Origin of the sequence: Acinetobacter sp. YH12132 (genome assembly GCF_013418645.1) — a bacterium.
GTDB classification, from domain to species: domain Bacteria; phylum Pseudomonadota; class Gammaproteobacteria; order Pseudomonadales; family Moraxellaceae; genus Acinetobacter; species Acinetobacter indicus.
The window spans coordinates 1-57,671 of record NZ_VPBR01000013.1; the positions used below are offsets into that span (position 1 = coordinate 1).

Genomic DNA, 57,671 nt, shown 5'->3' on the forward strand with positions numbered 1-57,671 from the left:
AATGGCGATTCAGCGTTTAATTGGTTTTGGGAAAAAAGAAGAGTTTAAGGAAATTTTGGCAATTTTAAGAAAGCAGAATCCTGATAGGATAAGGGTTCTGTGAAATTTGTCGTGTACAGAGAAAAATCTGTATTGTTCTTATCCTGGGAATAGAGTGAGGTTGGAACGGTTATTAAAATCTTTTAAACAAGGACAATTAGAAAAAAGCTATATAGAAAATAGTTTGAATAACTGTCAAAAATAGAAATAATCGCCTCTTAATTGGAGGCTTTTATTTATAAATGTTATTTACAGTTCTAAGAATACAACGTTTAATCACAACTAATATTATTTTACAGTAGCATAGATCAGTGCCCAAACAATCCCGATTCCTCTGTATTGGTGGTTTCCTTAATGGAACACAAGTCAAAGACCAAGGCGACAGCTTTGTCTGCGTCGAAAATGGTAAACAGGTGAATTACCATAAAAAGGAAATCTTCCATCAAGATGCTTGGGATCATGATTATTATGTTTGTGAAAGTACGACAGACCAGCAAGCACACAATTGGGTTTATGATATTCCATCGTATTAATTGAATCTATTTAGGACATAAATTAAACAATTACTAGAAACAATAACTTGCATAACATTTCTAAAATTGATTTTTCATACTGTTTTCCTAAAACTGTATGAAAATAAAGCTAATAGGGAATGTTATGAATTATGAAATCGATGCCTTTGGCACCTTGGTGATTGCAGTATTTTTTCTTTTTATTGGGCGGTATCTTGTTAGTAAAATTGGCTTCTTTAGAAACTATAACTTACCTGAACCTGTAATCGGCGGTCTAATCGCAGCGATTACAGCTTTTATTCTCTATAAATTTTTTAATATCAGTGCCACATTTGACTCAGAAATTCAAACCATTCTGATGCTGATGTTCTTTACCTCTGTTGGTTTAAGTGCAGACTTTACCAAGCTCAAAGAAGGTGGGAAATCACTGCTGATCTTTCTGGTCTGTGTCATTCTATTTGTAGTTGTACAAAATGCGGTTGGCATGAGTTTAGCCACAGCACTTGGGCTTGATCCATTGATTGGTCTGATTGTCGGTTCTGTTACCTTAACGGGTGGACATGGTACTGCCGGTGCTTGGGGTGAAGTGCTTGAAACTCAATATGGAATACAGGGGGCAATTGTCCTCGGAATGGCAAGTGCTACTTTTGGTTTGATTATTGGTGGGCTTGTGGGTGGTCCGGTTGCCAAATTCTTGATTAAACGAAATCAGTTGGCAGAGACAGTAGCGCAAGAGACCAATGAACAACAACTCGATACTAGCATCAACACCGCACCCTTCGAATATCCAAAGAAAACCCGGTTGATTACAGCCAGTAATGCAGTGTCGACTTTGGGGATGTTTGCGCTATGTATTTTTGTTGCGAATGAAATGACAGAGATTAGTCAGGGAAGATGGTTTGAACTGCCGACCTTTGTCTGGGCTTTAGGTACAGGAGTAATTGTACGTAACTTCCTGGAGCATGTGCTGAAAGTCGATATTTTTGATCGTGCTATTGATGTATTTGGCAACGCGTCATTGTCTCTGTATTTATCTATGGCATTACTGTCACTGCAACTCTGGATGCTGGCCGATTTGGCAGGCCCGCTCATTACCATTTTGTTTGCGCAGACAGCAGTACTGATTTTATTTACCGCAATTGTGACTTTTAGAATTATGGGAAAAAATTACGATGCAGCCGTATTGGTGGCAGGGCATTGTGGTTTTGGTATGGGAGCAACCCCGACTGCGATTGCCAATATTCAGGCGGTCACCAATAGCTATGGTCCATCACATAAAGCCTTTTTAATCGTACCGCTGTGTGGTGCATTTTTTATTGATATTGTGAATGCTGTGGTGATTCAGAGCATCATTGCATTTTTCGGTTAAATTTTAATACGACTTTAAAATCATATAGACATGAAAAAGCCCCATGGTTAGGGGCTAGTCGTATGCACATCTAGGGCACATACTGTAAGAGGCTCATCTCATACTCAGCGTATTAAAGCACACTCTTTCAATTCAACCTACGAAAGTTTTTTCTGATCTTCTGATCATAAGGAGAAGACCACAGTTAAAAGTGGGGGGGAGAAAGTTTTATTGCTCAAAAATAAGCATTTTTTATCTGGAACTTGGATGTTTTGAATTTCTCATTTCATCGTTAAATGGTTACAAAAGTTTTTCAATAAGACGGAAAATATTACACGGGAATAAAAGAATTTAATCATTTATAAAATTAATTAAAGTAAAAGTTATATAACTATTCATCTTTTAAGTCATGTAAAATAGCTTGAAATTAAATCAAATATTTAAACGTTTAATTGAGTTTTTATCCCTGATTTTGGTGATTTTTTTAGAACAGCCCATAAAACAATAAATAACAATAATGACAATGGTTGTTGTCAAATTATCTTTATGCTCATGAATGAAGTTATACAGATAAAAACTTCAGAAAAATAATAATTTATGGATGAGCGTATGAAAGAAAAACTGGTATTCAATAGCCTCAATATTGCGGTGTGTAGTGTCATATTGTATGGCTGTGGTGGCGGAGGTGGAGATTCTTCCGGTTCAGGAACATCGTCGAAAGTAGAGCGCGAAATGGTGGAAGTGCTGTCCACTCGACCAGATTTAATCACAGACTCGGATATATTGCTAAAACTGGATCTGCCCGATGATATTCAAACTACGGCATTGAAAGTGTCCCTGAATGGACAAAATATTAGTGATGCATTTGCCAATGAGCAGCGTCAAGCTTTGGTTGAGGGACTTAAACTGGGCGATAATCAACTCAAGGTTGAAGCAGGGCGTTATTATCAGCATTTAAGCCTGATCAACCATCCTTCGAGTGGACCATTGCTGTCTGGCCCGCAGTTAAAGCCCTGGACCTGTACCAATGCATCGACTGATCAGTTCTGTCAAAAGGCTGTGCAATACAACTATTACTATAAAGATCGTTTGGGATTCATTAAAAGTTATGACCCGGCACAACCGCCGGCCAGTCAGAATATTGCCACCACCACTACCGATGAAGGACTAACTGTGCCATTTATTGTGCGTGAGGAAGTGGGCTATCAGAACCGCGATGAATACCGTTTTGCGGTGTTGTATGATCCGAACCAGCCGTGGACGGCCTTAAAGCCACAAGCGCAATTTAACCATAAACTGGTGGTTACGCATGGACAAAGCTGTGAGAATGATTACCAGTCTGCCTCTGCGCCAACGGTCATTGCCACTTCAAGTTCCATTTTGCCGGATGTCACCATTTTGGCTTTAGGTCGCGGTTTTGGGGTGATGTCGACCGCACTGTCTCATAGTGGTCATAACTGTAATCTGGCAATTCAGGCCGAATCGCTGATTATGGCCAAAGAACGTTTTATTGAGCAGTATGGCACCTTGCGCTATACCATCGGGCAGGGCTGTTCAGGTGGTGCGCTGGCAGCACAATGGGTGGCCAATGCCTATCCGGGAATTTATCAGGGGATTTTACCCACTTGCTCATTCCCTGATGCCTGGAGTGCCGCTTCACAGTTCGCCGATTATCACCTGATGATTAATTATTTCCAGACTCCAGAAGGCCGTTTAAGCTTCTTGCCGCATCAGATTGCGCATGTTCAGGGACATATTTCTGAAATTAATGGTTATGTCAGTGAGCTGGCCCAGTTTGATGTGGCGCGGCCAAATACCATCTGCAAGGGAATTTCATCGGCACAGTTATATCATGCCACCAATAATCCTCAAGGCATTCGCTGTTCGATTCAGGATGCGGCAATTAATTTGCTAGCCCCACGCCCAACGGAGCTGTGGACCGAAACTGAAAAACGCATTGGTCGCGGTTTTGCTGGCCTGCCGATGGATAATGTCGGGGTACAATATGGGCTGGACAGCTTGATGAAAAACATCATTACCCCAGAACAGTTTGTACAGTTAAACGAAAAAATAGGTGGCGTGGATATTGATATTCAGGCGGTGCCTGAACGTCTAGAAGCCAATTATACGGCGCTGAATAATGCCTATCGCAGTGGCTTAATTAATGTCGGAAACAACCTGAATAAAGTGGCGATTATTGATTGCCGAGGTCCGGACCCGGCGCTATTCCATGATTCCTATCGTACCTTTGCTATTCGGGCGTGACTGGAAAAAGCGCATGGCAATTATAATAACCATGTGATTTATGGCGGTGATCTGGTCATGATTGCCGATGCCAAATGTCTGGAAATCAGCTTTAATGATATGGACCGCTGGTTAAGCAATGTCGAAAAAGACTTAAATGATTTGTCTATTGCTGCCAAACTGACCCAAAACAAACCGGCAGATGTAAAAGATGCCTGTATTACTGCCGGCATCATTAACCGCGAGAATCTGTGCAGTACGCTCAGATTACCGGTATATGGCACACCGCGTATGGTGGCCGGGGACAGCCTGACCACCTATGCCAACAAGTGTCAGCTGAAACCTTTAAATGTGTCGGATTATGGCAATACGGTCCGCTTTAGCAATGAACAGCTCCAGCGATTGCATCGGGTTTTCCCGCAAGGCGTGTGTGACTATAGCCAAGCCCCAGTTGGCTTTGCTGACACCATTGGCTGGATGAGTTATCAGGATCGGCAGGGCAGCGTAGTTTATGGAGGACAACCTTTGCCTGCGGTCAGTTCATCGGCTGCACGCGGCTGGGCATCTAAAGCATTCCAGCTATTTTAATTTTAATTGTTCACACATTTTTTGTTTCACAAAAACCAGTGGTTTTTCACTGGTTTTTTTATGATTCATTTTGATTTTTAGTTGAAAATTCATGTAATATGACGACGGTTATTTCGCCGTTGTGTAGATGGCAGGCAAATAGCCTTTGGTCGAATTAAAATGTTAACCAGATCTCATTAATTTGCTGAATTATCAGGTTTTTTAGCGAGAAAGCCCAGATAAGCGTTGTAAAATCATTAGATTAAATTTACTCACAATTATTTTGATTAATATGAATTATTTCATATAATTACAATGATTTATCACAAAATGGACAAATCCCGGAAAATAGTGATAGCTGATTCCGGGTTGTGACACTAAAATGGGTCTGAAAAATTAAAACAATCATAGGGTGAAGGATTATGGATATCACTGAGACGGTGTTTGACTTCAAAGCCTTATCCACACCACAACAAGATTATTTTTTTGAAAAAATTGCCGAGTTTGATCAGCAGGTGTTTACGTTAACCTGTGAAAAGGAGCTAAAGAAATATCTGTATGACCCGCAGGCAATTTCGGTCACCATTATTCAATATCATCATCGTGGCAAACTGGTCGGGCAGACCATTATTCCACTGTTGGCCTTAACCCTGTTGCATCAGCCAATTCTGGTGGTTAACTCACGCGCCAGTTTTTTAAAAAGCTATCGCCATCAATATAACCATAAAATCATCAACAGTGCGCTCAAAGCCATGCTGAACCAGCGCTTTAAATATCCTTTAACGCCCATGTGGTTTATTGCCACCATCAACCAGCCGAAGCTTTATGCACATTTTATATCACGTGTTCAGGGCTTTTATCCACGCAGTGATATCCGGATGCCGGAGGATTATTTAAGCGTGTTACAAGTGATGGCCAGCCGGCAACACGACATCCAGAAGCGTGATGAAGATATTTATGTCCACCAGACCTGTGTTCCGCTGCGTAGTGAAGAAGAACTGCAACAGTTAAGAGTGCATGCCAATCCGCATTGCGATTTTTTCCTGCAACATGCACCGGACTATTTTGATGGCATCGGCCTGATGTGTATTTGCCGTTTAGACAGTAAAACCCTGACCGAAACGGCACTCAACTTTGCTTTGGACCGGAAGGTGTCTTAAGGCGCCAGAAATTTTAAATCGGCATGTTCACGGATGGTGTCCGCATCCAGACTGAAAATTGCATCTATAAACGCCACATTAAAACTGCCAACCTGTGAACTTTGCGCGTGGGCCAGTTTTCCGGCAATGGCAAAATGGACATGCGCGGCAATGGTGGCAATGGTCACCGGACTGACCGCGGCATACGCTGCAATTAAAGCGCCTAGGGCACAGCCGGTTGCGGTGACTTTGGGCTGTAATTCCGAGCCACCATTCACCTGCACCACCTGTTCAAGCTGTCTGGACAGAATAAAATCGGATTCACCGGAAATGGCAATACATTCGGCATGCGCCAAGAGGCTTTTGGCCTGTGCATATACCGCGGTGCTGTCCAGGGTCGAATCAACACCTTTGGATTCTACCTGTGCGCCGGCCAAGCCGCCAATTTCCGACGCATTGCCGCGAATCACACTCGGTTGAAAGGCCAATAGCGCATCAACCATATCTGAGCGCCATTTTAAGATGGGTCCATAACCGACCGGGTCCAGCACCCAGGGTTTGGCAAGACGCTGGGCCGTTTCTGCCGAAATCTGCATGGCCTGCATCTGTTCGCTGGTCGGTGTGCCCAAATTAATACTTAAGGCGCTGCAAATACTGCTAAAGCTTTCTGCTTCAAAAGGATTATCAATCATGGCCGGTGATGCACCGGCAGCCAGCAGAATATTGGCGGTGTAATTGGTGGCGACACTGTTGGTGATACATTGCACCAGTGGTTGCCGGGTTTTAAGCAGGCTCCAGGCTTCAATAATTTTTTCAATCATTGCCGCGGTTTCATCGGGCAGGCTGCTGTCAAGAGTGGAAAGCTGTTCTGGATAATTCATCAGTTACCCCTTTATTGGGTAAAGTAGTGGTCTTGCTGTTTACAGCGACGGCAGAACAAGGACACATAATGCTGGGCATCATAATCGACATCCAGTTCATCCGAGCCGCAGTGCATACAGCGTTTTAAGGCATAAAATTTTAAGCGCGGTTCAATCTTTTCCCAGATTTTCCAGATGGGTTGTACAAAGATCATTTCATCATAATTGAGAAAACGGAAAAATAGAATTTCCACCATTTTGCTCATCGGTAGTTGTGGTGGATGTGGCAGCGTGGTGGTCATCCATTTTTCTTGCAGGCCACGTTCACGGTACTGTTCTACGGTTTTTTTCAGCAGATTGGTATTAATGAATTTTTCATTGCGCGGCTGTAATAATTTCTGGCCATGCAGATAATCCAGCGCGGTTTGTACCAGATAAAAAATCTGACCCGCTGCCAGGCTGTCCAGCAGGCGAAAACACAGGCTTTTAAAACTGTTATTGCCAGAAATTTGCACCTGCCAGATGCGGCAATAAAACTGCATGAACTGCACCACTTTTTCATACATCAGTTCATAGATGGCATCTTTGACTTCATCTGAACTGTGAAAGGGCACGCCCTGACTCAAATTCTGGTAAAACCATTGTCGAAGCTGATGGGTAATACTGAACAGGCTCGGCTCTGAATAACCATCCAGCCGCACATTCACATAATACTGGCCGGCTTCATCGGCGAATTCCTTGGCCACCAGAATGTGCTGGTCAAGCAGCTGTTTGATCAGCTGTTTCTGATATAAATAGTTGGGTGAAAAAAGCTGGAATTTAATCCGTTCCCAGTAAATATATTCATCATGCTGGGTGTTTTCATGCACCTGATCATCCAGCATCGACAATAAAAACAGTTTCTGGATAAAGCTTAACTGATTCAGCTTGTGCTCAATCATGTCTTTATCTTTGCCTTTATTTTTGAGCTTGCGGTTTTCCTGAACCAGCGCTTCTTTAATCAGCTGTTTGCGTTTTTTCTCACAGGCCGGGCAATGACAACTGTGTAAATTGCCCGGATACACTTTATGTTCGCAGTAACTGCACTCGTGATAGCTCAGCTCCTGATCATACTGTTCGGCTTCCACCCAATACATGGCGGCGCGGCACAGCGGACATGAGGTGCTTTCATCTAACTGTTTTTGCAGAATCTGGAGCATATTCAGGTGCAGTCATCATTTTAGAAATAGGATGTCTGGATTATACATGGCTGGGCCGCATTGGTTTGCTCAAAAAAACATAAAGCAGAAAACTTGGACGCTATGCTGAATTTAAACGCCCTGACTTGAACAGCTCTTTTTCATAAAAAATACGGCAGGACGCCGTATTTTAAGCCGTATTTTAAATGGAAGTTAAGGGGGAGAGATTATACCGGACACGGTAGCGAATCATCCTCCTCACCAAGTTGCTTGGCCTGAATCAGTGCCTGTACTTTTTTGCTTGGGATTTTCTTGCTGCCCAGGGCATCATAGGTATTCAAAATAGAGGTAACTTCATTGGTCTGCATGGGAATACCTTCACAGCTCATAAAGAGGGCAATTACTTTATGGTCGATGTTGGCCTGATCGAGGGTTTGCAGGGTTTTAATATTTTCTACACGGACGATATGCTCTTTTAAATACATCTCACACCTCTTCTCGTTTTTTCATCATTGTTATCATGCGCTCGGCGCTTTTAAATTCAAGCAAGAAGCGTGCACAAAATGTAGCCGATTTGAAAATAATGTAATGGCCCATGCTGAAATGGCGATCGGCCAACTGAAAGCGTCATTTAGCCAGTAACTGTTTGAGTCTAGACGTGAAATTGAAAAGCTAACTTTGAATAAATCTCCCTTCGCAAATGCTGGCGAATTGTCACCGGATTTATCTTGACGAAGTCTAAATAAGCCTCTGTTTAGACTTGGGAAATTATCCGGTTTTATCTCGCAGTATATTTTTAGCTGCACAGATCACAGGTCTTTGATTACAGAATGTAGTCAAGTGGCAGGTTTATGTAGGAACTTGTATCTCAATAGCGCAGAATTTCAGGTCAGATGGGCAGAACAGCACTAGCATGGCGCAACACCAGCGCGAGAAGATTTTAGCGGGCAGATTAAGCTGTTGGATTCGCTGCATAATTCAGCATCTCTGTATTTTTAAACAGATTTAGTTGAATGATGAATTGAAAAGTTGTGGCCGGATGCCCATATTAGAACAGAAGCGCATTCAGCAGACAGACTGAAAAAGTTGGCGTATGATCAAGACATCATCCGCATAATGCCCCGGCGTATAAACAATTAGGACATGATATGAATATCGCAGCAAATCCAGTGGTTGAAGCAGACCAAACTATTTATTTAAAAGATTATCAAAAACCTGCATTTCTGGTGGATTCAATTAATCTGGATATTCAGGTGTATGCAGACCACACCATCGTCAATGCTATTTTGGAGATGCAGCGCCAGACCGAAGGTGATCTGGTGCTGCTGGGCCGTGACCTTGAGCTGAAATCTATTCATCTGAACAGTCAGCAACTGACCGAAAATGACTATCAGCTTGATGCTGAACAGCTGGTAATTCAGAATGCGCCAGATCGTGCACGTATTGAAACCCAGGTGGTGATTCATCCGGAAAGCAACACCATGCTGGAAGGTCTGTATCAGGCTGGTGATCTGTTTGTGACCCAGAATGAGCCGGAAGGTTTCCGTAAAATTACCTTCTATCCGGACCGTCCGGATGTGCTGTCGGTATTTACTACCCGGGTGGAAGCCGATAAAAAATATCCGGTGCTGCTGGCCAATGGTAACCTGATTGAAAAAGGCGAGGTCGATGCCCAGCGTCATTATGCGATCTGGCAGGACCCGACCAAAAAGCCAAGTTATCTGTTTGCCTGTGTGGTCGGCGATTTAGCGGTGCTGAAAGACAGCTATGTGACTTCTGAAGGCCGTAATGTGGCACTGGAAATTTATGCGGTAGAAAAAGATATTCCTAAATGTCACATCGCCATGGAAGCGTTAAAACATTCCATGCGCTGGGATGAAGAACATTATGGTCTGCCGTATGACCTCGACAACTATATGATTGTGGCGGTTAGCCAGTTCAATATGGGCGCGATGGAAAACAAGGGCCTGAACATCTTTAACACCTCTTGCGTGCTGGCCGATGAAGAATACACCACCGATGCGGCAATTATGCGGGTTCAGTCGGTCATCGCACACGAATATTTCCATAACTGGACCGGTAACCGGATTACCTGTCGTGACTGGTTCCAGCTGTGTCTAAAAGAAGGCTTGACCGTTTTCCGTGACCAGTCGTTTTCAGAAGATTTACAATCGGCCGCAGTACAACGGATTGATGATGTCGCTGTATTAAAAGCGCATCAGTTCCCGGAAGATTCTGGCCCATTGTCGCATCCGCCACGTCCAGATCATTTTGTTGAAATTAATAACTTTTATACCGCCACGGTGTATGAAAAAGGGGCGGAAATTAACCGCATGATGTCGACCTTGCTCGGCAAGGAAAAATTCCGCGCGGGTACCGATGAGTATTTCCGCCGTCATGATGGTCAGGCGGTGACGGTCGAAGACTGGGTTGCGGCACTGACTGCAGGTTCAGGTGTTGATTTATCTGCGTTCCTAACCTGGTATAACCAGCCGGGTACCCCAAAATTGCAGGCACATGGCGAATATGATGCTTCGGCTCAAATCTATCGTTTAAGCTTTAAACAAAGCCTGAAAGCGCATCCGAAATATCCGGACCTGAAAGCGGTGCCAATTCCAGTGGCTTTGGCGCTGTTTAATGCCGAAACCGGCGAGCAGTATACGCTGCAATCTGAGGCCCTGTTTGAAAATGGCGTAAAAGATGGCGTGTATCTGTTTGATCAGGATGAGGCAACCATCGAATTTAGCGGCATTAATGCCAAACCGGTGGTGTCGCTGTTACGTAACTTCTCGGCGCCGGTAAATCTGGAATTTGATGCCAGTGATGCCGAGTTGGCCTTCCTGATGCAGTATGAAACCAACGGCTTTAACCAGTGGCAGGCGACGCAGACCTTGCTGGAGCGCATTTTGCTAAATGGTCATGCGGTAGAAAGTTATCTTCAGGCCATGAAAAACACGGTGCCGGCACTGGTCAATCAGGACCCGTTACTGGCCTCACGAATTTTTGATGTACCAAGCGAAGGCTATTTGGGTAGCCGGATTGATCAGCACTATAGTCCGGTGGATATTCAGGAAAAACGTGAAGCCTTGTTAAATACGCTGGCGCGTGAATTGGGTGCTTTCTGTAAGGAAACTTACTTAAGTCTGGACCCGGACCTGCAAAAAGAGTTTTCACAGGCCATGGGCGTACGTGCGCTGAAGAATATCATGCTCAGTCTGATGGCACGTCAGGGCGATACCGAAGCCTTTGATCTGGCACATCAGCAATACCAGAATACCGGCAATATGTCAGAACGTTTAGGCGCGCTACGTGTACTGGTCTGGAATGATGCACCACAAGCCGAAGCCTGCCTGCAGGACTTCTATGACCGCTTTAAAGATGAAGCGCTGTCTTTAGACCAGTGGTTTACTGTACAGGCCTCCCATCCAAATGCAACGGCTGAAACCATTCATGCCTTAACCCAGCATCCGGACTATGACCTGGGCACACCAAACCGCATTCGTTCGGTCAGTGGCGGTCTGAATATGAATCCGGTAAATACCTGGAGTTTTGGGGTGCAGCATTATATCCATTTGGCCAAATACCTCGATGAAAAGAACCCGATTTTAGGTTCACGTTTGCTGCAGGTGCTGTCACGCTGGTATACGCTGGATGAACCACAGCGCAGTCAGGTACAGGTGGCCCTGGAAACCTTGAAGCCCTTGGTGAAATCGAAAAACGTGGTTGAAACTTTAAACAGTATGCTGAATGTCTAAACGGTGCAGCTTTCGCCCGGAAAATAGGATAATGAAGATTTATTTTATTTTCTCGGCATTTAGCTGTAACTTTATGTGAACTTTCCCGCATATTCGCGGGGAGTATGCTAAATTAAAGCGGAAACGTGTTTAGATAATTTAAATAAAAAAGCTCATCATTGTGGTGGGCTTTTTTATTTTTAGCCTGGAAAGGTTCAGGTGAAAAAGCCGGGTTCTGGCGTGAACAAGAGGTTGAGTGATGCTGGTTAAAATTGAAGATGGTTTTTACTTGAATTCACGACATATTATTGCGTTAAGAGTGAACAGGATATTGAATGAAGAGCGCTTCATGGTGTCTATTGAATATACACCGCACTCGATGCAGGACAAGGGGCTGTATCAGCGCATCTTTCCGAATAAAATTGAAGCAGAACTGTTTTTACAGGCATTGCATCAGGAAATTTCCAAACCCTGACCGCTGTTCAGCAGATTTAAAAAAAACTCCTCACGTTGAGGAGTTTTTTTATGGCAGCTTTAGATTTACTTTAGACCTTCACAATCAGCACCGGAATAGGCGATTGGGTCAGCACGTTTTGCGCTACGCTGCCCAGCATCATTTTCTTGAAACCGGTCCGGCCATGTGAGCCCATAATAATCAGATCGGCACCGACTTCATCGGCAATCTGCATAATGCCATCTGAAGGTGAAACGCCGTGCGCCAGTTTCTGGTCGACCTGCACGCCTTCGCGCTGGAAAGAATCAAGAATTTCCTGCAAGCGCAGTTTGGCATTTTTTTCGGCCTGCATGAAATAGTCGGTAATGGCCGGAGCAACTTTATAAAAGTCGACGCCGACAAATGGGTCAACCGCAATCACGCTCATTACCGTGACCTGGCAGCCTAAATCTTTGGCCAGACTTAAAGCCTGTTCTACAGCAGCATAAGAAATCGGGGATTCATCCACTGGAACAAGAATATGTTTATAGCTGGTCATGACAGTTTTCCTTATTTTTACATATGAATATCGCGGGCTTTATTGAAACTGACAGTGAATGAAAGTACATCAAAAGCATTCAGGATTCTGGGCTGTAGTGGGGCAATTAGGCCTTAATGACCAGCACCGGCAATTCAGAACTGCGCAGTACATCCTGAGCAAAACTACCGAGCAGGAATTTCTGGAAGCCTTTACGACCGTGTGAACCCATCACAATCAGGTCAACGCCCATCTCTTGTGCGGCTTCAACCACATGCTTGGCCGATACTTCGCCTTCCACAATTTTAGTACTTACAGTAACGCCCGCAGCTTCGGCAATTTGCTGGCCTTCTTTCAGGGCTTTTTGTGCATTGCCGTGTGCCTGCACAAAATATTCTTTCATGATGGCAGAGGAATAATAGAAATCGGCATCAGTGAACGGGTCTTCCGCCACCAGACTCACCAGACTCAGCTGACTGTTAAAGGCACGGGCAATTTCAGCTGCATGTTGCACCGCAGAATAGGAAATTTGAGAACCATCGACCGGAACGAGAATATGCTGATACGCCATGGAGAAACTCCTTATTGATATAATGAACTTAATGTTTAGCTATACTCTATAGATAGCACATCACCGGGGGGCATTCAATTTATTCCGGTGTTCTGCCTGCAAAAAAGATACAGATTTTTAATCACAATACCACTTAAGTAGGTCTTTGATTTAACAAATAATTCTGACTGGAATACTCTACATTGTCAGATCGCATTGTCGTGCAAAACCGGGTTCCATCTGCGCGGCGGCTGCTTTATAGTGAAGAAAAATAAAACAGCTGTATAAACAGGAAGATGGGTGAAATGAAGTATCTGATGTTAAGTCTGTGCATGAGCTTGCTGCTGGTGCTGAGTGGCTGCCAAAGCACAGCCGGTAATAGCCGTATTATTGCTGGCGCATTTAATCTGACCACCCAATTGCAACAGAAACTGATGGATCGGGATGCACCGCAGCAGGTGCGGGTGCTGGAAAATATCCAGTATCAGCAAGATCCGGATTTAAGCCTGGATGTCTATTTGCCAGCACAGACACCTGATGATACCGGATTACGCCCGGCCGTGGTCTGGATTCATGGCGGTGGCTGGATTTCCGGTTCCAAAGCCCATGCGCGCGGTTATTTTAAACGGCTGGCAGATGCCGGTTATCCGGTGTTTTCACTGCAATATCAACTGGCGCCAGCGGCGACTTATCCCACCCAGTTACACCAGATTAATCAGGCACTGGCCTATATTCAGGAACATGGCGCGCTGTTTGGTGTTGATGCCGAGCAACTATTTCTGGCTGGAGATTCTGCCGGTGCCAATCTGGCCAGCCATTATGCAGCCTTGTTGAGTAATCCGGAATTTGCCGCGCATTCGGAATTTGTGCCGGTTCTGGCCTTAACACAGCTGAAAGGGGTGATTTTGCACTGCGGGATTTATGATTTACCGTATTTTATTAAAACCGCGCCGGATGAAATCAAAATTGTCGAGTGGGGCATTTATAACATGGTGCAGGCCTATACCGGCGACCGCAAACAGGATGCGGAATTTCTGCAGCAGATTTCACCGATTCAGCATATTACTCCCGCGTTTCCACCGGTATTTTTAAGTGGCGGCAATAAGGATTTTCTGACTGATACTCAATCTTTACCGCTGTTAGAAGTGTTAAAGCAGCAGCAGGTGCCAGTAAAAGCAGTATTTTATCCCGACTCTAAACGCTGGCTGATTCATGAATATCAGTTCTTAATGCATCTGCCCGAAAGCCAGCAGACTTTTGAGCAGACCCTGTCATTTCTGGCCGATTATAGTAAAGCGGATCAGACAGATAGATCCGCGCCCTAAAATCTGCTGGTCATCATGTTAGTCTTTAGGATTTGGCTTTCCAGGGAAATTTCATCACCAGTAACACCACCACACCGCAAACCAGTCCCCAGAAGGCCGAGCCAATGCCCCAGAACTGGATGCCTGAAGCGCTTAGTAAAAAGGTCATTAATGCGGCTTCCCGGTCATCGACCTCTTTAAAGGCAATAAAGACGTTATGGCCGATGGTGCCAAACAGGGCGATACCGGCCAATGCAGTAATCAGCACTGCCGGAAAAGACATCAGCAGACTGGTTAAGGTGGCGGCAAACAAGCCCATCAGGATATAAAACAGGCCACAGCTCATGCCGGCAATATAGCGTTTTGATGGGTCCGGATGCACCTGATGATCCAGACTGACGGCGGCACTAATCGCTGCAATATTCACGCTATAACAGCCAAAAGGCGATAACACGGCCTGCGCGGTACCGGTCCAGCCGAGCAACTGATTAACATGCGGCTGATAGCCATAGCTTTTAATAATGGCGATGCCGGGTAAATATTGCGAGGCCAGATTAATCACCAGCAAAGGTAAAGCCAGACCTAAAATAGCGGGCAGGCTAAATTCCGGACTGATCCACACCGGTTGCGCCAATGACCAGCTCACCACAGGAAAATGGAAATCCAGTACCAGCGGGCACAGCAGCATCGCGGCAATTACGGTCAGCACAATGCTATAGCGTGGCCAGAAGCGTTTTGACAGTACATAGGCTGCTAGTAAAGACAGGATAAATGCCCATTCATGCTGAATGCTGGCGAACAAGGCAATGCCGAATTTTAGCAGTACGCCGGCCAGCATGGCGCTGGTCAGGCTTTGTGGAATATAGCGAAACAGACGTTCAAAAATCCCGAAAAAACCCAACAGTGCGGTCAGCACGCCGCACACCAGAAAAGCCCCAATGGCCTGATTCAGGCTATAACCACTGCCCGTGGCAATAATCAGGGCCAGCCCGGCGGTTGACCAGGACGTCGACACCGGATATTTGTATTTCCACGAGAGCAGCAAGCCAGACAGGCCAATGCCCAGACCCAAAGCCCAGAACCAGGAGGTAATCTGTTCGGCTGTGGCCCCTAAAGTTTGCGCCGCCTGAATCACCAGTACGGCAGAAACACTAATACCAATTAAAAAAGTGATAAATCCAGCAAAAACAGCCGGAATAGAAAAATCATGTATAAGCTTTTGCATAATCCGTTGCACAATAAAAATGGGAGAGAAAGCCGATAAATCATACGCCTTTCAATGGCCATCTAAAAGTTCAAATCTTTATCAGAAGTTAAAAATTTTGCTTGATTTTTATAGGGTCGAGCTGGCCAGTTTTAAGCCAAAACCACAAAACAGCAGGCCAACTGCGGCCACACCGCTCGCGGTAAGGCGGTAATTCCGGTTGAAATAGGTTGCCAGTTTCATTCCGGAAAAAATCAGAATTGACAGATAACTCATGCTGATGATTTGCAGAATAATGGCCAGCAGGGTAAAGGTCAGCGCCGGATAAGGATAGGCCGGATCAACAAATTGCACAAAAAAAGACAGATAAAACAGAATCGCTTTCGGATTTAAAATACTAATGGTTAATGCGGTGCGAAAAGGATGAACCTGTTCTGGCGTACTGCTGCTATTCTTGGTTTGAGTCGAGCGGCTTTTCTCGGGCTGCCAGGTGCGATAGGCGGCAATCATCAGACGTATGCCCAAATAACTTAAATACAGCGCGCCAATCATTTTCAGCGCTATAAACAGCCATGGAAAACTGTGTAGCACGGAGGCTGCGCCAAAGGCGGTACACAGGATTAAAATCAGGTCACCGGTATAAACGCCTAAAGCGCCCAGATAGCCGGCTTTAATGCCAAAGCGTGAGGCAATTGACATCACATATAAAGAGTTGGGGCCGGGCAGGATCACAATTAAAATGGTTCCAATAATGAACGTCATTACGTCAGTGATACCAAACACAGGAAATCCAGAGAACTAAAAAGGCCGATGCAGCATTATATAGCAACATCGGCCTGGAATACGCGCACAGCGGCGCGGCTAAACAGAAAAATTAAGCTTTAATTTCGGCATCAATACCAAAGCCTTGGCGCAATAACTGGCTTAACTGTTCACGCGCTTTAATAAAGCCATCAATACCGCTTTGCAGTAACTGGAAGGCCATTAAGTCATGTTCCAGCTGCTGTTTAAATTTCTCTTTTGTGATCGGCTCCAGCTCGCCTTGAGCTTCAATCGTGTCACTTGAGAGTTGTGCTGTGACTTCACGCTCATCCTGTTCCAGTTCGGCCAGCAGGTTGGGTGATACGGTTAACAGGTCACAACCGGCCAGCGCCAAGACCTGATCAATACTGCGGAAGCTGGCACCCATGATTTCAGTCTTCACCGCATGCTGTTTGTAGAACTGGTAAATCTTTTTCACGGACAGCACACCCGGATCTTTTTCAATTGGGTAGTACATGACATTTTCGGCTTTTTTGTACCAGTCCAGAATACGCCCGACAAAAGGGGAAATCAGGGTCACGTTGGCATCAGCGCAGGCATGTGCCTGATGCAGACCGAATAGCAAGGTTAAATTGGTATGAATGCCTTCTGCTTCCAGCTGTTTTGCAGCCTGAATGCCTTCCCAGGTCGAAGCAATTTTAATCAGGATGCGTTTCTGATCAATGCCATATTCTTTATACAGCACCAGCAGTTCTTTGGCTTTGGCAATAGTGGCATCTGTATCATAAGACAGCGAGGCATCTACCTCAGTCGAGACACGGCCATCAATCAGTTTAAGAATTTCTACCCCGAACTTGACGGTTAAAATATCAATGGTGCGTTCAATCAGCTCGTCTTGCTGATAACCTTCCGCTTTGGCCTGATCAAAGGCTTCGGTTAAAAGCGGTTTGCTGTCGGCCTGTTCAGCCGCCGCGGTAATTAAAGACGGGTTGGTTGTTGCATCTAAAGGACGAAACTTTTCAATGGCAGTTAAGTCACTGCTGTCGGCCACAATAGTTGTTAAGCGTTTTAATTGGTTTAAGGCGTTCTGTGTCATTGAATCCGCTTCTCTAGTTGTTCGGTTATTGCTTATGCAATTATTTATAACACAAACTGGATTTAACCCAAGTGAAAAGCGTTACAGATCAGTGTCTAATTTGTGCTTTTTCGTTGATTGCGCAAGTGATTAATCAAAAAACGAGCAGCCAGCCCCAGTTTGCTTTCACGGCTCCAGACCAGATCGACAAAATATTCAAACTTGGGCGAGAAATCCAGAAAGTCCAAAACCTGTAGTTGCTGCTTTAAGTTCGGGTTTTCATTCAGCATTTGCAGCGGCAACACACCCCAGCCCAGACCCTGTAAAATTAACGAGCAGGCAGTATGATGATTATCAGTGCGCCAGTACTGTTTGGAAAATAACAGTTCCGGCTGAATACGACGGTCACGGCTGGCCACCACAATTTGCCGGCTGTGCAAAATAGCTTCAAAGCTGACCGGTGCCTGTTGAGCCAAGGCAAAATCTCGGGCCGCCACCGGCACCAAGGCTTCGCGTTTCAGTTCTACAAACTGCTCGCCACTGTCGAGCTGTTCATGTTCAAACATTACTGCCAGTTGCGCCGACTGTTCGACCAGCATGTGCATGGCATCTTCCTGTGGCGCTGAAAATATATTGATCTGTAGCGTTGGAAATTCCAGCTGCAGCAGGGCAATGTATTGGGTCCAGTCGCTATGAATCAGCTCGGACACCACCACAATATTCAGTTCCGATTCCAACCCTTCACTTAACGCTGCGGCATGCTGTTTCCACTGGTTCATTTCAACCAGCAGTTGTTCGGTCTTTTCATACAGCGTCAGCGCCTGTGCGGTGGGCACCGGTTCACGCCCGATGCGTTGAAACAGATTCAGGTTCAGGTCAATTTCCAGATTGGCAATTGACATACTTACTGCAGATGACACTTTTCCCAGTTGTCGCGCCGCTGCGGAAAAAGAACCGCATTCAATCACGGTTTTAAAAATGATCAGCTGTTCCTGATTCACATTCATGGGCAGTAACCAGTCAATAATATTGAAAGATTCTAACTCGATTTGTCGATAATTTAAAAATAAGATGGCAGCAATTGATGAAATGGATAAGGTTTAACATGCTGCTGTCGAAAAGAAGATTAATTCATGCCTTGAGTTATGAACTGATTTTACTGGTGATTATTGCCCTGGCTTTAAGCCTGATTTTCAAGATGCCGCTGGAAGTGACCGGTAGCCTGGGTGTGGCCATGGCAGTAACCTCGGTCTTGTGGAATATGCTGTTTAATCATTTTTTTGAAAAATTTGAAGCACGCAGACAGATCCAGCGTACGGTGAAAGTACGGATTTTACATGCCATTGGTTTTGAGGGTGGCTTAATGTTAGCCACCATTCCAATGGTGGCCTATGCCATGCAGATGAGTCTGCCCGAGGCCTTTTTGCTGGATTTAAGCCTGACCTTATGTATTTTGGTCTATACCTTTATCTTCCAGTGGGGTTATGACGCGATTGAGGTACGTTTGGGCTATGCACCGGCCTATCGTGAGTCTGTTTAAAATACGTCTGATGAATTTAAGAGCAGACAATAAAAAGGTAATAAAACGTCCATAAAAAAAGCCACTGCACCAGGCAGTGGCTTTTTCAGTGAAGGCAGGGGAAATTACTTCTCGACAATCGCTGTTACACCTTGACCGCCTGCAGCACAGATTGAAATCAGCACACGACCTGAACCTTTTTCATTCAGCAGTTTGGCAGCAGTCGCCAGAATACGTCCGCCGGTTGCAGCAAATGGGTGACCAGCAGCCAGAGAAGAACCTTTTACGTTCAGCTTGTTACGATCAATTGAACCCAATGGTGCTTCTAGACCTAAGCGATCTTTACAGAATTTTGGATCTTCCCAGGCTTTTAAGGTCGACAGCACTTGTGAAGCAAAAGCTTCGTGAATTTCATAGTAGTCAAAGTCTTGTAGAGTCAGACCGGCACGTTCCAGCATCCGTGGTACGGCATAGGCTGGCGCCATAAGCAGGCCTTCTTTCTTCTCGACAAAATCAACTGCAGCCGTTTCCTGGAAGGTTAAGTAAGCCAGTACGTCATGACCATTGGCTTTGGCCCATTCTTCAGAAGCAAGTAGAACACAAGATGCACCATCGGTCAGTGGGGTTGAGTTGCCTGCGGTCATGGTACGCGCATCACCTTTACCAAAGGCTGGTTTCAGTTTAGCCAGTTTCTCTACTGAAGAATCCGGGCGCAAGTTGTTGTCACGCTCTAAACCTAAGAATGGTGTGATCAGGTCATCAAAGAAACCTGCTTCATAGGCGGCTGCCATTTTCTGGTGTGAAGATGCAGCAAGTTCATCCTGCGCTTCACGCGAGATGCCCCATTCCAGCGCAGTAATCGCCTGATGGTCACCCATTGACAGACCGGTACGTGGTTCACCATTTTTCGGTGCATCCATCAGGTCTTTGATATTGATTTTGGTCAGCGCTTTTAAGCGGTCTTTACCGGTTTTGGCAATATTCAGCTCCAGCAGGGCTTTACGTAAACCGTCACCAAAAGCAATCGGGGCATCGGAAGTGGTATCGACACCACCAGCAATACCGACTTCAATTTGGCCCAGAGCAATTTTATTGGCCACTAAAAAAGCTGCCTGCAAACCGGTTCCACACGCTTGCTGAATATCGTAAGCAGGTGTTTCAGGAGCCAATTCAGTGTTCAGTACACACTCACGAGTCATATTAAAATCACGGCTGTGTTTGAGTACGGCACCGGCAACGACTTCACCGAGGCGTTGGCCTTCTAAACGATAACGTTCTACCAGACCATTTAAAGCGGCGGTGAACATATCGATGTTTGAGGCAGTGAAGTAAGCGCCATTTGAACGTGCAAATGGAATGCGGTTACCACCGATAATCGCAACGCGACGGACAGTGTTTTGGCTCATGGTATTATCCTGTTGACCAGATGTTTCAGTTGTAGTTTCAGAAGGAGGAGGGGTTGTACTTTTTTTACGGGTAGATGCCGCACGGGTGCGTGCAGGTTTAGCCGCAGGGTTTGCTGACGAATTTGCCGTGCCAGAACTTTTGGTTGTACGCGTTGTACTTTTTGATGTATTTGACACAGTTTCTGTAGCAGAATTTTCGACCGCCGGATTTTCTTGAGTTGTTTTGCTCATAAGGCTTTTCCAAGCATGTTGATGATCTTCTTAGGGGTTACATTAGCATAATCTAGAATAGCCTGAATTGACTACAATGACATTGCAGAATGCTTTCAGGTCAAGTCATCTGTATATGATCTCAAGTATTATTCATAACAAACTGATCGATCTATTGAAATACAAAGTATCTGACATCATATTGAAGCTAAAGGATAACTTTAGATTAATCACAAATTCATTTTGTCTGAGAGATAATAATCATGACTGACCAATACCAAGCTTTTGCAAAATCTCCAATTGGTAAATTTGTCATTAAAAATTTAGGCCTGCCATCCCCAACTTTCCTTGAGCGTTTTGACAGCGCGACGCCTGTGGTCAAGGGTGCAGTTTTGTTGGGCGCAGCGCCGGAAAGCACATTATCAGGTGCAATTGCCCAGGTTCTGGCCAATATCCATGCCAACAGCTATGCCGGCAATAATGCAGAATTACAGCAGGCTGCTGCACAAGCCGGTTTAAACCTGTGTGCTTTTAACGCGGGCGATAAAGAATCTAAATTTAAAGCGGTGGTCTTTGATGCCTCAGGCATTCAGAACTCTGAACAGTTAAATGCGCTCTATAACTTCTTTAATCCGGTGGCGCGCCAGATTCAGGCCTCTGGCCGTGTAGTGGTGATCGGCACCACACCGGAAACCGCCAAAACGGTAAAACATGCAATTGCACAGCGTGCGCTGGAAGGCTTTGTTAAATCGGTCGGGAAGGAGTTTAAAAAAGGCATTGCCGCCAATCTGATTTATGTTGATGACGGCGCTGAAGCGAACCTGGAATCGAGCTTACGTTTTGCCTTGTCACCGCGTTCGGCTTATGTATCGGGTCAGGTGATTCGTGTTTCTAAAGCAGACACGGTCGATGTGGATTGGGCTAAACCACTGGCAGGTAAAACCGCGGTTGTGACTGGTGCCAGCCGTGGTATTGGTGAAGCGATTGCGCATGTATTGGCACGTGATGGCGCGCATGTGATTTGTCTGGACGTACCACAGCAACAAGCTGACTTGGACCGTGTTGCCTCTGAAATTGGGGGTTCAACCCTGGCAATTGATATTACCGCCGCTGATGCGGGCGAGCAGATTAAAGCGGCAGCCGCTGCACAGGGCGGTCTGGATATTATCGTGCACAATGCCGGTATTACCCGTGACAAGACACTGGCCAATATGAAGCCTGAACTGTGGGATCTGGTGATTAACATTAACTTGGCTGCTATTGAACGCGTGAACGACTATCTGCTGGAAAATGACGGTCTGAATGCCAATGGCCGTATCATCTGCGTATCCTCGATTTCAGGGATTGCCGGTAACCTGGGCCAAACCAACTATGCAGCATCAAAAGCAGGCGTGATTGGAGTGGTGAAATATACGGCACCGGTGCTGAAAAATGGTGTGACTATTAACGCTGTGGCTCCGGGCTTTATTGAAACCCAAATGACTGCGGCCATTCCGTTTGCCATTCGTGAAGCGGGCCGCCGTATGAACTCGATGAGTCAGGGCGGTTTACCGGTTGATGTCGCAGAAACCATTGCCTTCTTTGCCTCAACTGCATCTACAGGTTTAAATGGTAACGTGGTGCGTGTTTGTGGTCAGAGTCTGTTAGGGGCTTAATATATCCCTCACTCGGAATCCCCCCTAAAATCCCTCTTTAATAAAGGGGGACTTCTTCTCCCTTTTTGAAGGGAGGTCGGGAGGGATTTGAGGGAATTAAAATAGAAAACCCAATTCTTATTAAAGAAAGGGTGATTTAAAAGATAAATATTCCAAAGGTTCAGTATGAATACTCGCCATTTTAGTCAACTTCCCAAGCCGTATTTAGCCTATCCAAAAGTGATTCAGGGCTTAATTTTTAAAAAGCCGAAGGGTGAAAAAGTTCTGCCGCAAGTTGAATATGTGGTGGATTCATTCAAGGTCGACCAGAAGCATCTGAAAGCCTATAACGAAGTCTGTGGTTTTAAAAATAACGGCTATATTCCGGCCATTTATCTGGCGGTGTTATCGCAAAGCCTGCAAATGCACATGATGACTGCGGAAGCTTTCCCATTTCCGATTTTAGGTCTGGTGCATATCCGCAATCAGCTCAAGCAATACCGTAAAGTTGGCGTGAATGAGCAGCTGACTTTATCCTGCAAGTTTGGTGAATTGCAGCCACATGACAAAGGCGTACAGTTTGATTTTATCACCACTGCTAAAGTTGGCAATGAAGTGGTGATGGAAGGTTTAACCACCTATTTGTCGCGTCAGAAAAGCAGCAGCAAGCCTGCGGCTAAAGCAGCAGAAAGTGCCGTACCTAACTATGTACCGGTAGGACAGTGGGATGTGTCGGAAAATACTGGTCGTCGTTATGCGCTGACATCGGGAGATTTTAACCTGATCCATATTCATGCGTTAACCGCCAAAGCCTTTGGTTTTAAACAGGCCATTGCACACGGCATGTGGAGTAAAGCCAAAGCGCTGGCCAATATCCAGTTGCCAGATGCGTATGAAGCTGATGTCTGGTTTAAATTGCCAATGTATCTGCCATCTCAGGTGGAATTCTTGACGGCGCAGCAGGCGCAAAATACTGACTTCCTGATTCGTAGCAAGAAGAACCAAAAACCGCATGTCAGCGGTAGCATTCACGCGCTTTAAGTCATCGAGCCTAGGTCCAAACCGGATTTGGGCTTTTTAATTGTTCACCTTGTTGCTGGAAAGGATGCATGAACAGCATAAAAGATTATCTGCGTGCAGATATTCAGAATTATCGTGGTTCAGTGGAAGAACCGTTTAAAGATTTGGCCCATCTGTTTAGCCGTTTTCAGGATGCCCGCTCAACGCAAGGCGGCGCCGCGCTGGTAGTTTATTTTCAGGGACATAAAGTCGTTGATATTTATACCGGTCAAAAATCTGCCAATGAGGCCTGGCAGCCGGATAGTCTGTCGGTCTGTTATTCCACCGGAAAAGGCGTGCTGGCCACGCTGGCACATATTCTGGTGAGTCGGGGGCGGCTGGATTATGATGTGCCGGTGGCTGAATATTGGCCAGAATTTGCAGCGCAGGGCAAACAGCAGCTGACTTTAAGAGAGATGCTGTGCCATCGCAGTGGTTTATACGATATCCGTAATCTGATTGCCGATGCCTCGGAAATGGCCGACTGGTCGCATATGCTGGAGGTCATTGCTGCGGCCAAACCGCGTTTTCTGCCGAACAGTGATGCAGCCTATCAGCCCCTGACCTTTGGCTGGCAGGTCGGTGGTGTCTTGGAAAAAGCCTGTAATGAAAGCTTGGCTGTATTGATGCAGCGTCATTTAAGCGAGCCATTGGAATTAAACGGAGCTTATTTTGGCGTGCCGGTAGAGGAATTAGCGCGGGTGGCGCGACCGTTTGCCACATCTCAGCCCGCCCAATCTGCCCAGCCTCCCAAAAAACAGGCTGTTGCTAAACCTGCACGTACCGCATCGCCTTTAGAAAAGCTGATGGCCTTCAGTGGACAACATCCGCAAGATTTTCAGGATGCCATGATTCCCAAAGGCATGAAGAAATTTTCATTCTTTAGTGATGCCGGTTTACAGGCGATTGTGCCGGCAGCCTCCGGGGTATTTACCGCACAAAGTCTGGCCAAAATCTATGCCATGCTGGCGCAGGGTGGCCAATGGCAGGGGCAACGACTGATTTCACCACAGGTGTTTCAGGCCCTAAGTCAGGTGCAATATACCGCCCGTGACCGGGTGATGCCGCTGCCGATGCATTGGCGTTTGGGCTATCACCGCATTTTGAGCCTGGGCAAGTCGGCATCGTCGGGCTTTGGTCATATTGGTTTTAATGGCTCAGGTGCCTGGTGTGATCCAGAGCGGAATTTAAGTTTTGCTTATACCCATAATTTTCCGACCGGTTCCATCACCGGCGATTATCGCTTGTGGGGATTAACCCAGGAAACCTTACGCTGTGCCGATGGTGTGTTAAAAGGCCGAAAGGGCTGGTTTTAAACAGTTTGAGATGATTTTTAGCTGTAGCTTGTGCTATGTTCTGGCACTAGTCAATTTGATGTTGTGCAAAGATGAAAAAAGTCATTTTGATTCCGCTGGTCGCCAGTTCAGTTGTACTCGGATGTCAGGATCAAAACTCAACTCAATCCCAAACCGTGGTGGAATCTAAGACCGCAATTCCTGCGTGGGTTGGTGAGTTCAAAGGCACTACGCCTTGTATGGGCTGTTTATCGCGCTGTGATGATTGCCCGGGAATGGCGGTGTCTTTAGAACTTCATCAGGATGAAACCTATACCTTGGTGCGTGAAAGTATGAGCGGGCACAATGCGCCGGAAGTGATTCAAGGGCGGATTCGCTTCGCAGATGCATCGCGTCAGCAGCTTGAACTGCTGCAAGTCTACACCCGAAATTTGTTATATGTCGATCTTGAGAAACAATTGCTCGAGATTCGTGTAGATCAAACAGGCAAACGCTATCAAATGCAAAGTGATTTTATTCTGGCCAAGTCTGTTTAAATACTGGCTAATCATTTGCTAAATATACTGATTTTTAATCCCTTTTTTGCTGGCGCGAACAAGAGATTTTTCTTTGGATGCGCCCGTCATTTATTTCACTATTTACTAAAAAAACAGTATGCTTAGACCTGTAAAAAGGAGCATACATGTATCAGGTACTTGCGCGTAAATATCGTCCACGTAATTTTAATGAGCTGGTGGGGCAAAATCATGTTTCTCGTGCACTGACCAGTGCCTTAGAGCGTGGCCGTTTACACCATGCCTATCTGTTTACCGGGACTCGTGGGGTCGGGAAAACCACCATTGCGCGTATTTTGGCCAAATGCCTGAACTGTGAAACAGGGGTGACCTCCACACCGTGTGAAGTTTGTCCGACCTGTAAGGCGGTGAATGAAGGCCGTTTTATTGATTTAATCGAGATTGATGCGGCATCACGTACCAAAGTGGAAGATACCCGCGAACTGCTCGATAACGTACCGTATGCACCGACACAAGGCCGCTTTAAAGTCTACCTGATTGACGAAGTGCACATGCTCTCGACGCACTCTTTCAATGCTTTGCTAAAAACGCTGGAAGAACCGCCAGAGCATGTTAAATTCCTGTTTGCCACCACCGATCCGCAGAAGCTTCCGATTACGGTCATTTCACGCTGCCTGCAATTTACTTTGCGTCCTTTGGCAGTAGATGAAATTACCGAGCACCTATCTTCAATTCTCAGCAAAGAGCAGATTCAGGCCGAGCAGGATGCAATCTGGCAAATTGCTGAATCGGCACAAGGTTCATTACGGGATGCCTTGTCCTTAACCGATCAGGCCATTGCCTATGGTCAGGGTGAAATTCATCATCAGGATGTCAAAGACATGCTGGGGCTGATTGACCGCACCATTATTTATGACCTGATTCTGGCGATTCATCAGAACCAGACTGCGCGCGTGAGCGCACTGTTAATGCAGTTCCGTCAGCAGGCACTGGATGTATCACTGGTGCTGGATCAGCTGATTTCGACTTTGCATGAGCTGGCCTTATTGCAATATCTGCCGGATTTAAGCCTGAAATATAGCGCCGAAATTAACCAGAAAATTACCCAGCTGTCGCAGCGCATTTCGGCTCAGGATTTACAGCTGTATTACCAGATTGCCAGCAAAGGTCGCGCAGATTTACAGCTGGCAGTTACCCAGGAGCAGGGCTTTGAGATGTGCGTGCTGCGTCTGCTGGCTTTCCGTCCCTTACAGCCAAATGAAGTGCCCTTGACGCAGGTCAGCGCACAAAGCAACGCAGTTGCTGTAGCACCGGCCGCTGAGTCAGCTACCGCGCAGCCTGAACCGGTGCATCCCGTTGTTTCAGCTGAGGATGAATTAGAAGCTGAAACTGCTGCTATAAACCCACCCGTTGCTGAACCATCATCAGATGATTTTCTGCAGGATGAAGCGTTAGAGGTTGCTGAAGTTGCATCTCCATCCGAACCAGACCATCCGGTGACTAGACCGGCAGAAGCGGCATCTGCGCAGATGATTTTTGATCCGGCGGCAGATGAAGTGCTGTTTGATTTAGATGAAGATGATCGCGCTGATCAGCCGGAAACGCAGGATGAGGCCAGCAGTGATGATTTCCTGTTTGATGAAATTGCCCCTTTACCAGAAACCACTCCTGCGCAGCCGATTCAACAGCCTGCTGAACTTGCAGCACCGGTTTCGTCTGTCGCACAACAGCCTGAGCTGACACATCCACAGGATTCCAGCCCGCAAGACAGTTTATTTGCGCAGCCAGCACCGACGTCATCCGTCAACCAGCCTGTCGTTGCTGCTGTAGACAATACCGCTATTCCACGTGCTGATCAGCGCCTGATGCCGCAAGATATTCTGCAACTGCCGGTGCAGTCCTTAGAGGGCGAATGGAGTGTGGAAAAATGGGAATACTGGTTCCGTAATAGTGATTTATCACCGGCGGTTCAGGAACTGGCCCAACACGGCCTGATGACCGGCCAGATTGAAGCTGAGTCGGTTTTCCATATTCCGGAGCAGTATCAGCAATTGTTAAATTCGCAGTTACAGCATTTAGAAGCAGCGCTGAAACAGCAGTGGCCGAACAGCTTCCTGAAAGTGCAGTATGGACAGGTCACAGAGGTGACACCGTATAGCTTGCAGCAGGAACGTAAAGTACGTGCTTATCAACGCGCCAGTGAGCTGCTGCATCAGGAGCCGCAGGTTAAATCGCTGCTCGAAAGTTTTGATGGCGAATTGCAGAATATCCAGTTGAAATAACCACCGTCAGACCATTTCAACCGTTTATTCAGAACGTAGATAAGGCAACAGGGCATTCCGCATTTCGCTTGGAATCGGGGTGCTTTTACGTTGCTGCGCATCGACAAAAACATGCACCATATGTCCTTGAGCTGAAGCCTGCTGTTGATGCTGCTTGAAAATTGCCAGATCATATTTTAGTGAACTGTTGCCCAGCGCTGCAATCGCCACACCGACCTCAATCACTTCCGGATAACTCAGCTCGGCTAAAAAGCTGCAGCCAGAGTCTACCACCAGCCCCATAATCTCGGCCTGATGAATATTCAGTCCGGCTTTCTCAATCAGCAGCGCATTGGCAGCGGTATCGAAGTAGCTGTAATACATGACATTATTGACATGACCATACATGTCGTTGTCTGACCAGCGGGTTTGAATCGGTAAAAAGAAGGTATATTGATCGCGGGTTTTGGCTACCGGTTTCATAAAAAGACGTCATCCCTGAATAGATCGAAAATTTATATTTTTGATTTACCACAACTTTAAATAGCTTCAGCCTTATTGATAAATCGCCTGATAGATGGCCAGCGCATCCTGTTTTTCCATGTCGCGTGGATTATTTTGCAGCAGGCGGGTTTGTAACATGGCATCCTCGGCCAGCTGTTCCAGCATGTTTTCAGGTACATTCAGGGCATTCAGTTTTAAGGTCAGACCACTGCGGTCCAGATAGTTTTGCATGTGGTCAATAAACAGATCACACAAGCCATCTACACAGCCTTTGCTGGATGGGTCGAGCAAGGTCATCAATTCGGCATACTGCTGCTTGGCGGCTGGTGCATTAAATTTCAGCACTTCGGTTAAGACCAGCGCATTGCTGTGCCCATGCGACAAATGAAAATGTCCACCCAGCGGATAGGCCAGTGCATGGACTGCTGCCACCGGTGCATTGGCAAAGGCCTGTCCGGCCAGCATCGAGCCGACCAGCATATTCTGACGGGCTTCCATGTTGTTACCATCTTTTAGCACCAGATGCAGATTCTGGTTCAGCAGTTTAAGTGCCTGAATCGCCAGCATATCGGCATAAAAGTTCTTTTTGTGTTTGGAGGTATAGGCTTCAATGGCATGTACCATTGCATCAATACCGGTGGCGGCCGTAATGTGCGCCGGCAGGTTTTGGGTAAAGTTGGCATCTAAAATGGTGACATCGGCATATAGGGCAGCAGATACAATGCCGGTTTTGGTGGTTTCGCCGGTGGTGACAATGGAAATGGGCGTGACTTCCGAGCCGGTGCCGGCCGTGGTTGGAATCAGAATAAGAGGCAAACGCGGTTTTTGCGCCTGATTGACGCCATACATGTCATGCAGTTGCTGTTTTTGTTCAGGATGGGCCAGCAGGGCAATAATTTTGGCCACATCCAGCGAGCTGCCACCCCCAAAACCAATGACTGTATCTATCTGGTTTTGCCGGGCGAATTCGGCGGCTTCCAGCACAATATGTTCCGGTGGATCGGCCTGTACGCTGGCATAAATGCGGTAATCACATTCGGCAGCTTCGAGAGTTTCCAAAACAGGTGCATGCAATTGTAATTGCACCATTCCCGGATCGGTCACCAGCAGCACACGTTGATTGTTCTGTTCAGTCAGGAGGGCTTTGAGCTGTTGGATGCTGCCCAGTCCGGCAATAATGTTGGGCACAGTCTGGAATTGAAATGGGCTCATACGCTTTATCCTTAATTTTTATACTTAAATCAACATTTATCTATAGTGACAATATAGGATTCATCCTGCAAATAACTTAACATAAGACACTTTAAAAGAAAGCAGTTTTGAGGTTGTTATGTCATCCAGAACGCCATACAAGGTGTTATGTGTCTGTTTGGGCAATATCTGCCGTTCACCTACCGCGGAAGTGGTGTTCAGACATTATTGTGATGCACAGCAACTGAATATCTGGGTCGATTCTGCCGGCACCAGTAATTATCATCCGGGCAAAGCGCCCGATGCGCGCAGCCAGCAACATGCCTTGCAGCGTGGCTATGATTTATCTGCCTTGCGTGCCCGTCAGTTAACTACGCGCGATTTTCTGGATTTTGATCTGATTCTGGCGATGGATCAGGAAAACCTGCAAAATATTCAGCATCTAAAACGTCATGCAGCCGAAGAATATGGCGCAGAGTTGCTACGTGCCAAAGTGGCGCTAATGAGCGAACATGATCCACAATATCCACGTCATGAAGTGCCTGATCCTTATTATGGCGAAGCCGATGGCTTTGAACGCGTGCTGGATCAGTGTGAATCCAGTGCACAGGCCTGGATCAATATTTTAAAAACAGAATTGGCTTAAATCAGGTTTAAGAATATGAACATTCAACATCAGGTCCAGCTTAAGCCTTTTAATACCTTAAATCTGGCTGCAAATGCGTCTCATTATATTAAGGTGCATTCTACCGATGATTTAATCGCAGCCTTAAACTATGCCAAGTTACAGCAGCTGAATGTGCTGATTTTATCGGGCGGCAGTAATATGCTGCTGCCAGAGCAGATTCAGGCGCTGGTGTTACATATGGATATTCAGGGCATTGAATTCCTGAATGAAGATGACAATTTCAGCACCATTCGCGTCGGTGCGGGTCAGGTCTGGCATGATTTTGTGCTCTGGACCACCACGCAGCAGTTATTTGGCCTGCAAAATCTGGCCTTAATTCCCGGTCTGGTCGGTGCATCGCCGGTACAGAATATTGGTGCCTATGGGGTTGAGGTCGGTGAATTTATTGAATCGGTACAGGTTTATGACCGCTATAACGGTCAGTTTAATTCGATTCTGGCCAGTGACTGCCATTTTGCCTACCGTCACAGTATTTTCAAAGAAAATCCGAACCGCTATATCATCACCCATGTCACGTTCAAGCTGCGGAAACAGCCGGACTTGAAACTGAATTATGGCGATTTAAAAACCGCGGTGGGTGATGAGCAAACCGCGGAAAACCTGCAACGCCAGGTGATCCAGATCCGTCAAAGTAAACTGCCAGATCCGCAGCAATTTCCAAATGTTGGCAGTTTCTTTAAAAATCCGGTGGTGACTGCCGCGGTCTATGAACAGCTAGCGATTCAGTTCCCGAACATGCCGCATTATCCGCAACCCGAAGGCCAGGTCAAAATTGCAGCTGGCTGGCTTATTGATCAGGCTGGCTGGAAAGGGAAGCAGCTGGGCATGGTCGGTATGTTTCACAAGCAGGCACTGGTGCTTGTCAATTATGCCAATGCGACCCTGGCCGATGTTCAGGCAACATATCAGGCAGTACAGCAGGACGTGTACCAAAAATTTGGGATACACTTAGAACCAGAACCGGTGCTGTTTAATGACGCCGGGCTGATTATTCCCCACAATACCTTTTAATCAGGTTAGGCATTTATGAATAGAACTCACTGGATGGTGCGTATCGTACAAATGGCGGCTGTGCTATTTGTGCTGATGGGCTGTCTGGTGGTTTTTATCTATTCGCCGTTTTATTCCAAGTTTGTGATAAAAGTGCTGAATACCATTGTGCCGGTGGAGGTCAATGAAGTGGCTGCACAAAGCCAGCAGATGGGGGCACTGACCGATCAGGAAAATCTGGAACCTGGCTCGAATTTGTGGATTGCCCGGCAAGCTTATTTAAAAGTGATGGAAGAAGAGATTCAGGCCAAAAATTCACAGAATCTCACCATCATTCAGGCACGCTATAAAGCCTTGCAGACTTTAATTCAGGATGAGCAGCGCAGTCAGCAGGAACAAGAGCAGGACAGCACACCGCAAATTCCATTGCTGGCCGATGTTTCCGCATCTGAGGCGCAACTTGCACAGCCTTCACAGCAGTTACAGGATTTATTGGAGTTAGACAGCTCTGAAAATCAGGCCCTAATGGAACAGTATCTGAAATTTTTAAGAACCCATGAAGTGGCAGCGGTTGAAACCGTACCGGTTGATGAAGAAATTTTTCAGGATATCGCACTGATTCAACAACAAAATAGCCAGAAGCCGCAAATAACTTCCCAGCCGTATGCAATTGTGGTTCTGGGCGGCGGTCTGACCTTACATGAAAATCAAAAAGATATTATTGTGAATAACTACACACGACTACGTTTAGAAAAAACCTTAGAAATTGAAAAACAGTATAAATTACCCATTGTGCTGAGCGGTGTTGAAGCACCTTATATGCAGAAATGGCTGGCAGAACGCGGGGTTGAAGCCAACTTGCTGGAAGATCGCAGTATGAACACCTGTGAAAACTCGCGTTTTAGTTCCTTGCTGCTACAGAAAAAAGGCGGCGCACCAACGGTGATTTTAATCACCGATCAATATCACATGCCGCGCACACGCCGTTTGTTTGCCTTAAACGGCATTGAAACCGTGCCGGTGGTCGCGCCAATTCCAACCGAGTTGACCCAATGGCAGCCTAGTGAGCAGAACTATGATCATAGCCGCCGTGCCAATTATGAAATGCTGGCCACCATCCGCGATATGCTGTTTGGTTCGAGCGACTGCCGGGAGGTGCCATAATGCCGAATATCCCGTTTTTAAATCCGAGTGTGCTGAAACAGCTGGATTTACCGGTTCCTAGCCGCGATACCACGCCGCAGGTGCTGGAGCCTTTAAACCTGAACCGGCCTTATGCGCCCACGGTGGATATTCAGGCCTATCGCCAGCTTTACGGTTTTGACAGCTTAGAGTGCGAGCATTGGCAGGGTTATGTGCAAATGCCGCTGTTTAAACTGCATGTGCAGGTGTTTCAGCCTAAACTTGAAGCGGGCAAGCTGGAAAAAAGCAAAGGTACGGTGTTTTTACTGCATGGCTATCTGGAGCACAGCGGCATTTATCAGCCGATTGTCAAAGAAATTCTGGAGCAGGGCTTTAGTGTCTTGACTTATGATTTGCCCGGCCATGGTTTAAGTAATGGCTCGCCCGCCAGTATCCAGAATTTTGATCATTACCAGCAGGTGCTACACGCCATTTACCAATATGTGCGCAATGCCGATCAATTGCCTAAGCCTTGGCTAGGGGTAGGGCAAAGTACCGGTGGTGCGATCTGGATGCATCATTTACTGGAATTTGCCGAGCGCCGGGAGAATCCGTTTGTCGAGCGGGTGTTGTTATTATCACCTCTCATCCGTCCGGCCAAAAGTGCCTGGTGGCATAATTCGGTGGGCCTCGGAATTATCCGCCGGATTAAACGCGAAGTGCCGCGCCATTTTAGACGCAATAACCATAACCCGGAATTTTTGCGTTTTGTGCGCTTAAAAGATCCGTTACAACCACGCATGATGGGCATGGACTGGATTCTGGCCATGTCCAAATGGATGCTGGAAATGGAGCAGCGACCAGCGTGCCGGATTCCGGTGTGGCTGGCACAGGGCGCGCAAGATCAGACTGTGGACTGGCGTTATAACATCGAGTTTATCCGGCGTAAATTCCGCCTGCAAACCTTGCTGATGCTGGAAGAAGGGTCACATCAACTGATTAATGAGCGCCCGGATATTCGTGCGGCCTTAACCGGTTTGATTCCAGCCTTTTTGCATGCTTCGAATTCCAAGACTTATTATTAAGCTTTCCTCCATTTCATAAAAAAGAGGCCTGAGCCTCTTTTTTAAAATTCTTCCGCTTTGGCCAAATTCCACATACGGAAATAAAAGTTTTCTTCATCTTTATTTTCACAGCTCAGTAATTCGCCTTCTTTCAACCAGAAATGCAGCTGGGCATAGTTTTTAATTTCCCGGTCGTTAATCCGCTGCGCCAGATGATGGGCACGAATATCGGCCGGGTGTTTTAAACCGGCTGCCGCAATCATTTCCGACAGGGCATGCATGGTATTTTTATGGAAGTTATAGACCCGTTCTGCTTTGGATGGCACATGCAGCGCTTTTTGACGGTCTTTATCCTGGGTGGCGACACCGACCGGACATTGGTTGGTATGGCAGCTTTGTGCCTGAATACAGCCGACAGCAAACATAAAACCGCGAGCGGAATTGACCCAGTCTGCGCCTAAGGCAAAGGTACTGGCAATATCAAAGGCACTGATAATTTTACCACTGGCCCCGAGCTTGATTTTGCTGCGCAGGCCGGCACCGACCAGGGTGTTATGCACAAATAGTAAGCCTTCACGCAGCGGCGTACCAATATAGTCACTAAACTCAATCGGGGAGGCACCGGTACCGCCTTCTGAGCCATCCACCACAATAAAGTCAGGCACAATTTTGGTCACCAGCATGGCTTTGACGATACTCATAAATTGCCAGGGCTGGCCAATACACAGTTTAAAGCCCACCGGTTTACCACCGGATAAATCGCGTAGCTGCTGTAAAAACTGCAGCATTTCAATTGGGGTGCTAAAACTAGGATGGCGCGATGGCGATACACAATCACGGTCACGTGGCACACCACGAATCTGCGAGATTTCTTCTGAAATTTTATGTTTCGGCAAAATACCGCCATGGCCCGGCTTGGCACCTTGAGAGAGTTTGAGTTCAATCATCTTGATATTTGGATTACCGGCCTGACGGGCAAATTTTTCCGGATCAAATAAACCTTCTGCGGTGCGGCAACCAAAGTAGCCACTGGCAATTTGCCAGACAATATCGCCGCCATATTCCAGATGATACGGGCTAAGGCTGCCTTCACCGGTGTCATGATAAAAGCCACCGAGTTTGGCACCTTTATTTAAGGCACGGATGGCATTGGCACTCAGGCTGCCAAAACTCATGGCAGAAATATTTAAAATCGACGCGCTATAAGGCTGGCTGCATTGTTCATTGCCAATATGAATCCGGAAGGTTTTTGGATCAGCCGGTGGACAGGGGCGCAAGGAATGCACAATAAAACGGTAGTCGGCTTCGTACACATCCAAAATCGAGCCAAAGGGTTTATCGGCATTTTCATTTTTGGCACGTTGATAGACCAGACTGCGCTGCATGCGGGAAAAAGGCTGGGCATCCTGATCGGCCTCAATAAAATACTGGCGAATTTCGGGGCGGAAATCTTCAAAAATAAACCGGAAATGCCCCATAATCGGGTAGTTTTTCAGAATGGAATGCTTGGTCTGAATGACATCATACAGACCGACCAGACTCAGCAGCGTGGTGATTAGCCAGAGTGAATTAATTACACCATCGGACAGAAAATAATAAATATAATGTGGCTCATAAAATAGCCTAAGCCATGTAATCCCCAGTGCAATTAAAATACAGGCAAACCAGACCGAGTGACGGGAGAAGAACGTATTTAAAAGTTTATGGCGAATGGCTTGGGCTGGACTTGGCATTGTTATGATTTTTCCATTGCGAATTCAATCTTGTATTACTGTGCAGATTCTGAATAGGGCATACAAGTAATGATTTGTGAAATTTGGCAAGGGCTTTAGCACAGCTTAAAAATGAGCAATAAAATCTATAAAAATTAAAAAATAGCTGCTATGCTGAAATCATAAAAATAACAGTGCTAACACTCTGAAATTCCTTAATTCTAGGGATAGAGAACCGTTTAATAATATCGCTATATTGAAAGTTAAAAGATCGGGGAAGACAGTGGACATTACAGAATCAATATTACCGGCCCCTGTGCTGATTGTGGAAGATGAACCCATGATTCAGTCACGCCTCAGACATATCCTCCTTGAAATGGGCTACAGCAATGACATGCTGATTTTTGTTAGCCATTTAAAAGCAGCATTACAGAAAATTGAAGAACAGCCGGTGTCTTTGGCGCTGGTCGATTTGGGGTTGCCAGATGGCAATGGAATTGAACTGATTGAACAGCTTCGGGCCAAAGACAGCAGTGTACTAATTTTGGTGATTTCGGCCTGGAGTACGCAAAACAGCCTGTTTTCGGCCATTCAGGCGGGCGCTACCGGTTATGTGTTAAAAGAACGCGATGATACTGAAGTGATCATGGCCATCCGCAGTATTTTAAGAGGCGGTGCACCGATTGATCCCTTTATTGCCCGGGAAATACTGTCACAGATTTCGGTGCAGAAGCCGCAGGAAATTGCCAAGCCGTTTAAACAGCCCGATGAAGATATTGAACAGCTGACCAACCGTGAACATGAAATTCTAAATCTGGTCGCGCAGGGCCTGAGTAACCGGGAAATTGCCGAGCAGCTGTTTGTGTCGCGCTATACCGTGGAAAGTCATATCAAGCATATTTATCGCAAGCTCTCGGTGAGTAAACGCACCAAGGCAGTCAGTACAGCGCGCTCATTAGGCATTTTATGATCTACAGATTGCTCCAGTTTTGGTGCGGCTGTTGTCTTTATCTTTGTCTATCGAGTGCGTATGCAGAGCAAAGCTATGCCATAGACCCGTATTGTCAGGTTAATATTCAGTCGGTCAGCACCGTACAGACACCGGATATTCATAGCCATCCACATACAGGATGGCAACCTGTGACGTTGCCTGATCGCTGGAATGAACGCTGGCCGGATTATAACGGTGGGGTGTGGTACAAAATTGTCTGGAACTGGTCCTGTCAGGAACCGGCCGTGCTGGACCAGTCAATTGTATTTTCTATTAATTATTTAAATAGCGCGGGTGCGGTGTTTTTAAACCGCGATTTAATCTGGTCAAACCGGCATCTGGAAGAACCACTCTCCAAAAGTTGGAATATGCCACGCTACTGGATTTTACCGATTAGTGGCTTGCGTCCCGACCAGAATGAAATTTTAGTCTATGTCCGGGGCTATGCCTTTCAATCCGCCGGTCTCGGTGATGTTTCCTTCCAGAATGTCTATAACAGTTATACGGAATATCAGCAACAGATCTGGGATCGCCGTACCTTATTTGTGATTAATGCGATTTTATCGGCAACCCTGGGCGTACTGTGTCTGGTGATCTGGCTGTTTCGGCGTAAAGAAGTCAGTTATGGCTGGTTTGCCTTAAGCTGTTTGCTGTGGCTGTTATTTGTCTCCAATATTATTAGTACAGAAACCTATCCCTTCCCGAATACGCTGATAGCGGCACAGGCCAATATCGCCTTTTTTGTGCTGTATATTCTGTCGTTTATTGTCTATTTACTGCGTTTTGTTGATAAAAAATTTCCGATACTGGAAGAAACCGCCTTTATCTGTTCGGTGGCGGTGATTTTGGGGATTTTCGTGACGCCGCTCGATTATGCACAAACCGTTTTCGGGCTGGTGTTTTTAGGCTATAGCCTGCTATTTTTCGGGGTTTTCCTGTACCTGCTGCGTTTAACCTTCCGCGTACCACGTGTAGAAAATATCCTGCTGGTGATCTGTTTAAGCCTGATTATTATTTTTGCCGCTTTAGATATTGCACTTTTGGCTGCACCGTTTGATACCGATTTAAAGCCCTTATCGCCGTATACCTCACCGGTGGTGACGCTGTTTATTGCCTTAATTCTCGGGATTCGCACCACCAAAAGCATGCAGAAAATTGAGCAGTTTAACCAGCAACTTGAATATCGCGTGTTTGAGGTTCGTGAAGACTTAAAACAGAGCATGTCGGAAAAGCATTATCTGGAATTGGAAAATGTGCGTTTGCAGGAGCGGATTCATCTCTCTCATGATTTGCATGATGGCCTGGGTGCTTCGCTGGTGCGTTCAATGATTATGGTTGATCAGAGCGAGCAGCCCATGAGTAACCGCCAGTTTCTGTCGATTTTGAAATTACTGCGTGATGATTTGCGGCAAATTATTGACAGTGGCTCCTCAATTGGCGCCAAAGTGCCGGAAACGCCGGTGTTATGGATTGCGCCGGTGCGTCATCGTTTTAGCCAGCTCATGGATGAAGTTGAGATGCGGGCCACCTGGAACATTGCCAGTGAATGGGTAGTGCAACCGACACCGCTGCAATGTCTGAACCTGATGCGGGTGCTGGAAGAAAGTCTGACCAATGTGGTGAAGCACAGTCAGGCCAAGCATGTGCAAGTGACACTGGATTTTCCCGATGAACAGACTTTATGTTTAAGTATTCAGGATGATGGAATTGGATTTGATACCCATGGGGTGCTCGATCACGGGATGAGTATTGGCGTACGCAGTATGAAGCTGCGTCTGGCGCGGATAGGTGCAGAGTTAAAGGTGAACTCTACACCCGGTTATACCTTAATCAAGGCGATTTTAGTGGTATCACCTCAGGATTAAGCCCTTATTCGGCCTCATCTTCTGCATCTTCAGCTGGCAGCAGCATCAGCACAGAATCATTGAGTAACTGAGCCACATCTTCCAGAATGTCTTCATGGTACAGGTCTTCATTCAGCTCGACGAGTTCACCATCAGCAATCTGCTTCAGTAGCGGCGCAAACTCATCCGAAATATACAAACCTTCACCATTGGCCCAGAATAGCAACTCACCATCTTCTTCAGTATAGAGCAGGCGTGAAGCCGGTTCTAAAATCAGTTGATAGCCCTGATCTAGCGCATCTTCCAGATCGCCAGTACCAATTTCTTCTGCTTCTGGAATATTGTCCGGATATTTTGGCTCTGACATCAGGCTCATGATGGCATCTTCCAACACGGTCGAGTTGTGCAGTTGTGCCAGCAATTCGGCTTTTAAATATTCCAGTTCCGGCTGGGTAATTTGTCCAATCGGGCTGATCTGGTCGCGGATCAGATCTTGCAACGGATTTTTTAGCAACTGGTTGTCAGAAAACTTGTCACTGACGCGATCCATCATGTCGCTGATGTTTGGCATACGGAAACCGAAAGAGAAGGTCAGACAGTCATCTTCGGCCACGCCATAGTGCGATAAACCTGGTGGCACGTAAAGCAGGTCACCCGGTGCCAGCACTTCATCAAAATTGACATCCATCTCTGGCAGTAATTTCAGCGGCTGACCTGGAACAAATTCGGTTTCGGCATCACACATCTGGCCCAGTTGCCAGCGGCGATGACCATAGCCTTGCACCAGAAATACATCATAGAAGTCGAAGTGTTTGCCGACCGAACCGCCTTTTGGCGCATATGACACCATAATGTCATCACGGCGCCACTGCGGAATAAACGGGAATTTTTTCCACAGTTCCGCCAGATCAAAAGAGTAGTGATCTACCGCTTGGACCAGCAGCGTCCACAGCTTTGGCATTTTCTGGAAATCGGCCTTTAACAGCGGTGAAGATTTTACAGACCACTGGTTCGGATCACGATCTTTCTGTTTAATTAAGCGGGCGCTGATATTTTCGTCCAGTGCCAGCTCCATGACATCACTCGGCTCAAGAATATTGGCGATTTCAGGCAGGGCATTACGCACCAGCAGCGGTTTTTTTTGCCAATATTCGGCAAGGAATTGTTCAGCGGTGATTCCGCCTAAAACGTCTAAAGGTTGAGACATGTCAAATAACTACAACATAAATTTAGCTGTTATTGTCCCTTGAGTTGTGCGGTGGTGCAAGTGATGAACTTCATCTTAAGGAAATTTAGAAAAGTGGCAGAAGGGAAAAGGTGGCGCAAAAAATGATCAGGACAGGCGCCTGATCATTTTGGGTATTGCATTACCGTGTTTAGGGAATCTGCAGATTAAGCTGGCGGAGAATCTGGCACAGCTGAATCATCGGCATGCCCATCAAGGTGGTCTGGTCCTGGCCAATCATCTGTTCAAACAGGCTAATCCCCAGACTTTCGCATTTAAAACTGCCGGCACAATGCAGCGGCTGTTCCAGTGCCACATAGCGCTCGATTTCATCCAGGCTCAGTTTACGGAATTTGACCTTATAGTGTTCAACCAGGGTCTGTTCAAAGCCGCTGGATTTTTGCTGTACGCTTAATGCGGTACTGAAGTAGACAATTTTGTCCGAGTTGGCCTGCAGCTGGCGAATGGCTTTTTCCGGGCTTAAGGGCTTGCCAATAAAAATATCGGGCGCACCTTCACGCCACGCCACCTGATCGGAACCTATCACGATGGCTTCAGGATATTGCTCGGCAATACTCTGGGCTTTTTCAAAAGCCAGCCGTTTGGCCAGATCATCGGCATGGCTTTCACCTTGCGGTGATTCATCAATGTCGGGTGTCATACACTGATAGTCGAGCTTTAAACGGTCCATCAGTTCTTTACGGGTCTGGCTGCTGGACGCCAGAATAATCGGACGCTTCATTAGACAGCATATTCCATCAAAATATCTAAGGGAACGTAAGACAGTACCGCCTGATGGCAGGCCTGAATTTTTACGGGTGGTGCTTTACCGGCCTGATAGGCTTCAACCCAGCGGGTCACACAAATACACCAGAAATCACCCGGTTTTAAGCCCGGAAATTCGACTTCAGGCAACGGTGTGATCAGGTCATTGCCAATTTTCTGGGAAAAGTTCAGAAATTCCGAGGTCATTTGTGCACAAACAGTGTGCTGGCCCAGATCCGTGGGCGCCGTATGGCAAAAGCCATTACGAAAATAGCCGGTAATCGGGTCAAAACAGCAGCTGGCCAAAGGCTCGCCTAAAACATTTAAACGGTTCAGGGTTGGATCTGGATGTATAGACATAGGCATAAAAATTATCAGGTCTGTTTTTTTCCTATCATAACAAAACTTTGGCAATCGTTAGCTTTTCTGCAAAAGAAGCTAACCTTTTTCTGCATAATCATTTAGAATCTTGGCGATTTTAATATCTAAAAAGTGAGCTATACATGAATTTTCAGCGTATGACTGACCTCGACCTGGCACAAAAGCGTGTTCTGATCCGCGAAGACTTAAACGTGCCGGTGAAAAATGGTGTGATTACCAGCGATGCGCGTTTACGTGCTGCCTTACCGACAATTAAAGCGGCTTTGGAAAAAGGCGCAGCCGTAATGGTGTATTCTCACCTGGGTCGTCCTGTTGAAGGTGAACCTAAAGCTGAACAATCACTTGCGCCTGTCGCAGCTTACCTGACCGAAGCACTAGGCCAGGAAGTCAAATTATTGACTGACTACCTGGATGGTGTAGAGGTAGAAGCAGGTCAAGTGGTGTTACTTGAAAACTGCCGCTTTAACGTGGGTGAAAAGAAAAACAATCCTGAGCTGGCAGCAAAATATGCAGCGCTGTGTGATGTATTCGTAATGGATGCATTTGGTACTGCGCACCGTGCAGAAGCGTCAACTGAAGGTGTTGCGCGTCTTGCTAAAGTTGCCGCAGCAGGTCCTTTACTGGCTGCTGAACTGGATGCCTTGGGCCGTGCACTGCAAACCCCAGAAAAACCAATGGTGGCCATTGTAGCCGGTTCTAAAGTATCCACCAAGCTGGATGTACTGACGTCACTGTCTGACATTTGCGACCAGTTGATCGTGGGTGGTGGTATTGCCAATACTTTCCTGGCCGCTGCGGGTTACAACGTGGGTAAATCACTCTGTGAAAATGATTTGATCGACACAGCCAAAGCCATTGCTGCCAAAGTATCTGTGCCACTTCCAACGGATGTGGTAGTTGCTGATGCATCTGAAATCAACTTTGATGACTTCTTGGGTTCACTGGCGGCTGCCAAAGCAACCGTGAAAAAAGTAGAAGATGTGGCTGACAATGACATGATTCTGGATGTCGGTCCAGAAACAGCAAAAGTATTTGCTGAGATCTTGAAAACTTCTAAAACCATTCTCTGGAATGGCCCAGTTGGCGTATTCGAAGTGGACCAATTCGGTGAAGGGACTAAAGCCCTGTCTTTAGCGATTGCTGAATCAGAAGGCTTCTCAATTGCAGGTGGTGGTGACACCTTGGCTGCCATCGACAAATATGAAGTTACAGACAAAATTGGTTATATCTCTACAGGTGGCGGTGCTTTCCTTGAGTTTGTAGAAGGTAAGACCTTACCAGCAGTTGCCGTATTGCTAGAACGTGCTTAATTCGCACACGCTTGCAAGATGACAAAAGGTTGACCTCGGTCAGCCTTTTTTATGCACTTCATTTTTTAGTCATAAAACTGTCATGTTTCTGAAATATTATGATCAAAAATCACCGGGTTGTAGGATATTCTGATGAACCAAAAATTAACTCTTGCCGCGTTACTTGCTGCATCTTTAGCTTTCACTGCATGTGCTAAAAAAGACGACAATGCAACAGCGACCACTGCAGATGCATCAGCAGCTGTAGCGTCAGAGCAAATTTCTGCAGAACAGCAAGCGGCGATTGATGCAATTGATCAGCCAGTACTTGATGAAAACAATACCGATGTGCCTGAAGAAGTGGCCAATGCACCAGCAGATGCCGCAACCCCAGACAGCGCAGCAGCGCCAGCATCTGAAGCGCAATAATCCTAAAAGCTCCACAAATTGTAGTAATTTGTATAAAAGTCCCTGCATTGGCAGGGATTTTTTTTAAATACGACGTTTTGTTGCTGAATTGAAACAAATCCCCATGTAGAATATGCAGCATTACCTGGGAGGATATTATGGCTCTTATTTCAATGCGCCAGCTATTGGATCACGCCGGTGAACACGGATACGGCGTACCAGCGTTTAACGTAAACAACTTAGAACAAATGCGCGCAATCATGTTGGCCGCAGATGCGACGAATTCACCTGTAATCGTACAGGCATCTGCAGGTGCCCGTAAGTACGCAGGCGCACCATTCTTACGTCATCTTATTTTGGCTGCAATTGAAGAATGGCCACACATTCCGGTGGTGATGCACCAAGATCACGGTACCAGTCCTGACGTATGTCAACGTTCTATCCAGCTTGGCTTCTCATCAGTCATGATGGATGGTTCACTGGGTGAAGATGGTAAAACTCCGACCTCATATGAATACAACGTAGATGTGACCCGTCGTGTGGTACAAATGGCGCACGCATGTGGCGTTTCTGTTGAAGGTGAAATCGGTTGTCTAGGCAGCCTTGAAACAGGTATGGCCGGCGAAGAAGATGGTGTCGGTGCAGAAGGTGTACTGGATCACTCTCAATTGCTGACTTCAGTTGAAGAAGCACGTTCTTTCGTAGCAGACACCAATGTAGACGCACTGGCAATTGCAGTGGGTACTTCACACGGTGCGTACAAATTCACCCGTCCACCTACAGGCGATATTCTGGCGATTGACCGTATTAAAGAAATTCATGCGGCACTGCCAAATACGCATCTGGTGATGCACGGTTCAAGTTCTGTGCCACAAGAATGGCTGGCAGTCATTAACCAGTACGGCGGTGACATCAAGGAAACTTATGGTGTACCTGTTGAGCAGCTGGTTGAAGCGATCAAGCACGGTGTGCGTAAAATTAACATCGACACCGACTTGCGTCTGGCCTCTACCGGTGCAATGCGTCGCTTCATGGCTGAAAAACCAAGCGAGTTTGACCCACGTAAATTCTTCGCTAAAACGGTCGATGCAATGAAAGATATTTGTGTTGCACGTTACGAAGCGTTTGGTACTGCGGGCAATGCCGACAAGATCCGTCCAATTTCTTTAGAGAAAATGGTAGATCGTTATAAATAATTCCTGGTGAAGTATTTATAAAAAAAAGCCCACATTGCGTGGGCTTTTCTGTATCTGAACCGCTATAGTGCAGCAGAGCAGATCACATAATGCATATAAATAAGAGTAGATCATGGAACTGATTTTAGCAGCGGCCATTTGTAGTGTGGTGGTGTCGATTCTCTTGAAAGTCGCAAAGAACCGCGGCTATTCACCTTTGCAGATGATCAGCTGGAATTATGCCTCGGCCAGTGTGCTGTGTTTTTGGTGGTTTCAGCCTAATGTACAACAGCTGTCCCTCACCGACACGCCGTGGCTGCTGATTCTGGCTTTAGGGGTATTATTGCCAAGCGTATTCCTGTTTTTAGCCAAAGCATTACAAACTGCCGGAATTTTAAAAACCGAAATTGCCCAGCGGCTGTCGGTGGTGCTGTCTTTAACTGCGGCCTATTTTATTTTCCAGGAACAGTTTAATAGCCTGAAAATTGTCGGGATTGCGTTGGGGATTGCAGCGGTACTGTGTATTTTATATTCGCATCGTGGCGGTGCATCGTCCGCCCAGGCGGGTATGCTGTATTTGGCTTTGGTCTGGGTCGGTTATGCGCTGATTGATGTGTTGCTGAAATACACCACCGGTTTAGGCCTGCAGTTTGCGCTGGTACTGAACCTGATGTTCATCTGCGCTTTTATTTTATCGTTGGGGTATATTCTGATTCAGCACAAAAGCTGGGGCAGTGGCAAAAATATAGCGGCAGGCTTAATTTTGGGGATGCTGAATTTTGCCAATATCGCGTTTTATGTCAAAGCACATATGGCTTTAAAAGATTCACCGGCGGTTGTATTTGCCGGCATGAATATTCTGGTGGTGATTTTAGGGGTAATCAGCGGTTTGCTGTTCTTTAAAGAAAAATTAAAACCCAGCACCGCCATCGGGCTGGGTCTGGGTATCATCAGTGTGATGTGTTTAGCTTATGCGATGACGGCTTGAATTTGATGAAGCTGGCAGCAAAAATCAGCGGATGTTTGATCAGGTCCTGAAGTTCGGCAATGCCCAGTAACAGACCGGCTTTCTGGCAGCTCGGACAATGAGGATAATGGCGTTTTTCCTGCTGATATTGATGCAAATACAGTTTATTGCATTGACGACATTCAAACTTCATTGGGAGCTGGGCAAGGATAGACATCTTTCTTCTCCGGTCTATTATTATTGTGTTGTGAAAGGGAAAGCAAAAATCAAGCCGAAATCAGGGACTTTCGTCCCTGTATTATGTAATGTAGTTCTTACAATTTGGTGAAAATTTCATCTTTATTCAGGCGTGACTTGGGTAGTTTAGCATTAAAGTCCTGCTCACTGCGATAGCCCAAGGTCAGCAGCACCGATGGAATTAAACCCTTGTCCTGTAATTCTAGTTCTTCCGTCAGAATCTGTTCATTAAAGCCGCCAATCGGGGTGGCATCTACACCTTCAATACCGGCAGCCAGTAACATCTGACCCAAGGCAATAAAGGTCTGGTTTTCGGCCCAGCGGTGAATATCACCTTTTTCATTGCGGTAATAATCCACATATCCGCTACGGCTGTCTTTCTGGCCCTGCTTGGCGCTGGCATCTTTAAAGCGGCCGCTGACATCATCTTGCTGCAACAAATTGTCCAGATGTTCATCGCTAATATCGGCTTTGGTACAGAACAAAATGGTGTGAGAAGAATCTAAGACTTTAGGCGCATTGTAGGCATATTTCCCGACCAGGGCTTTGGCAATGCGCTGCTTGGCTGCATCATGCTCGGCAATAAAAAAATGCCAGGGCTGGATATTAATAGAAGAGGGGGTAAAACGGAGAATTTCGAGAAAGCGTTCAAACTGCTCTTGAGGAATTTTTTTTGCAGGATCATAGGCTTTGGTGGTATAGCGGCTGCGTACGACGTCGAGCAAATCCATAAAGATACTCCAGCAATAAGGATAAATTGAGAAAGGCTGAACCTTCAGCATCATACGCCATTTTGATGGCTTTGATGGCATATTCGCTGCAATTTTATTGTCAAAATTAACCTTAAAATGTGCTCATCGTATTTTCAGTTATTGCCCGATTAAGTGTTAAATCAAATCACAACAGCGGTTTTGAATATTGGCAATTTTTAAAAATCGGCATTTAATGGAAGTAGGTGTGGACTATAGCGAGCCTGTCGATGGACTATCGTAATCACTTTAAACATAAATTAAAAACCCAGCAGCAGATTGGTTTATGGGTCGGTCTGGCCGATGCCTATGGCACTGAAATTGCGGCCAATGCCGGTTATGACTGGTTGCTGATTGATGGGGAACATGCGCCCAGTGATTTAAGAACCACACTGGCCCAGCTGCAAAGTATTGCGGCCTATCCGTCACAGGCGGTGGTCCGTCCGCCAATTGGCAGTGTGCAGCTTATTAAACAGTTGCTGGATATTGGCGCACAAACCTTATTGATTCCGATGGTGGAAACCGTGGAGCAGGCCGAACTGATGGTTAAAGCAGTGCGTTATCCACCGGAAGGGATTCGCGGTGTAGGTGCGGCTTTGGCACGTGCCACACGCTGGAACAGTATTCCGGATTATTATGCCACTGCACATGAAAATATCTGTTTGCTGATTCAGATTGAGTCAGTTACAGGGCTGGAAAATCTGGATAACATCTTAAAAGTCGAGGGCATTGATGGGGTATTTATTGGCGCAGTAGATTTATCTGCCACTATGGGTTATGAAGGCAATCCGAACCATCCTGACGTGCAAAACGCAGTGGTTGATGCAATTCAACGAATTCGCGCATCGGGTAAAGCGGCCGGGATTTTATCGACTCAACATGACGTGACGCAAAAATATATTGAACTGGGTACCGAATTTGTCGCTGTCGGTGTCGATACCAGCGTATTAATGAATTCCTTGCGTGAGCTGCTGGCCAAATATAAAACCGGAGCGAGCTGGGTAAAACCTGAAGGGGGGTATTAAGCGGTCATTATTAACCTGACAGATGATGCAGGAGGTGGGGATTTATAGTCATCCACCTGCTGCTTAATAGGTCCAGCGTTTCAGTTGCAGGTGAGTGGCGGGCTGTTCGGGATCAATTTCCAGAATCAGTGCTTCATGCGCACGCCAGTCCCCCAGCACAATCCGCTTTTTGCCATTCAGCTCATGGATGGCTGGTCGATGGGTATGACCATGAATCAGTACATCCACCTCGGCCAAAGCCTGCGTTACCGCAGCCGGATTCACATCCATCACTTCATACGATTTGACTTCTTTAGACGCGCGGCTTTGTTTGCGAAAACCGTTGGCCAGTTTGCTGCGAAAGGACAGCGGGGTTTTTCTTAACAAACGCAGCACGAGCGGATGACGAATAACTTTTTTAAAGCGCTGATAGGATACATCATCGGTGCATAGGGCATCACCATGTTCCAGACGATAACGGGTCTGGCCAATAGTGAGGGTGTCAATTTCAGGTAATAATTGCCCGTTAAACTGTTGTAAAAAAACCTCATGCAGTGCGAAATCGCGGTTGCCAACCTGAAAATACAGCTGATTGCCTGCGGCATTAAACTGTTTTAAAGCGCTGACAATTTCATTCAGCCAAGGGGCGGTGTAGTCATCGCCAATCCAGGCATTGAACCAGTCGCCTAAAATATACAGCTGGGTGTTTTGATCCTGATAAGTACGTAATAAATCTAAAAACCCCCGAACGAGTCGAGGGTGATCAGGTGACAAATGTAAATCTGAAATAAACAGATAGGTCACAATCTTTTCCTTGGAATCTCCCAACGCCCTTAAATAATGGGAGGTTGAGAGGGATTCTTATTCAGAAATGATCTTGGCAGATTCGATGACCACATTTTCTAGTGGAACATCAGCGTGGTAACCACGGTTGCCTGTACGTACGCCTTTGATTTCAGCAACTACATCCATACCTTCAACTACTTTACCAAATACGGCATAACCCCAACCTTGTGCAGTTTTGCCCGTGTGGTTCAGGAAGGAGTTGTTTTTCACGTTAATGAAGAATTGAGCAGATGCAGAGTGCGGAGCCTGGGTACGCGCCATTGCAATGGTCCCTTCGTCATTGCTCAGACCGTTGTCTGCTTCGTTTTCGATTGAATCACGGGTTGCTTTTTCTTTGAAGTTTTCATCAAAGCCGCCGCCTTGAATCATGAAACCATCGATGACACGGTGGAAAATTACGCCATCATAGAAACCGTCACGAACGTATTGAAGGAAGTTCTCAGCAGTTTTAGGTGCTTTTTCAGTGTTAAGCTCAAGAACAATACGACCTTTGTTGGTGTTTAATTCGACTTGAGGAAAACTCATTGTGTTATCTCCTAATCATGGACAAAAAAGCCATGGGTTTTTTGGTTGAGAGAAGCATAAGCAAACTGTAAACTACAAGGCAAGTAAAAACGTTATTTTCTTTGTTAAAAAGTGGGAATAGCGTTTTAATTATCCTAAATTTTTATCTAGAAGTGATTTATTAACTATGAAGCCGAATGATGCTGTTTCATCTCTGCCTAACACCCCGACACCAAGTAACCATGCCTCTGTCGATGCTGCGCAGCAAGAACAACAGCCGGGCTTAGATTTTGTGCGTCAGGTCATTACCGATGATCTGGCAGCAGGCCGTACTGAAAAAGTGATCACACGTTTTCCACCAGAACCGAACGGTTACTTACATATTGGTCACGTGAAAGCAATTTGCCTGAATTTCGGGATTGCCGAAGAATTTAACGGTTTATGTAACTTACGTTTTGACGATACCAACCCGGATGCCGAAGAACAAGAATATGTAGATGGTATTGCCAACGACGTGAAATGGTTGGGCTTTAACTGGAATGGCGAGCCACGCTATGCATCAAGCTATTTTGACCAGCTGTATAGCTGGGCGGTGCAGTTAATTGAACAGGGTGATGCCTATGTCGATTTGCAAACTCCTGAAGAAATCAAGCTGAATCGTGGTTCATTTGTCGAGCCGGGTAAAAACTCACCATACCGTGATGCGTCTGTAGAAGACAACCTGGCGCGTTTTGAACAGATGCGTAATGGTGCGCTGGGCGAAGGTCAGGCGGTATTGCGTGCCAAAATTGATATGGCATCGCCAAACGTACATATGCGTGACCCAATTTTGTACCGTGTGCTACATTCCGAGCATCACCAGACCGGTGACAAATGGAAAATGTACCCGATGTACGACTATGCGCATCCATTATCCGATGCGATTGAAGGCATTACTCATTCACTGTGTACGCTTGAATTCCAGGATCACCGTCCGTTCTATGACTGGGTGGTGGAAAAGGTAAAATCAGCGGCAGTACCACGTCAGTATGAATCCAGCCGTTTAAACGTCGATTACACCATTACTTCAAAGCGTAAGCTGCGCCGTCTGGTGGAAGGTGGTTTTGTTAAGGGTTGGGACGACCCGCGTATGCCAACTGTAGTGGGTATGCGTCGTCGTGGCTTTACTCCGGAAGGCTTGCGTGATTTCTGTAAGCGCGTTGGTGTGTCGAAGTCTGACGGGATTGTCGATGTGGCAATGCTGGAATACTGCATCCGTCAGTCGCTAGAAAATACCGCAGCGCGTGGTATGGCCGTGCTGAATCCATTAAAAGTGACGTTAACCAATCTGCCAGCAGAAATGGATCTGACTCATTCGCGTCATCCAAACGTAGATATGGGCGAGCGTGTCATTCCGCTAACCTCTGAAATCTATATTGACCGTAAAGATTTCGAAGAAGAGCCACCGAAAGGCTTTAAACGTCTGATTCCGGGCGGTGAAGTGCGTTTACGTCATGCTTATGTGATCAAGTGCGACGAAATCATTAAAGATGACAAGGGTGAAATTATTGAGCTGAAATGTTCAATCGACCCTGAAACTTTAGGTAAGAATCCGGAAGGCCGTAAAGTAAAAGGCGTGATTCACTGGGTATCTGCCACTAAAGGCGTGAAAGCTGAAGTGCGTATTTACGACCGTCTGTTCACCGAATCTGACCCAGAAGTCGGCGATGACTTCCTGGCGAATCTGAATCCGGACTCATTGAAAGTGGTACAAGCGGTTATTGAGCCGGCTTTAGCGCAAGCGCAAGCAGAAGATCGTTTCCAGTTTGAACGTGAAGGTTATTTCGTGGCGGATCAGTATGATCATTCCAGCGAAACGCCAGTGTTTAACCGTATTCTGGACTTAAAAGACAGCTTCAAACCGGGCAAATAAAAGCGCATTTTGCTAGATGATTGAAAAAGCCTGCTGGACTCAGCGGGCTTTTTTATGCGGTGTTGAAAATGGAAAGTAAACGTTGAAAGGAAGTAGCACGTTAAATTAAAAAAAATTTGATTTACAGATGATCCGGTGTGTTATTTCTTTTCATCGCGTTTATAAAACAGATGGGTCGGCATCTGCATTTTGGCTTTGTCGCGCAATTTCTTTTTAATATACAGCACCAGGGCAAAACAGGTGGTGGTCAGGGTCAGCATCATGCTGTTCATATAGCTCATTAAGGAGCTGACATAACCAATGGTGGTTAAGCGGTTCATCATCCGGAAGACTTGCGGACTGCTTTCCACGCCGGTAATGGCCCAGGTGCATAAATGTTCGCAGTTGTTGATAATCAGGTGATAATTATTTTCATGCATCCGTGAACGCATCCGGCGCACCACTTTACGGCCTTTATATTTGGGTTGATCATAATGCTGCACATGCACCGGTTTGCCATGACTGAACTTGTCTAGGCTGGTGATTTCAATCGGATGTTTTTTAAATAAATGTGCAAAACCGGAATAATGAATGACACGACCACGTCCAGCATAAATCCCGTGGTGGGTATAGCCGAAATGTTTGACAATCAGATGCGCCCCTAAAGGGAACCGTGTGTTCTGCTTGAGCATTGTGACATTAGTAAAGTGACAGGTGTATTTTAAAGCTCTAGTGTACTGCTTCTTGGCACAAGAATCGACAGGGTGGCGACAAGAATGGCTGAATTATACAACGATGAACAGGGAACAGATGCAATGAAAAAGTTAGGACAGTACTTTGCACGAGTTACTGCCAAACCGCTGTTAAAACTGCTGATTCTGCTGGGTGCTTGCAGTGCAAACTGGGCACAGGCACAGCCGCAAATCTACAGCTGGCAGCTGAAACATACGCTGGGTGATTTTGATGTCACGGAAATCCGATCAATGGCGCAGCTGAAGCTGGTATTAAAGAATACAGCACAGCAGCCCTATCGTTATTTCACTGCGCTCCAGGATGATCTGCAACCGTGCCAGCAGCTGGAATTTGCCATGAATGCCGGGATGTTCCATGCCGATTATGCACCCGTCGGGCTGTATATTGAAGAGGGCAAGAGGGTAAGCCAGTTAAATACCCAGACCCAAGGCTGGGGCAATTTTCTGATTCAGCCGAATGGGGTACTGGCCTGGGACAAGCAGCCACTGTTGATGACCACCCAGCAGTATCAGCAGGCCAATGTGCAACCGAAATATGCCACCCAATCTGGCCCGATGCTGGTGATTGACGGAAAAATTAACCCAAACTTTATTCCGGATTCCGATTCCAGAAAAATCCGCAATGGCGTTGGGCTGAAAGACGCCACCCTGTATTTTGTGATCAGCCAGCAGCCAATAAATTTTTATGACTTTGCCCGGCTGTTTCAGCAGCAGCTTAAGACACCGAATGCGCTGTACTTGGATGGTTCAGTATCTTCTGTGTATATTGCGGCCTTAAAACGCCATCGCCAGTACCGCGCAGTTGGCCCGATGCTGGCGTATATTGATGATTCAGCCTGCGCGACTGAGCCAGAAAAATCTACTGGCCAATAATGCCCAGGGTCTGGGTTTGCTGGCTGCAGAGGCGTTTGGCATCTTCAGTCGACATTTCTTTGATTCCGGCCTCAAACTGTTTTTTCTGGAATTGACGTTGTTCTTCCGAAAGCCCCATTTTTGTGCTCAAGCTGTCCATCTTGTCCCAGGCTTCTTCACATTCTGCCGGCATACGGTCGCAGCCTGTGAGGGCCAGGCAGAGCAGTGGAAGGGTAAGAGCGCCGATCATTTTGTTGTTCATCATGGTGTCCTTATTGTTATGTATTGAATTAAAAATACGATCAAGACTGATCTAAGCCCTTGAGCATACATGAAAAAAATTTCAAAACTAAGAAATCTGATTAAAATCAGACCAATAAAAAAGGCACCTAGAAATTCTAAATGCCTTTTTCTGTGGTCAGACTCTGCTATTGCAGGGGTAAATGTTGAAGTTCATTCAACTCTTTACGGCTATAGCCGCGCGAAGCGAGAACCTTTTTAATACCGATAATCACATCTTCATCTGTCGCTTTTGCTAAAGCTTCAAGAAGCTGTTCATTTGTCTTACAAGAGCAATCATTTTCAACACAAGCAATCTGATTCTTATGCTCGTTTTGCTGTTCCTGAGCGAACAGCTTTTGCCAAAAACTCATAGAGCCTTCATTTGCAACCTAACATAGCTCGAAATATAGCCAATTTAAAAATTAATGCAAGTCGACTAAAGTGATAAAAGCAGCAAACAGACTCTAGAAATTTCGATAGCTTGTAACAGTTTAAACGTAATTATGATGGCTATAAGCCTTGATTATAACTAAGTTGCTTGTTTTTATAAGAAAAAAGGAAGATTAAAAAATCTTCCTTTTCGGACTGAATAATATAATTTGAAACAAATTGTTTTAGATCTTTTCCAGTAAGACACCAGATTCCACATGATGGGTATAAGGGAATTGGTCAAACAGGGCAAATTGGGTGATCTTGTGGGTGTTGGCCAAAGTCTGCAAATTGTCATGCAGCGTATCAGGATTACAGGAGATATAAATAATCCGCTCAAAACGTTGTAGCAGTTTTAAGGTTTCGGCATCAATACCAGCACGTGGTGGATCCACAAACACGGTATCAAACTGATAGCTGGACATCTCAATGCCGGCTTCCTGCAAACGGCGGAATTCACGCTCGCCATTGTAGGCCTGGGTAAATTCTTCGGCAGATAAACGCGCCACCTGAATATTGTCAATCTGGTTCTGCTCAATATTCCACTGCGCCGCATAAACTGAAGATTTGGCCAGTTCTGTGGCTAAGACGCGATTAAAACGGGTCGACAGCGGCAGGGTAAAGTTACCATTGCCACAGTACAGCTCTAACAGATCCTGATTGGCGTGTCCGGCAGCTGTACAGGCCCATTCCAGCATGTGCTGGCAAACACGTGCATTCGGCTGGGTAAAGCTGCTTTCAATCTGTTTGTATTGATACTGGCGTTCAAAGACCTGCAGTTCTTCCACCACAAACTCATCGCTCAGTACCAGTTTCTGGCCACGGCTCCGGCCAATAATCTTAATCTGCAGTTGCTCGGCCAGCTGTTTGGCCAGCGCTTCCCACTCTGCAGTTAATGGACAGCGATAAATCAGTGAAACCAGCATTTCACCTTTTAAGGTCGCCAGAAAATGCACTTCAAACAGGCGATTGGATAACAGCGGTTCTGCTTTTAAGGCATTCAGCAGTACCGGCATTAACTGGTTGATGCTGGCATCGGCAATTGGAAATTCATCAATTCGAATGACTTTTTTGTTCTGCTGCTCATCGCGTTCAAACATGGCATAAAACAGGTCATCTTCGGTATGCCAAATCCGGAATTCTGCACGCATACGGAAATGCTGTTCAGGCGAGGCAAACACCTCCAGTGCTGGAGGATTAAATTCGGCAAACTGTGCAGAAATACGTGCAACTTTGGCATCAAGTTGTTGCTGATAAGATGAAGTCATATGCAGTAAAAATCACAAACCCATTGAGACAGGGGATGGTAACAAAGTTTCAGGCAGATGCCTAAAGATATTCTGTGCAAACCTTAAATTGCGGTAGCGTGAGGGAAGAAATCGAGCTTCAGCTCAACAGATCGGCAGATTAAAGCCGGGAAATACATCACTTGCGAGAGCAAAGATAAAAAAAGCCAAACCAACAGAGACCAGGGAGAGTTGGTTTGGCAAAGAGGAATAACACCATGAAAAGGAGCGGCTTTAATCCAGCGTCATCAGGCTGGCGTTCCCTCCGGCCGCAGCAGTATTAATGCTGATGGCCCGTTCAATCACCAGACGTTCCAGCGGAATTTTCGGATCATTCGGTTTAAGATGGCTGATGCCGACAATCGCTCCGGCACGCTGCGCTACCGTTTGCTGTAATTCCAGCAATTGTACCGAACTACCATGATGCAGCACTGCATCGTAATCGCCATGCAGCAGGTCTGGGATCACGCGAATCCGCTGGGCAATCTCTGGCGGCATTTTCGGCAGATATTTCAGCATGAAGCGGTTTTCTGCCAGAACCACCGGCTGACTGCCGACTGCAAAAATTGCCAGTAACTGATGAATCTGATCCAGCTCCTGTTCAGCCAGGGATAGCACGGCATGACGTGGCAAAATCGTATACTGATTACTTTCACCGGTTGGACCAGTCAGGTTAAAACTCTGACCCGTGGCAATTTTCTCCGGTAGTTGAATCAGCTGCTGCGGGAACTCGGCCTGTACCCAGTCCACCAATTGGTTATACAGGGCAGGCATTGCTGCTGGATGCTGAGCCTGCGCCGCAAATGGTTGAGCCAGCTTTTTCTGCGAGCAGTATTGCATTAAGCGGTAGAGATACAGTGGTCCACCGGCCTTAGGTCCAGTCCCGGACAGGCCTTCGCCGCCAAAAGGTTGCACCCCGACCACAGCACCGACAATATTACGGTTGATATACAGGTTGCCGACCTCGGCTTGGGCAATCACGCTATGAATGGTTTCATCAATACGGGTATGCAAGCCCATGGTCAGGCCATAACCTTTGGCATTGATTTGCGCCAGCAGTTGATCAAGCTGTCCATAACGGTAGCGAATCACATGCAGTACCGGGCCAAACACTTCGCGCTCCAGATCATCCAGATGCGGCAGTTCAATCAGCGTTGGTGGTACAAAAGTGCCGTGTTGCAAGCTTGCATCGCTTTGCTTATTCCACATCAACTGATGCACCGGATAGCCCTTAATGCGCATTTTTTCAATATGACGCTCAATATTGTTCTGCGCTTCCAGGTCAATCACCGGACCAATGTCGGTTTTTAGCACATAAGGATTACCCACGCGTAACTGCTGCATGGCACCTTTGAGCATGGTCAGCACCGTGTCGGCATTATCTTCCTGCACACATAAAATTCGCAGGGCCGAGCAGCGCTGACCGGCACTGTCGTAAGCAGAGCTGACCGCATCCAGAATCACCTGTTCAGTCAGGGCTGAAGAATCGACAATCATGGCGTTTTGCCCGCCAGTTTCCGCAATCAGTGGAATGGCACTACCGGTCTGGCTTAAACGTTTGGCCACGGTCTGATTCAGGATTTTGGCGACTTCAGTCGAGCCGGTAAACATAATGCCCTGAATCCGTTCATCCTGACTCAGCTGCGCACCGACCGTTTCACCGCGTCCAGGCAGCAGTTGCAGTACATTTTGCGGAATGCCAGCATCCCATAAAATCTGCACCGCTTGTGCTGCAATCAGTGGGGTCTGCTCGGCCGGTTTGGCCAGAACGGTATTGCCAGCCACCAGCGCTGCGGCAATCTGGCCGCTAAAAATCGCCAGCGGGAAATTCCATGGGCTGATACACAGCACCGGCCCTAGCGGAATGATCTGGGTATTGATGTCCAGATCACGCATTTGCGCGGCATAGTAGCGCAGGAAATCAATTGCTTCACGCACTTCGGCAATGGCATTGGCATAGGTCTTGCCACTTTCGCGGCAGAGGATCAGCATGAGCGGTTGCAGGCGTGCCTGCATTAAATCGGCAGCACGTTCCAGACATTGTGCGCGTTCATGTTTGGAAATATTGGCCCAGACGGCTTGTGCCTGTACCGCATTTTCTAGGGCCTGATTGACTTGTGCTGCTGTGGCTTCCTGTACATGACCAACAATATCCTGATGCTGCGCCGGGTTTAAAATCGCGTGTACATCGGCACTGTCTTCGGCGGTTAAGCCTTCACCCATCGGCTGGGCAGTCCATTGATGCTGATGCAGATTCTGCGCGGTTGTATTTAATGCCGCCAAGTCCTGATCATTGGCTAAGTCCAGGCCAGCAGAGTTGTCGCGCTGCTCGCCATATAACTCATGCGGTAAGGGAATTACCGGATGTTTCTGGCCGACTTTCTGTTCCTGTTGAGCTGTGGCTAAAATGGTCTGATGCGGATTTTCGATCAGATCTTCAATGTTTAGGGTCTTATCGGCAATACGGTTGACGAAAGAGGTGTTGGCACCATTTTCCAGCAAACGACGTACCAGATAGGCCAGCAGGGTTTCATGGTTACCGACTGGTGCATAAATACGACACGGCACACCGAGTTTCTGCTGCTGTTTCGAGCCGACCACATTTTCATATAATGGCTCGCCCATACCATGCAGGCATTGGAACTCGTATTGGCCAGCATAATAGCGCGCTGGATCGGCCAGATGATAAATCGTGGCCAGCGTTTGAGCATTGTGAGTCGCAAACTGCGGATAAATCTGTTCCGGTGCCGCCAGTAATTTTTTCGCGCAGGCAATATAGGACAGATCGGTATGCACTTTACGGGTAAAGACTGGATAATCTGACATGCCATCAATTTGCGCTTTCTTGATTTCGCTGTCCCAATAGGCGCCTTTCACCAGACGGATCATCAGGCGTTTCTGGCTGCGTTTGGCCAGATCAACCACATAATCTACCACATAGAAGCAGCGTTTCTGGTAGGCCTGAATCACAAAGCCAATGCCTTTCCAGTCATCCAGTGCCGGTTCAAAACACAGACGTTCCAGCAGCTCTAAAGACATTTCCAGTCGTTCAGATTCTTCGGCATCAATATTCAGGCCAATATTGTAGTCCTTGGCCAGCACCGCCAGTTGCAGCACCTTGTCATACAGTTCGGTATGCACGCGGTCAATTTGAGCACGCTGATAACGTGGATGCAGGGCAGAGAGCTTGATCGAAATCCCCGGACCAGTATAAACATCTTTATCTTTAGAGGCCTGGCCAATGGCATGGATGGCATTTTGATAGTCATCAAAATAACGCTCTGCATCGTGTTCGGTCAGGGCCGCTTCACCGAGCATGTCATAAGAATAACGGAAACCTTTTTCTTCTAACGGTTCGGCATGTTGCAGGGCTTCGCTAATGGTTTCACCAGTCACGAACTGCTCACCCATCATCCGCATCGCCACATCTACCGCTTTACGGATAATGCCACGACCACTGCGCGCCAGCAGGCCAGTCAGAATACCGCTTAAGCTGTTCTGTTTCGGGGTTTCCATCAGCTTGCCGGTCAGCATTAAGCCCCAGGCCGCTGCATTCACAAACATCAGGTTACTTTGGCCTAAATGCTCTTTCCAGTTGCCTTGATTGATCTTGTCACGGATCAGCAGATCACGGGTTGCGGTATCAGGAATACGTAATAGCGCTTCGGCCAGACACATCAGGGCGATGCCTTCTTGTGAAGAGAGGGAGAACTCTTGCAACAGGCCTTGCACCAGACCGGCTTTACCGCTGGAATTTTTACGTTCACGCAGGGAGTGGGCCAGCTGAAAAGCCAGCTCATAAATTTGGCTGTTGAGTGCATCAGGAATTTCACTGTGCTCGAGTAAATGGCTGACACATTCACTTTCAGGGCGACGCCATGCGGTATTGATGGCAATTTCTGCCTCATTTTTTTCTTTGAATTCAGTGATGTAATCCAAATGCGGTTTCGCGTCGTCGAAATGGGTTTCGCTATCCATCATGTTCATGCCAACATCCTGTGACGATATATTTTAGTTGAACGGTATACCTTATATAATTTATGATCACAGAAAATATGCCGAATAACTCACTATAATTTTTGTTATTTTTAGAGATAAATACGGATTATGAATGGAATGATGAGCCTGGATCGCACTGACATTAAAATTCTGGATATTCTGCAAAAAGATGGCCGGATTTCAAATATTAAACTGGCCGAAGCCGTCAATTTATCGCCAACTGCTGCGCTGGCACGGGTGCAGAAACTGAGTAAAGATGGTTTTATTCTGGGCTATGAAGCCAAGCTGAATCCGGAGTTGCTGAATAGCAGTTTTGTGGTATTTGTGGAAATTCTGCTGGATAAAACCACACCGAATGTACTGGAAGAATTTTCAGATGCGATTTTGCAGCATCCGGAAATTGTGGAATGTCACATGATTAGTGGTGGTTTCGATTTTGTGGTGAAAATTCGCTGTGCCAATATGGAAGAGTTCCGCAAGATTTCTGGGCAAATTTTATGGCAGTTACCGGGGGTGAAAGAAACCCGCAGTTATCCGGTGATGGAAGTGATTAAGGAAAGCTCGCAGCTAAAACTGAAATATCAGCACAAGGCCAAATAAGCCGTCATCTTGGCCCCTATTTTCTATCAAAAACCAAAAGGAGCCGAAGCTCCTTTTTTATGGATGATCAATCAATTCGGTAGATTGCTGTGCTAGCTGTTCATTTCCTGCATGGCTTTTTTGTACTCGGCATCTGACTGTTCAAAGCGTTCAATCACCTCTGTACTTGGTGTCCGGTCGAGCAGACTGACTATTACAATACTCAGGCTGGCCAGAATAAAGCCGGGAATAATCTCATAGAGTCCGGTATCGGCCATGACATTTTTCCAGACAATCACGGTCATCGCACCGACTAGCATCCCGGCAATCGCGCCTTTCAGGGTCATGCGTTTCCAGAACAGCGACAGAATAATGAGAGGGCCAAAAGCTGCACCAAAACCGGCCCAGGCATAGGCCACCAGCCCCAGGACTTTACTCGATGGATTGCTGGCCAGCCAGATTGCCAGCATTGCAATCAACAGCACCATAAAACGGCCGACCCAGACCAGCTCTTTTTGTGAGGCATTTTTGCGTAAAAAGGCTTTGTACAAATCTTCAG

52 protein-coding genes and 1 pseudogene (1 of these 53 running past the window's edge) are annotated in these 57,671 nt (G+C 46.5%); 27 read left to right on the forward strand and 26 right to left on the reverse strand.

Annotated elements, in window-relative coordinates:
* The first annotated feature begins 350 nt into the window (after positions 1-350).
* From FTU67_RS11450 to FTU67_RS11465, 4 genes and pseudogenes are all read left to right on the forward strand, one after another.
* Positions 351-572 carry a hypothetical protein gene (locus tag FTU67_RS11450; RefSeq protein ID WP_104484059.1) on the forward strand — a complete coding sequence of 74 codons (222 nt, stop codon included), beginning with the start codon at positions 351-353 and terminating at the stop codon, positions 570-572.
* 124 nt (positions 573-696) lie between these two features.
* Positions 697-1,920, forward strand: a complete 1,224-nt coding sequence (gene gltS, locus FTU67_RS11455) for a sodium/glutamate symporter (protein ID WP_180061751.1) — start codon at positions 697-699, stop codon at positions 1,918-1,920.
* Positions 1,921-2,631: 711 nt separating this feature from the next.
* A pseudogene (locus tag FTU67_RS11460) lies at positions 2,632-4,731 on the forward strand (DUF6351 family protein).
* A 401-nt stretch (positions 4,732-5,132) separates the two neighbouring features.
* The gene (locus tag FTU67_RS11465) at positions 5,133-5,870 is read left to right on the forward strand and encodes a hypothetical protein (protein ID WP_127798826.1); all 738 of its coding nucleotides are present in this window, start codon (positions 5,133-5,135) and stop codon (positions 5,868-5,870) included.
* On the opposite strand, the gene thiM is transcribed toward FTU67_RS11465, so the two are convergent.
* From thiM to FTU67_RS11480, 3 genes are all read right to left on the reverse strand, one after another.
* Positions 5,867-6,730 carry a hydroxyethylthiazole kinase gene (gene thiM, locus FTU67_RS11470; protein WP_180061752.1) on the reverse strand — a complete coding sequence of 288 codons (864 nt, stop codon included), beginning with the start codon at positions 6,728-6,730 and terminating at the stop codon, positions 5,867-5,869. The two genes, FTU67_RS11465 and thiM, sit on opposite strands and share 4 nt — an antisense overlap.
* Before the next feature lie 11 nt (positions 6,731-6,741).
* Entirely contained in the window at positions 6,742-7,908 is a 1,167-nt protein-coding gene (locus FTU67_RS11475; protein WP_180061753.1) for a hypothetical protein, read from the reverse strand.
* 206 nt (positions 7,909-8,114) lie between these two features.
* Positions 8,115-8,372, reverse strand: coding sequence for a hypothetical protein (locus FTU67_RS11480; protein WP_005178638.1), 258 nt, complete (start codon positions 8,370-8,372; stop codon positions 8,115-8,117).
* A 663-nt stretch (positions 8,373-9,035) separates the two neighbouring features.
* On the opposite strand from FTU67_RS11480, the gene pepN reads away from it, so the two are divergent.
* Entirely contained in the window at positions 9,036-11,642 is a 2,607-nt protein-coding gene (pepN, locus tag FTU67_RS11485; RefSeq protein ID WP_168390640.1) for an aminopeptidase N, read from the forward strand.
* Positions 11,643-11,880: 238 nt separating this feature from the next.
* Positions 11,881-12,096, forward strand: coding sequence for a hypothetical protein (locus FTU67_RS11490; protein ID WP_005178631.1), 216 nt, complete (start codon positions 11,881-11,883; stop codon positions 12,094-12,096).
* 70 nt (positions 12,097-12,166) lie between these two features.
* Here the strand turns inward: FTU67_RS11490 and FTU67_RS11495 are convergent, their stop codons facing one another.
* Complete coding sequence (locus FTU67_RS11495; RefSeq protein ID WP_005178630.1) at positions 12,167-12,613, reverse strand: universal stress protein; 447 nt, start codon at positions 12,611-12,613, stop codon at positions 12,167-12,169.
* A gap of 106 nt (positions 12,614-12,719) precedes the next feature.
* Positions 12,720-13,163 carry a universal stress protein gene (locus FTU67_RS11500; protein WP_005178628.1) on the reverse strand — a complete coding sequence of 148 codons (444 nt, stop codon included), beginning with the start codon at positions 13,161-13,163 and terminating at the stop codon, positions 12,720-12,722.
* Positions 13,164-13,447: 284 nt separating this feature from the next.
* On the opposite strand from FTU67_RS11500, the gene FTU67_RS11505 reads away from it, so the two are divergent.
* Entirely contained in the window at positions 13,448-14,467 is a 1,020-nt protein-coding gene (locus tag FTU67_RS11505; protein WP_005178627.1) for an alpha/beta hydrolase, read from the forward strand.
* Positions 14,468-14,492: 25 nt separating this feature from the next.
* Here FTU67_RS11505 and FTU67_RS11510 read toward each other — a convergent pair whose 3' ends face one another.
* The 4 genes from FTU67_RS11510 to FTU67_RS11525 all read right to left on the reverse strand — a co-directional run bounded on the left by FTU67_RS11510 (position 14,493) and on the right by FTU67_RS11525 (position 18,494).
* Entirely contained in the window at positions 14,493-15,671 is a 1,179-nt protein-coding gene (locus FTU67_RS11510; protein WP_180056982.1) for a benzoate/H(+) symporter BenE family transporter, read from the reverse strand.
* A 108-nt stretch (positions 15,672-15,779) separates the two neighbouring features.
* Entirely contained in the window at positions 15,780-16,433 is a 654-nt protein-coding gene (gene leuE, locus FTU67_RS11515; RefSeq protein ID WP_180056980.1) for a leucine efflux protein LeuE, read from the reverse strand.
* A 91-nt stretch (positions 16,434-16,524) separates the two neighbouring features.
* On the reverse strand, positions 16,525-17,508 hold the full coding sequence (tal, locus tag FTU67_RS11520; protein ID WP_180056978.1) for a transaldolase: 984 nt from the start codon (positions 17,506-17,508) through the stop codon (positions 16,525-16,527).
* A gap of 95 nt (positions 17,509-17,603) precedes the next feature.
* Positions 17,604-18,494: a LysR family transcriptional regulator gene (locus FTU67_RS11525; RefSeq protein ID WP_180056976.1), complete on the reverse strand. Its 891-nt coding sequence runs from the start codon at positions 18,492-18,494 to the stop codon at positions 17,604-17,606.
* A 98-nt stretch (positions 18,495-18,592) separates the two neighbouring features.
* On the opposite strand from FTU67_RS11525, the gene aceI reads away from it, so the two are divergent.
* The gene (gene aceI / locus FTU67_RS11530; RefSeq protein ID WP_180056974.1) at positions 18,593-19,027 is read left to right on the forward strand and encodes a chlorhexidine efflux PACE transporter AceI; all 435 of its coding nucleotides are present in this window, start codon (positions 18,593-18,595) and stop codon (positions 19,025-19,027) included.
* 104 nt (positions 19,028-19,131) lie between these two features.
* Here the strand turns inward: aceI and FTU67_RS11535 are convergent, their stop codons facing one another.
* Positions 19,132-20,643: an acetyl-CoA C-acetyltransferase gene (locus FTU67_RS11535; RefSeq protein WP_045795462.1), complete on the reverse strand. Its 1,512-nt coding sequence runs from the start codon at positions 20,641-20,643 to the stop codon at positions 19,132-19,134.
* Between the two features lie 242 nt (positions 20,644-20,885).
* On the opposite strand from FTU67_RS11535, the gene FTU67_RS11540 reads away from it, so the two are divergent.
* From FTU67_RS11540 to dnaX, 5 genes are all read left to right on the forward strand, one after another.
* Positions 20,886-22,277 (forward strand): 3-oxoacyl-ACP reductase, encoded by a 1,392-nt coding sequence (locus FTU67_RS11540; RefSeq protein ID WP_016659064.1) that lies wholly within the window; start codon positions 20,886-20,888, stop codon positions 22,275-22,277.
* Positions 22,278-22,442: 165 nt separating this feature from the next.
* Complete coding sequence (locus FTU67_RS11545) at positions 22,443-23,297, forward strand: MaoC/PaaZ C-terminal domain-containing protein (protein ID WP_180056972.1); 855 nt, start codon at positions 22,443-22,445, stop codon at positions 23,295-23,297.
* Positions 23,298-23,365: 68 nt separating this feature from the next.
* Positions 23,366-24,631, forward strand: a complete 1,266-nt coding sequence (locus FTU67_RS11550; RefSeq protein WP_180056970.1) for a serine hydrolase — start codon at positions 23,366-23,368, stop codon at positions 24,629-24,631.
* A 71-nt stretch (positions 24,632-24,702) separates the two neighbouring features.
* The gene (locus FTU67_RS11555) at positions 24,703-25,146 is read left to right on the forward strand and encodes a copper resistance protein NlpE N-terminal domain-containing protein (RefSeq protein ID WP_180056968.1); all 444 of its coding nucleotides are present in this window, start codon (positions 24,703-24,705) and stop codon (positions 25,144-25,146) included.
* 146 nt (positions 25,147-25,292) lie between these two features.
* Entirely contained in the window at positions 25,293-27,407 is a 2,115-nt protein-coding gene (dnaX, locus tag FTU67_RS11560; RefSeq protein WP_180061754.1) for a DNA polymerase III subunit gamma/tau, read from the forward strand.
* A gap of 24 nt (positions 27,408-27,431) precedes the next feature.
* On the opposite strand, the gene FTU67_RS11565 is transcribed toward dnaX, so the two are convergent.
* Entirely contained in the window at positions 27,432-27,869 is a 438-nt protein-coding gene (locus FTU67_RS11565) for a thioesterase family protein (RefSeq protein WP_180061755.1), read from the reverse strand.
* 72 nt (positions 27,870-27,941) lie between these two features.
* Positions 27,942-29,102 carry an iron-containing alcohol dehydrogenase gene (locus FTU67_RS11570; RefSeq protein ID WP_005178603.1) on the reverse strand — a complete coding sequence of 387 codons (1,161 nt, stop codon included), beginning with the start codon at positions 29,100-29,102 and terminating at the stop codon, positions 27,942-27,944.
* A 118-nt stretch (positions 29,103-29,220) separates the two neighbouring features.
* Between FTU67_RS11570 and FTU67_RS11575 the strand changes: the two genes are divergently transcribed.
* From FTU67_RS11575 to FTU67_RS11590, 4 genes are read left to right on the forward strand one after another with little or no spacing between them, the layout of a single operon-like run.
* Complete coding sequence (locus tag FTU67_RS11575) at positions 29,221-29,727, forward strand: low molecular weight protein-tyrosine-phosphatase (RefSeq protein ID WP_005178601.1); 507 nt, start codon at positions 29,221-29,223, stop codon at positions 29,725-29,727.
* Between the two features lie 15 nt (positions 29,728-29,742).
* Positions 29,743-30,780 (forward strand): UDP-N-acetylmuramate dehydrogenase, encoded by a 1,038-nt coding sequence (murB, locus tag FTU67_RS11580; protein WP_016659057.1) that lies wholly within the window; start codon positions 29,743-29,745, stop codon positions 30,778-30,780.
* Between the two features lie 15 nt (positions 30,781-30,795).
* On the forward strand, positions 30,796-31,923 hold the full coding sequence (locus FTU67_RS11585; protein WP_180061756.1) for a YdcF family protein: 1,128 nt from the start codon (positions 30,796-30,798) through the stop codon (positions 31,921-31,923).
* Positions 31,923-32,966: an alpha/beta hydrolase gene (locus tag FTU67_RS11590; protein WP_005178596.1), complete on the forward strand. Its 1,044-nt coding sequence runs from the start codon at positions 31,923-31,925 to the stop codon at positions 32,964-32,966. Before FTU67_RS11585 ends, FTU67_RS11590 begins: the two co-directional genes overlap by 1 nt.
* A gap of 41 nt (positions 32,967-33,007) precedes the next feature.
* On the opposite strand, the gene FTU67_RS11595 is transcribed toward FTU67_RS11590, so the two are convergent.
* A complete protein-coding gene (locus FTU67_RS11595) occupies positions 33,008-34,678 on the reverse strand; it encodes an FMN-binding glutamate synthase family protein (protein WP_005178590.1) in 1,671 nt (556 codons plus the stop codon).
* Between the two features lie 262 nt (positions 34,679-34,940).
* On the opposite strand from FTU67_RS11595, the gene FTU67_RS11600 reads away from it, so the two are divergent.
* Positions 34,941-35,627 carry a response regulator transcription factor gene (locus FTU67_RS11600; RefSeq protein WP_016659055.1) on the forward strand — a complete coding sequence of 229 codons (687 nt, stop codon included), beginning with the start codon at positions 34,941-34,943 and terminating at the stop codon, positions 35,625-35,627.
* Positions 35,624-37,513 carry an ATP-binding protein gene (locus tag FTU67_RS11605; RefSeq protein WP_257221860.1) on the forward strand — a complete coding sequence of 630 codons (1,890 nt, stop codon included), beginning with the start codon at positions 35,624-35,626 and terminating at the stop codon, positions 37,511-37,513. Before FTU67_RS11600 ends, FTU67_RS11605 begins: the two co-directional genes overlap by 4 nt.
* 4 nt (positions 37,514-37,517) lie before the next feature.
* On the opposite strand, the gene FTU67_RS11610 is transcribed toward FTU67_RS11605, so the two are convergent.
* From FTU67_RS11610 to FTU67_RS11620, 3 genes are all read right to left on the reverse strand, one after another.
* The gene (locus tag FTU67_RS11610) at positions 37,518-38,699 is read right to left on the reverse strand and encodes a JmjC domain-containing protein (RefSeq protein WP_005178584.1); all 1,182 of its coding nucleotides are present in this window, start codon (positions 38,697-38,699) and stop codon (positions 37,518-37,520) included.
* Positions 38,700-38,868: 169 nt separating this feature from the next.
* Complete coding sequence (locus tag FTU67_RS11615) at positions 38,869-39,459, reverse strand: nucleoside triphosphate pyrophosphatase (RefSeq protein WP_045795448.1); 591 nt, start codon at positions 39,457-39,459, stop codon at positions 38,869-38,871.
* Positions 39,459-39,842, reverse strand: coding sequence for a DUF2237 family protein (locus FTU67_RS11620; protein ID WP_034597805.1), 384 nt, complete (start codon positions 39,840-39,842; stop codon positions 39,459-39,461). Before FTU67_RS11620 ends, FTU67_RS11615 begins: the two co-directional genes overlap by 1 nt.
* Positions 39,843-39,985: 143 nt before the next feature.
* Here FTU67_RS11620 and FTU67_RS11625 point away from each other — a divergent pair, with 143 nt between their 5' ends.
* From FTU67_RS11625 to FTU67_RS11640, 4 genes are all read left to right on the forward strand, one after another.
* A complete protein-coding gene (locus FTU67_RS11625; protein ID WP_180061757.1) occupies positions 39,986-41,173 on the forward strand; it encodes a phosphoglycerate kinase in 1,188 nt (395 codons plus the stop codon).
* Between the two features lie 132 nt (positions 41,174-41,305).
* On the forward strand, positions 41,306-41,581 hold the full coding sequence (locus FTU67_RS11630) for a hypothetical protein (protein WP_005178577.1): 276 nt from the start codon (positions 41,306-41,308) through the stop codon (positions 41,579-41,581).
* A gap of 137 nt (positions 41,582-41,718) precedes the next feature.
* Positions 41,719-42,756, forward strand: a complete 1,038-nt coding sequence (gene fba / locus FTU67_RS11635; RefSeq protein WP_005178575.1) for a class II fructose-bisphosphate aldolase — start codon at positions 41,719-41,721, stop codon at positions 42,754-42,756.
* 112 nt (positions 42,757-42,868) lie between these two features.
* Positions 42,869-43,723, forward strand: coding sequence for a DMT family transporter (locus FTU67_RS11640; RefSeq protein WP_160243054.1), 855 nt, complete (start codon positions 42,869-42,871; stop codon positions 43,721-43,723).
* Here the strand turns inward: FTU67_RS11640 and FTU67_RS11645 are convergent.
* A complete protein-coding gene (locus tag FTU67_RS11645) occupies positions 43,686-43,919 on the reverse strand; it encodes a hypothetical protein (RefSeq protein ID WP_005178570.1) in 234 nt (77 codons plus the stop codon). The genes FTU67_RS11640 and FTU67_RS11645 overlap by 38 nt on opposite strands.
* A gap of 97 nt (positions 43,920-44,016) precedes the next feature.
* Positions 44,017-44,670 carry an oxygen-insensitive NAD(P)H nitroreductase gene (nfsB, locus tag FTU67_RS11650; RefSeq protein WP_180061758.1) on the reverse strand — a complete coding sequence of 218 codons (654 nt, stop codon included), beginning with the start codon at positions 44,668-44,670 and terminating at the stop codon, positions 44,017-44,019.
* Between the two features lie 248 nt (positions 44,671-44,918).
* On the opposite strand from nfsB, the gene hpaI reads away from it, so the two are divergent.
* Entirely contained in the window at positions 44,919-45,713 is a 795-nt protein-coding gene (hpaI, locus tag FTU67_RS11655) for a 4-hydroxy-2-oxoheptanedioate aldolase (protein WP_075166833.1), read from the forward strand.
* A gap of 63 nt (positions 45,714-45,776) precedes the next feature.
* Here the strand turns inward: hpaI and FTU67_RS11660 are convergent, their stop codons facing one another.
* The gene (locus FTU67_RS11660; RefSeq protein WP_180061759.1) at positions 45,777-46,496 is read right to left on the reverse strand and encodes a UDP-2,3-diacylglucosamine diphosphatase; all 720 of its coding nucleotides are present in this window, start codon (positions 46,494-46,496) and stop codon (positions 45,777-45,779) included.
* 57 nt (positions 46,497-46,553) lie between these two features.
* Complete coding sequence (locus FTU67_RS11665; protein ID WP_005178561.1) at positions 46,554-47,063, reverse strand: peptidylprolyl isomerase; 510 nt, start codon at positions 47,061-47,063, stop codon at positions 46,554-46,556.
* A gap of 166 nt (positions 47,064-47,229) precedes the next feature.
* Here FTU67_RS11665 and FTU67_RS11670 point away from each other — a divergent pair, with 166 nt between their 5' ends.
* The gene (locus FTU67_RS11670; protein ID WP_016659047.1) at positions 47,230-48,954 is read left to right on the forward strand and encodes a glutamine--tRNA ligase/YqeY domain fusion protein; all 1,725 of its coding nucleotides are present in this window, start codon (positions 47,230-47,232) and stop codon (positions 48,952-48,954) included.
* A 140-nt stretch (positions 48,955-49,094) separates the two neighbouring features.
* Here FTU67_RS11670 and FTU67_RS11675 read toward each other — a convergent pair whose 3' ends face one another.
* Entirely contained in the window at positions 49,095-49,625 is a 531-nt protein-coding gene (locus FTU67_RS11675) for a lecithin retinol acyltransferase family protein (protein WP_005178558.1), read from the reverse strand.
* A gap of 84 nt (positions 49,626-49,709) precedes the next feature.
* Here FTU67_RS11675 and FTU67_RS11680 point away from each other — a divergent pair, with 84 nt between their 5' ends.
* Positions 49,710-50,558 (forward strand): phosphodiester glycosidase family protein, encoded by an 849-nt coding sequence (locus FTU67_RS11680; protein WP_180061760.1) that lies wholly within the window; start codon positions 49,710-49,712, stop codon positions 50,556-50,558.
* Here the strand turns inward: FTU67_RS11680 and FTU67_RS11685 are convergent.
* The 4 genes from FTU67_RS11685 to putA all read right to left on the reverse strand — a co-directional run bounded on the left by FTU67_RS11685 (position 50,545) and on the right by putA (position 56,521).
* Entirely contained in the window at positions 50,545-50,799 is a 255-nt protein-coding gene (locus tag FTU67_RS11685) for a hypothetical protein (RefSeq protein WP_045795440.1), read from the reverse strand. The two genes, FTU67_RS11680 and FTU67_RS11685, sit on opposite strands and share 14 nt — an antisense overlap.
* A 166-nt stretch (positions 50,800-50,965) precedes the next feature.
* Positions 50,966-51,190: a hypothetical protein gene (locus tag FTU67_RS11690; protein WP_005178553.1), complete on the reverse strand. Its 225-nt coding sequence runs from the start codon at positions 51,188-51,190 to the stop codon at positions 50,966-50,968.
* 243 nt (positions 51,191-51,433) lie between these two features.
* Entirely contained in the window at positions 51,434-52,516 is a 1,083-nt protein-coding gene (gene trmA / locus FTU67_RS11695; RefSeq protein WP_075166828.1) for a tRNA (uridine(54)-C5)-methyltransferase TrmA, read from the reverse strand.
* Between the two features lie 252 nt (positions 52,517-52,768).
* Positions 52,769-56,521, reverse strand: coding sequence for a trifunctional transcriptional regulator/proline dehydrogenase/L-glutamate gamma-semialdehyde dehydrogenase (putA, locus tag FTU67_RS11700; RefSeq protein WP_180061761.1), 3,753 nt, complete (start codon positions 56,519-56,521; stop codon positions 52,769-52,771).
* Between the two features lie 129 nt (positions 56,522-56,650).
* Between putA and FTU67_RS11705 the strand changes: the two genes are divergently transcribed.
* Positions 56,651-57,133, forward strand: a complete 483-nt coding sequence (locus FTU67_RS11705) for an Lrp/AsnC ligand binding domain-containing protein (protein WP_005178547.1) — start codon at positions 56,651-56,653, stop codon at positions 57,131-57,133.
* A 92-nt stretch (positions 57,134-57,225) separates the two neighbouring features.
* Here FTU67_RS11705 and putP read toward each other — a convergent pair whose 3' ends face one another.
* Positions 57,226-57,671, reverse strand: the final stretch of a protein-coding gene (putP, locus tag FTU67_RS11710) for a sodium/proline symporter PutP (RefSeq protein ID WP_075166972.1). 1,063 nt of this gene lie beyond the right edge of the window; only the last 446 of its 1,509 coding nucleotides appear in the window; its start codon lies beyond the right edge, outside the window; it ends in the stop codon at positions 57,226-57,228.

Excerpts from the sequence above, each read along its gene's own strand:
- gltS (WP_180061751.1), top strand. The coding sequence starts at position 697 with ATGAATTATGAAATCGATGCCTTTGGCACCTTGGTGATTGCAGTATTT.
- FTU67_RS11465 (WP_127798826.1), top strand. The coding sequence starts at position 5,133 with ATGGATATCACTGAGACGGTGTTTGACTTCAAAGCCTTATCCACACCA.
- thiM (WP_180061752.1), bottom strand. The coding sequence starts at position 6,730 with ATGAATTATCCAGAACAGCTTTCCACTCTTGACAGCAGCCTGCCCGAT.
- FTU67_RS11475 (WP_180061753.1), bottom strand. The coding sequence starts at position 7,908 with ATGCTCCAGATTCTGCAAAAACAGTTAGATGAAAGCACCTCATGTCCG.
- FTU67_RS11480 (WP_005178638.1), bottom strand. The coding sequence starts at position 8,372 with ATGTATTTAAAAGAGCATATCGTCCGTGTAGAAAATATTAAAACCCTG.
- pepN (WP_168390640.1), top strand. The coding sequence starts at position 9,036 with ATGAATATCGCAGCAAATCCAGTGGTTGAAGCAGACCAAACTATTTAT.
- FTU67_RS11490 (WP_005178631.1), top strand. The coding sequence starts at position 11,881 with ATGCTGGTTAAAATTGAAGATGGTTTTTACTTGAATTCACGACATATT.
- FTU67_RS11495 (WP_005178630.1), bottom strand. The coding sequence starts at position 12,613 with ATGACCAGCTATAAACATATTCTTGTTCCAGTGGATGAATCCCCGATT.
- FTU67_RS11500 (WP_005178628.1), bottom strand. The coding sequence starts at position 13,163 with ATGGCGTATCAGCATATTCTCGTTCCGGTCGATGGTTCTCAAATTTCC.
- FTU67_RS11505 (WP_005178627.1), top strand. The coding sequence starts at position 13,448 with ATGAAGTATCTGATGTTAAGTCTGTGCATGAGCTTGCTGCTGGTGCTG.
- FTU67_RS11510 (WP_180056982.1), bottom strand. The coding sequence starts at position 15,671 with ATGCAAAAGCTTATACATGATTTTTCTATTCCGGCTGTTTTTGCTGGA.
- tal (WP_180056978.1), bottom strand. The coding sequence starts at position 17,508 with ATGACACAGAACGCCTTAAACCAATTAAAACGCTTAACAACTATTGTG.
- FTU67_RS11525 (WP_180056976.1), bottom strand. The coding sequence starts at position 18,494 with ATGAATGTGAATCAGGAACAGCTGATCATTTTTAAAACCGTGATTGAA.
- aceI (WP_180056974.1), top strand. The coding sequence starts at position 18,593 with ATGCTGCTGTCGAAAAGAAGATTAATTCATGCCTTGAGTTATGAACTG.
- FTU67_RS11535 (WP_045795462.1), bottom strand. The coding sequence starts at position 20,643 with ATGAGCAAAACAACTCAAGAAAATCCGGCGGTCGAAAATTCTGCTACA.
- FTU67_RS11540 (WP_016659064.1), top strand. The coding sequence starts at position 20,886 with ATGACTGACCAATACCAAGCTTTTGCAAAATCTCCAATTGGTAAATTT.
- FTU67_RS11545 (WP_180056972.1), top strand. The coding sequence starts at position 22,443 with ATGAATACTCGCCATTTTAGTCAACTTCCCAAGCCGTATTTAGCCTAT.
- FTU67_RS11550 (WP_180056970.1), top strand. The coding sequence starts at position 23,366 with ATGAACAGCATAAAAGATTATCTGCGTGCAGATATTCAGAATTATCGT.
- FTU67_RS11555 (WP_180056968.1), top strand. The coding sequence starts at position 24,703 with ATGAAAAAAGTCATTTTGATTCCGCTGGTCGCCAGTTCAGTTGTACTC.
- dnaX (WP_180061754.1), top strand. The coding sequence starts at position 25,293 with ATGTATCAGGTACTTGCGCGTAAATATCGTCCACGTAATTTTAATGAG.
- FTU67_RS11565 (WP_180061755.1), bottom strand. The coding sequence starts at position 27,869 with ATGAAACCGGTAGCCAAAACCCGCGATCAATATACCTTCTTTTTACCG.
- FTU67_RS11570 (WP_005178603.1), bottom strand. The coding sequence starts at position 29,102 with ATGAGCCCATTTCAATTCCAGACTGTGCCCAACATTATTGCCGGACTG.
- FTU67_RS11575 (WP_005178601.1), top strand. The coding sequence starts at position 29,221 with ATGTCATCCAGAACGCCATACAAGGTGTTATGTGTCTGTTTGGGCAAT.
- murB (WP_016659057.1), top strand. The coding sequence starts at position 29,743 with ATGAACATTCAACATCAGGTCCAGCTTAAGCCTTTTAATACCTTAAAT.
- FTU67_RS11585 (WP_180061756.1), top strand. The coding sequence starts at position 30,796 with ATGAATAGAACTCACTGGATGGTGCGTATCGTACAAATGGCGGCTGTG.
- FTU67_RS11590 (WP_005178596.1), top strand. The coding sequence starts at position 31,923 with ATGCCGAATATCCCGTTTTTAAATCCGAGTGTGCTGAAACAGCTGGAT.
- FTU67_RS11595 (WP_005178590.1), bottom strand. The coding sequence starts at position 34,678 with ATGCCAAGTCCAGCCCAAGCCATTCGCCATAAACTTTTAAATACGTTC.
- FTU67_RS11605 (WP_257221860.1), top strand. The coding sequence starts at position 35,624 with ATGATCTACAGATTGCTCCAGTTTTGGTGCGGCTGTTGTCTTTATCTT.
- FTU67_RS11610 (WP_005178584.1), bottom strand. The coding sequence starts at position 38,699 with ATGTCTCAACCTTTAGACGTTTTAGGCGGAATCACCGCTGAACAATTC.
- FTU67_RS11615 (WP_045795448.1), bottom strand. The coding sequence starts at position 39,459 with ATGAAGCGTCCGATTATTCTGGCGTCCAGCAGCCAGACCCGTAAAGAA.
- FTU67_RS11620 (WP_034597805.1), bottom strand. The coding sequence starts at position 39,842 with ATGTCTATACATCCAGATCCAACCCTGAACCGTTTAAATGTTTTAGGC.
- FTU67_RS11625 (WP_180061757.1), top strand. The coding sequence starts at position 39,986 with ATGAATTTTCAGCGTATGACTGACCTCGACCTGGCACAAAAGCGTGTT.
- FTU67_RS11630 (WP_005178577.1), top strand. The coding sequence starts at position 41,306 with ATGAACCAAAAATTAACTCTTGCCGCGTTACTTGCTGCATCTTTAGCT.
- fba (WP_005178575.1), top strand. The coding sequence starts at position 41,719 with ATGGCTCTTATTTCAATGCGCCAGCTATTGGATCACGCCGGTGAACAC.
- FTU67_RS11640 (WP_160243054.1), top strand. The coding sequence starts at position 42,869 with ATGGAACTGATTTTAGCAGCGGCCATTTGTAGTGTGGTGGTGTCGATT.
- FTU67_RS11645 (WP_005178570.1), bottom strand. The coding sequence starts at position 43,919 with ATGTCTATCCTTGCCCAGCTCCCAATGAAGTTTGAATGTCGTCAATGC.
- nfsB (WP_180061758.1), bottom strand. The coding sequence starts at position 44,670 with ATGGATTTGCTCGACGTCGTACGCAGCCGCTATACCACCAAAGCCTAT.
- hpaI (WP_075166833.1), top strand. The coding sequence starts at position 44,919 with ATGGACTATCGTAATCACTTTAAACATAAATTAAAAACCCAGCAGCAG.
- FTU67_RS11665 (WP_005178561.1), bottom strand. The coding sequence starts at position 47,063 with ATGAGTTTTCCTCAAGTCGAATTAAACACCAACAAAGGTCGTATTGTT.
- FTU67_RS11670 (WP_016659047.1), top strand. The coding sequence starts at position 47,230 with ATGAAGCCGAATGATGCTGTTTCATCTCTGCCTAACACCCCGACACCA.
- FTU67_RS11675 (WP_005178558.1), bottom strand. The coding sequence starts at position 49,625 with ATGCTCAAGCAGAACACACGGTTCCCTTTAGGGGCGCATCTGATTGTC.
- FTU67_RS11680 (WP_180061760.1), top strand. The coding sequence starts at position 49,710 with ATGGCTGAATTATACAACGATGAACAGGGAACAGATGCAATGAAAAAG.
- FTU67_RS11685 (WP_045795440.1), bottom strand. The coding sequence starts at position 50,799 with ATGAACAACAAAATGATCGGCGCTCTTACCCTTCCACTGCTCTGCCTG.
- FTU67_RS11690 (WP_005178553.1), bottom strand. The coding sequence starts at position 51,190 with ATGAGTTTTTGGCAAAAGCTGTTCGCTCAGGAACAGCAAAACGAGCAT.
- trmA (WP_075166828.1), bottom strand. The coding sequence starts at position 52,516 with ATGACTTCATCTTATCAGCAACAACTTGATGCCAAAGTTGCACGTATT.
- putA (WP_180061761.1), bottom strand. The coding sequence starts at position 56,521 with ATGAACATGATGGATAGCGAAACCCATTTCGACGACGCGAAACCGCAT.
- FTU67_RS11705 (WP_005178547.1), top strand. The coding sequence starts at position 56,651 with ATGATGAGCCTGGATCGCACTGACATTAAAATTCTGGATATTCTGCAA.